We start from the raw sequence: 56920 nt of genomic DNA on the forward strand, positions 1-56920 counted from the left end.
GTAGCCGTCGCAGACGACGAGGCCGGGCGGGCACGGGAGGGCGTCCAACGCGGCCATGACCGTGGGGATCTCGCGGAAGGCGAGCAGACCGGGGGACGAGACCACAGGGCCTGTCGAGCACGAGCTCAATCAGAGGGCATGACGGGGAACCGCATGCCGAGCCATTGCTCGGCGTCCCAGGCATGGAACCGCTCTATCTCTATGAATCCCAGCTTTGCCGCGAGGCGCATCGAGCCGACGTTGGCAGTCTGGGTGTGGAGCACTACCGGCTCGCCGGGAAGGACGCCGTCGAACCAGTTGAGTGCCGCCGCGCACGCCTCGGCGGCATACCCACATCCCCACGCTCGCGGCAGGAACATGTAACCGAGGTCGACCTTCCCCGCAGCAGCCGGGCGACTGTGCTCCGGTGCTCTCCTGAGCAGGATCTGGCCGATCATCTCCCCGCCGAGATCAACGACGAGACTCCCGGGCCACTGCTCAGGCACCCCGGGCAGCTCACGCTCAAGCTCTTCACGCGGGCGGGGGCCGCCGAGGTAGGTGTGCACCTCTGGCGACGCCAGCAGTTCGATGAACGCCGCACGGTCCCGGGCCTCGGACTCACGGAGTACGAGCCTCTCGGTCCTGATCGGCGCAGGGGGCCGGGCAACGGGTCCAAGGTCAGTCACGTCGTCAGCTAATCAACAGGCCCGGCAGCGATCAAGACTCGCAGACCGATCAAGCCACCGGCCCGGGCCCCATCCTCGCCAATGGGGCGGGCCCTACAACCACGCCTGCCGGGGACGAGATGCCTCTCGTTCTCGTGAGCATCGACTTCGGCAGCGGCGGGCCGCATCCCGAAGTGCCGATCTGCTTTCGGGATTCGTGATAGAGCCACCCTCTCCGCTATTACGCGGAGTCACCTCAACAACCAACACCAGGAGTCAAATGAGAGATCGCTACAACACAGCCAGACTTGACAGGGAAACCGTCTGTTGCCTCTCCGCCTCCATGGGAGCGCTGCCCGCCCACCTGGAGCGATGCGCTCCCACCCGGACATCGCCGGCAAGGTGCTGCGCCTGGAGTACACGGCGATGAGCCTCAACCCGAACGCGAAGCTCTACGGCCGCAAGAGCCTCCCGGAGATGTTCGAACCGGCCCGGCCGTGGGACCGGGCCTGCCTGGAGGCGTTCGAGCGCGAACTCGACACGCCGTGGGCGCTCTACCACGTGCGCCGTCTGTTCCTGCTGTCCGAGGACGGCAGGCGCCGGCCGGTGAAGAGCTCCACCGAGCGCGTCGACCTCGGCCGCCCGCACCAGCTCGCCAGGCGTCTCATCTCCCTGTCCGAGCAGGACAAGCACTTCGAGCAGGACTGGAACGCCCTCGTCTCGGGCTCCGCCGCCCAACTCCCCCTCCACTGAACCAGCCCTCACCGCCCCCCTTGGAAGGACTTCCCGTGCGCGCCCCCATGCCGTCAGCCCCTGCTCCTCCTCCGCTGCTGCGCCGTGCTGTACCTGGCCACGCCGTCCGGCGCTGACGTACGGGCCGCCATGCAGGCCGGACTGCTGGCCTGCATGACGACCCCGGCGCAAGGCAACGTGATCCCGCCCGACGCCCTGTACGCCTGCGACAACGGCAAGTTCGGCAAGGGCTGGCCCGGCGAGCAGGCCTGGTTCGCGTGGCTGACGGCGACCGTCGACCGCTACGGCCCCGACCGCTGCCTGTGGGCTGTCGCCCCCGACGTCCCGATGGACGCCACGGCCACCCTCGCCGAGTCGCTGCCCTGGCTGGAGCCCCTCCGCGCCCTGGGCATCCCGGCCGCGTTCGCCGCCCAGGACGGCAGCCAGCACGGCCTCATCCCCTGGGACTCGGTCGATGTGCTGTTCCTCGCCGGCAGCACCGAGTGGAAGACCTCACCGGCGGCCCACCGGCTGGCCGGTGAGGCCCAAGAGCGCGGCCTGGCCGTCCACATGGGCCGCGTCAACTCCCGCCGGCGGCTGCGCATCGCGCAGGCCTTCGGCTGCACCAGCTGCGACGGCACCTACCTCGCCGTGGATGAAACCAGGGGCTGCCCTGGCGGGAGAAGTGGCTCGAGGGGACTCAGCCGCCGTATCGGCCAAGCGTCGCCTCGCTCAGCCTGGAACCGGCACCGATCCGGTGTCGCCGACCCGCCCGGATCGGATCGTCGTCCGGTGTGAATGCGGACTGGAGCGACCGGTCCGCGCGCGGAAGTGCGTCAGCCGCGCTGCCAGGTGTCCAGCAGGGCGAGGGCGTTGTCCACGCCCTGATCGAGGAGCTCGTTGGCGAGTTGGTTGTCGGTCAAGGCGCGGGAGAGCTGCAGTGTCCCGGCCATCATGCCGAGGAGGCTGAGTGCCTTCACGCGTGCGGAGGACGGAGCCTCGGGCGCCATGCGGGCGGCAATTCCGTCGATGAGGATCAGCACACCGTCGGTGTACGCCTGCCTGGTTGTGTCGGCGCATCGCACGATCTCGTCAAGCAGAGCGGCATTGGGGCAGCCGTCGCCAAGCCTTTCACGGTGCTGGGGCGAAAGGTATCCCCGCACTATCTGCTCAAGTCCGGCACGTCCAGGCTCGGCCAGCGCGACGACGCTCTCTGCCTGCACCTTCAACTGGTCGGCGATTGCCGTGGTGACGAGGTCGTCTTTGGATGCGAAGTGAGCGTAGAAAGCGCCATTGGTCAGCCCCGCGTCCTTCATGAGCGTCGAGACCCCGGAGCCGTCGATACCGTCTTGCTTGAACCGGCGGCCCGCCGTCTCGATGATCCGCCTCCTCGTCTCCGACTTATGCTCTTTTCCGTACCGCACCACGCCACACGCTCCTTCGCCCGCCGGAAGGACCGGTTGCCCTTCACCGACTCAGCCAGTCTCTGGTATTGCAAACGTAATCCAAAGAGTCGGCAGCGGCGACGGGCGAGCGAGCGTGGGGCTTTCATCAGTGAGGCAGACACCGGCCCAGCATCTGCGCTCCCACTCCGGTCGGCGGCGGAAGCGGCCATCCCCCGCTCGACGGCGTTCTTCGTATCAGTTGCGCTGTTCGGCGTCGGCGTCTATCAGGGCGAGGGCGTTGCGGATGCCTTGTTCGAGGAGTTGGTCGGCGAGGTGCCGGTCGGTCAGGGCACGGGAGAGCTGCAGCGTCCCGGCCATCATGCCGAGGAGGCCAAGTGCCTTCAGACGTGCCGAGGGCGGGTCGTGGGGTGCCAGACGGGCGGCGAAGCCGTCGATGAGGACAAGCGCGCCGTCGGTGTACGCCTGCCTGGTGGGATCCGTGGAGCGTGAGATCTCGTCGAGCAGGGCGGCGTTGGGGCAGCCGTCCTCGATGGTGTCGCGCTGCTCGGTGGAGAAGTACCAGCGGATCATCTGCTCGAGTCCGGCGCGGCCCGGTGCCGCCTGCGCGACGATGTTCTCGTGCTGGGCGCGCAGTTGGTCGGCGACCGCGGTGGCGACGAGCTCGTCCTTGGAGGCGAAGTACGCGTAGAAGGTGCCGTTGGTCAGGCCCGCGTCCTTCATGAGCGTGGCGACGCCGGAGCCGTCGATGCCGTTGCGCTTGAGCCGGCGGCCGGCCGTCGCGATGATCCGCTGCCGTGTCTGCTGCTTGTGTTCCTTCGTGTACCGCACGATGCGTTCCTCCATGGCAGCCGGGGCTTGCGCCCCGGCTGCCGTCCTGGTCGGGTCAGTGTGCCGCGCCTGCGAGGAGAGCCGGGAAGTTGATCCTGGCGGTCTGCAGTTTCGGGTCGTGAGGCTCGGGGACCCCGCCGTCGGTGATGTACAGCCGGTCGCCGCGGACCGCGGTCGCGGAGGGCGAGGCGAGACCGTCCGCGCTGGTCAGGACGGGCTTGTAGGTGCCGTTGGGGTAGATCACCACGACCCTGTCCGGACCGTTCTGCGAGGAGGAGCCGTTCTGTGCCGCGAACACCACGTCGGAGCGGGGGGTCAGGAAGCTGATGTCGTCGATGTTGGGCAGGCCGCCCGCGACAACGCGGATGGGGCCGGCCGTGCCGGTGGCGGTGACCGGTACCCGCAGCAGGGTGCCCTTGTTGAAGTTGGTGGCCTACAGGGCGCCGTTGTGGAACCTGAGCCCGTTGGCGCCGATCGGCAGGGCCTCGGTCGGCACCGGCGCGAGCGCGGCATCGGTCAGCCACGGGGTCACCGATCCGCCCGAGACCGGAACGGACCAGATGATGCCCTTGAGACTGTCCGCGATATAGAGGGTGCGTCCGGCCGAGTCGATGGCCAGCCCGTTGGGGCCCGAGTCGGGGGCCAGCGCGGCGATGCGCTGGGGGGTGCCGTCCGGAAGCAGCTTGTACACGCCGTTCCTGGCCGCGTTGCCCGGGGCCCACACGCTGTAGTAGACGGTGCCGTCACTGCCACGGGTGTTGCCGCTGATCGCCTCACCCACCTGCCCGGTGACGAGCACCGTGCGCTCCCCGGACGGGGAGATACGCATCAGCTGCGGCCCATGGGTGCGCTCGCACACCGCGCAACTGCCGAGCATGGACAGGGTCACCGAGCCGTCGGGGTTGGCGGTGATGTTCTCGGGGACCTCACCGGCCGCGTAGTCGAACGTCGCCGCGGTCCGTACGTCGGTGACAACGGAACCGCCGTACGAAGGTCCCGTCCCGGCGGACGCGGACGGCGCCGAGACCAGGACACCCGCCGCCGCGGCGACCGCCAGCGCCATGACACCCTTCCTCTTCGCCTTCCCGAAACGCCGGGTGCTCGCTGCACTGCGCCGAACCGTGTGCTGACCCCTTGCTGCTGCATGACTCTCCTCGGTAAATCAACGAGTAACTGATCGATTGATCAGTGGCTTTGGGGACATCAGGGATGTCGGGTACATCGGAGATGGTTCGGGCGGAATCGGCGCCCTCGAAGCCGGACCGGCCTGTCAGTCGGGCAGGCGGTTGTTCTTGCGGATCTGCTTGTCGAACGCTCCGGCGGGGACGAGGCGGCGCGCCTTGGTGACGCGTGAGGCCAGCGGGCCCGCGGTGTAGCGCAGCTTGGGCTTCCTGTCGGTGGCCGCGGTGACGATCACCTTGGCGACGACGGCAGGGTCGTCGCCCTTCTCCATCGCCTCCGCGACCATCTCGTCGAAGTCGCGCCGTCGCTCCGCGTACAGAGGCAGCGGGGCGTCGGGCTGTGCGGCGTTGGTTTCGAAGGGGGTCTTGGTGTAGGCGGGCTGGACGATGAGGACCCGGACGCCGTGCTCACGGACCTCGTGGTCCAGCGACTCGGAGTAGCCCTCGATGGCGTGCTTCGCCGCGACGTAGAGGGCCATGAAGGGCTGGGGGGCGACCCCGAGGACGGACGAGATGTTGATGACGCGTCCGCCGCCCTGGGCCCGCATGTGCGGCAGGACGGCCTTCGTCATACGGATGACACCGAGGACGTTGATGTTCAGGAGGCTCTGGGCCTGGGCGACGGAGTTCTCCTCGACGGCGCCCGACGCGCCGATGCCGGCGTTGTTGACCAGGACGTCGATGCGGCCGAACCGGTCGATCACCTCTGCGACGGCGGCGGTGGCCGAGTCGTCACTGCCCACGTCGAGATCGAGGTACGTCACGCCGGCGGGCGGGGTGAGCCCGGAGGTCTTGCGGCCGGTTCCGATCACCTCGAAGCCCGCCGCGGCGAAGGCGCGGGCCGTCTCCTTGCCGATCCCCGATGACGCACCTGTCACGAGCACTACCGGTCGAGTTGTCGTCATCACGGAATCCCTTCTATGCCTTACGTTCGTATGCCTTACGTTCGTATGACCATAGAGTGATCGTCGGCCGATGGCAAGTGTCGCGCCCGGCGATCCGAGAAGTTCCGAGAAAGATCCGGACATGGGGTGCGTTACGGGAAAGATCACGAGCGGATAACGAGCAGGTGGCGGAGGCCGCCGTACGTCTTGCTGAGCGGTCGGACGGTCAGATCGACGAGCCTCGGCCCGGCAGCCCGCCGGATGACGGTGTCGAAGAGGTGGAGGCCGTTGCGATCGTGGCCCTGTGATCCCGGAGGCGTCATCCGCTGGTCGCGAACGGGTTTTCGCAGTCCGGTGTTCACCGGCTGTCATGACGTGCGATGCCGAGGTAGTGGCCCAAGCGGAGTTCCAGCTCTTCGGGACCCTTTCGGCAGCGAGCTTCTCGAACTGGGGCAGGAACGCCTGGGGCCCTGGCCAGGTCAGAGAGCTCAGGAATTGCATGCAGGCCGCTCGCAGGTCGGCATCGGCGGGAGCGTCGCCCGGTTGACCTGAGCATTGGCGGCTGCCAGCGCCGCCTTGCCGAAGCCGCGGAGATCTTGCGGCGACTGGATGCGGCGCCTCTGCTTGCCCGCACCTGGGCTGAACTGGAGCTGACCGGGCGGCACCTGCGCCGCGACTCCGCACGGCCCGGGACACCGCAGCCATCCTCACGGCGCAGGAGTCGAGAGTCGCTCGGCTGGCCGCGCGGGGGTTCACCAACCGGGAGATCGGGGCACAGCTGCTGATCAGTCCCCGCACGGTGGGTCATCACCTGGCCAACGTGTTCCCCAAGCTCGGTATCGTCTCGCGCGCCGACCTCGCGCGCATCGACTTCGGCGACGGGTTGCATCCGATCGGCTGACCGGCCGCCTTCGGGGAAGGACCGGGCCGGCCGCTGACGCCCAGCGCTGGGTAGAGCTCGTCGTCATTCACACCGGGGGTGCCCCACGATGGGAGCTGCGGGCTGGTCGTACGACGAGGTGCTGCCGTACTCCAAACGCTCTCGGATGTGCCCGAGCTGAGGCCGTTCAGCAGGAGGTCCCCGAGCTCGGAGAACGCCTCGCCGGCGCTCAGACCAGTTTTCTCGAGGAGGATCCCCGACCGGACCGCATCGACGGTGACACCCGCGGGCGGTACTGACGTTCAGAACCTGGGTAGTGAGCTGGCCCTTCGCCGCGGCCGTGAGCCGGCCGTTTCGGCCGGCCCGCTCTCACTGAGGTCGACGGCAGTTGCGCGCTCACCGCGGGAGATGAGTCCGAGCACCCCTTTCCCCCGATCCCGTTGCCGCCGCCGTGAGGAGTCGGTCTGCCTTTATTTTCGGTCGGTCTCACAGTGCGGCCTTGAGCGCCCGTGCCTGCCGGCGCCAGAACTCCCGCGAGATTTCGGCCTTGGGGAACACGAGGTCGAAGCCGTGGAAGGCGCCGGGGATGACGTCGAGGTCGCAGGGGACGCCGCTGTCACTGAGCCGGCGCGCGTACTCGACGTCTTCGTCGTGGAAGAGGTCGAGGGTGCCGACGCCGATCCAGGCCGGAGGGAGACCGGTGAGATCCTCGCGGCGGGCTGCGGCGGCGTACGGGGAGACGTCCGGGCCTGCGACGGCGTCGCCGAGGTAGGACGACCAGCCGTACCGGTTGCTCTTGGGCGTCCAGACGCGCACCTTGAGGGCGCCCAGGTCGGTTCGCGTGGTCGTGCGGTCGTCCAGCATGGGATAGAGGAGCAGTTGGAACACCGGGCGGATCTCGGCCCGGTCATGGGCGAGCAGTGCGAGGGCGGCGGCGAGTCCGCCGCCGGCGCTGGCACCGCCGATCGCGATGCGGTCGACGTCGATGTGCAGGTCGGCCGCGCGCTCGACAAGGCCACGCAGTGCGGCGTAGGCGTCCTCGACCGCGGCGGGCGCGGGATGGTCCGGCCCCAGTCGGTAGCGGACCGCGGCGACGGTGATGCCGAGTTCGCGGGCGAAGGCGATGTTCGTACGGTCGTCCTGCTCGGGAGCGCCGAAGATCAGCCCGCCTCCGTGGATCCAGAGTAGCGCCGGAGCCGCTGTCTTCAGGCCGGTCGGCTGGAAGACGCGAAGCGAGACGGACGGTGCGTCCTTCGGCCCGGGTACGACGATCTCCTGGACCGTGACGTCCGGCCCTGGATCGGTCGCGCGCCACTTCACGCTCCGCACGAGGCGCGACGACAGACGTCCGTAGGACACATTGGGGATGAAGCGACCTCGTTTGAGATCGGGGTGGAAGGTACTCATCGGGTCCTCGTTCTTTTCCCTCATCGAGGGTGTGTGGAATCGTCTGGCAACCTGGCGGGTGGTTGGCGTCGAGAGTGGGGACGGTTGTGAAGCCGGTGCGACACCGATGATGGGCGTCCGTAGCGCGTGACGCGGCAGCTCACCGAACTCGTCGCCGAGCACACCGATGCCGCACGCGACACGGCTCCGCGCCTGATGGCCGACGTGGTATCGGCCGCAGCCGCCGTCGTGGCCGGCCGCCGTCTGCCGGACTGGGGCGAGGTCGCCTGCGTCGCGGATCTGCGCGTCGTCGCAGGTCACGTTCGCGTCTGTTCCCCGTCCCGGTCCGGCGGGCGCGGATCGTGCGAGTGCCGTGCCCGTCCGCTCGGTCAGATCTTCGCCTTCTCGCGGATCCACGCGCCGATCTGTGCGATGGCGGCGTCGGTCTCCGGAATGCGGCCCGCGCCGTAGACGTAGGAGTGCTGGCCGCCGGGGACCACGACGGTCGCCGTGTCGATTCCGGCGTCCTTGACGCGGGCGGCGAACTCCTCGTCCTCGCCGGCCAGTACCTCGTAGGTTCCCCAGGAGACGAGGGTGGGGGGCAGACCGCTCAGGTCCGCACGGTTCAGGTTGATCCGGGTGTCCGTGATCTCGATGCCCGTACCGCCGATCCAGGCATCCCGGAAGAACTCCAGCAGTTCCTTGCTGAGAATCTTGTCCGTGCCGGCGTTGGTCGTGATGGTCTCGTGGGCGATCTCGAGGTCGCACCAGGGGGAGATCGACACGATGGCGCCGGGCAGGGGCTTCTTCTTGTCGCGGAGGCGAAGCGCCAGGGCGACGGCGATGAACCCGCCGATCGAGTGGCCGATCGTGATGATGTTTCCCGGCTCATAGCCTCCGGAGAGCAGCCAGTTGAAGGCCGCCTCCGCGTCGTCAATCTGTGCCGGGTACTTGTGTTCCGGTGCGCGCCGGAAGTCCAGGACCAGTACGGGGGCCCCGGCGGCCTTGGCGATGTGGCCGGCGAGCTTTCGGTCGACGGGTGCCGACGCCAGCACGGAACCCCCGGCGTGACTGTGCAGGAGGACGTGGTCGGTGTTGGCGTCGACGGGTTCGCACCAGATTCCCGGCACACCGCCCGCGTCCACTTCCCGGTAGGTGACGCCTTCCGGCTCCCGGGCCGCGAGATGGACCTGCTCCGCCTGGATGCGCGCCGCATCCAACTCGGACGGGGGGTTCTGGCCTGTGGCCAGCCATTCCGCAAATTGGATCGCTTCGGGGCTCAGTTCAACAGCAGTGTTCTCAGACATGTGGTACCTCCATGGGCCATGTGGCATACCGGTCCGCCAGGACCGGTATCGCCGGGGTTTGTCAGACGGTGCGGGTGGGGTAGTCGGTGTGGCCGATCTCGTCTGCCACGGCGAGGCGAGCTCGACGGCGAGGCGGATGCGGTTTCGAAGGTGGGCGTCAGTTCGGCATCCGGTTGAATCGGCGGACGATGCGGTCGAAGATCCGGGCCGGAAGGATGCGGTGGAACACGCTGATGCCAGCGGCCGTCGAGCCGGCGGTGCGCCGCAGTTTCGGGTTCTTGTCGGTGGCCGCCGCGACGATCACCTTGGCCACGGTGGCGGGATCGTCGCCGCCGCTGGTGTTCTTCGCCAGCACCTCGTCGAAGGTGCGCCGTCCCGACGCGTAGAGCGGCAAGGGGTTGTCGCCCTGCACGCTGTGGTCGCCGAACGGGGTGTTGATCGGGCCGGGCTCGACGAGCAGGATCCGCACGCCGTGCTCGCGGACCTCGTGGTCCAGCGAACCGGAGTAGCCCTCGACCGCGTGCTTGGTCGAGGTGTAGATGGCCATGAACGGGCTGGGGACGAATCCGCTGAGGGAGGAGACGTTGATGACGCGTCCGCGCCGCTGGGTGCGCATGTGCGGCAGCACCGCCTTGGTCATCCGCATGATGCCGTAGACGTTGACGTCGAAGACCTCCTGCGTCCGGGCCACGGAGAACTCCTCGGCGGCACCGTTGGCGCCGACGCCGGCGTTGTTGACCAGGACGTCGATACGCCCGAACCGGTCGATCACCTGCTTGACCACGGCGGCGACCGAGTCGTCGCTGGTCACGTCGAGGTCGAGGTAGGTCACCCCGGCGGGCGCGGTGACCCGCGCGGCGTTGCGAGCGGTGCCGATCACCTCGAAGCCCGCCGCGGCGAAGGCGCGGGCCGTCTCCTTGCCGACCCCTGATGAGGCACCTGTCACGAGCGCCACCGGTCGAGTTGCCGCCATCACGAGCTCCCTTGATTTTGACGTACTCCCGTATGCCTTACGGTCGTATGTCTTACGTACGTACGACAATAGAGGGGTCGTCGGTGGATGGCAAGTGGTCACGTCCCGCGATTCGAGAAGGGTTCGGGAAACGTGGGGCGCGGTACGGGAAAGGTGGCGGAGCCCTCGGCGGATCACACAGTCTTCGTCCACGTCAAGCAGGTCGAGGCAGAACGCGCGCCGTGGCTCGCAGCTCAGGTCGGTCTGACGGTGATCGGCGACCTGGTGATGGCCCCGTACTAAACAAAGCACCTGGTGCTGCTCCTGGGCGAGGCGAAGGAGCTTTACCAGCAAGGCCTACAGGATCTGCACCGGGAGGTGGCAGACCGGCTCACCGAACCGCCCACCGCGGACCTGCTGGCCGCTGCACAGACGGCCGGTATGCCCTGCGATGCCGCTCAGGACCGCGCCGAGGTGATCCTGCTGCTGGCCCTGGCCGAATGGGAAAGGACACCAGCCGCCATGGCATTCATCGAAATGGCCGAGGCCGCCGCGCGCCGCGGAATCTGCCTGATCCCCGAAGAGTAGGCCGGGAGCCGTCAACGCGGCCGCCGTCGAGAAAACGCTGTGCCGCGGGCTGGACCCCCCACCGGAACTTCTGCCATTATTTACTTTGCGGGTCGGGTTGGCCGGCGCACTGCTGAACAGAAGGGGACGGTTCTGCCATGACCTCGCACCGTGAACCTCGCCTGGCCGACGCTGCCGAGATCGCGGCCGAACACGGTCTGACGTCCGCACGGATCAGCCAGTTCTACACCGAGCGCACCGAGAACACCGCCGGCACGGCGTTTCCCGAGCCGGTCGACAAGCGCGGCCGGGCCCGCTTGTGGGACCACGCGGAGGTCACCGAGTGGTTTGCGCACCGCTCCTCGGCGCGGCTCACCCAGCACCGGCCGCCCTCCCTCGATCCGGAGACGTTGCTGAACGCCTCGGACGCCTCGAGGTATCTCGGCTACAAGAACGCCAACCAGGTCAACACCTTTGTGCGGGACCACCCCGGGTACTTCCCCGAGCCGGACGTCGTCGAGGAGATGGGCACGGCTGCGAACCCGTACCGCCGCCAGTTGTGGAAGGTGGCGACCCTGAAGGAGTGGATGGCCAGCCGGCCCGGACGCGGACGGCGCGCCGGCACCAAGCAGGCGCCGCCGCTGCCCGAGGTGTCCGCCGACGGTGATCCCCAGGAGCTGCTGGGGGCGAGCCAGGCGGCCGCGCTGCTGGGATACAAGAGCGTCGGATCCTTCTCCAGCGCTCTGTCCCAGGGCAACCTGCCGCTGCTGAAGACCGTGGACGGACTCGCCCAAGCGGGCCGTCAGAAGGGGCGCCGGCGATGGACACGCCGGCGCATCCTGGACCAGGCCGCCCAGCGGTCCAGTAGGTAGCACCTGGCGGTGAGCGGGCCTGCGCGCACCGCCCCTATGAACGCGGGTCCCGGTGTGGGGAGTTGATCCCTTGCGGGCCGGGAGCCGCAACGATGGCCGGCATGGCGTGGTTCGTCACCACGCCCCGCAGCAGCATCTGCTGCTGCGGACCGGCCATCGCCCATGTTCCGGCCGCTTGCGCGGATGGCTCTACAGCGTCATCCGCCAGTGGCGTGGTCTGCCCAGACCATGGCACAGACCATGAGGTTGTTCTGGGATCGTGACCGTGGTCGGGGTCTCGTGGCCGGGGCCATGGTCTGGGCCGGCCGGTTGTCTGTCGTCCATGACCCGTTCCTCTTCAGGTGTTTCGGCCGCTGAACTGGCCCCCAGCCCTGCTGAACCGTTGCGCTTGCAGGTCCTGACCGCGCTCGCCCTGCACCGGATGGCCACGACCGGCCAACTGCTCCAGATGCTGCGGCCGACCGGCTCTCGCCAACTGGTCTCCCGAGCACTGAACAAGCTGCGCTCCGCGGGCATGGTCGACCTCACCCCGCTGCCGGACCTGGACCGGCCGCGGACGCATGCCTGGTACCTCACCCCGGACGGGGTGCGTCTGACCCGCGATCACCCCATCCTGCGGGGGCGCCCGCCCTACCCCATCACCTCGGCAACAGCAGCGTCATTGAAGACGCCGCACACGCTGACCGTCGTACGCACCCACCTGCCGTTCGCGGCAGACGCACGCCGCCTCGGACACGAACACGGCCCATGGGACTGGACTCCCGAGGTGGCTCACTCCATCGGCGAGGGCGAGCGGCTCGTGGCCGACGCCGTCCTGCACTACACCGTCATCGACAGCGAACACCGGCGGAAACTGCGCGCGTTCGTGGAAGTCGACCGCACCACCATGAGCAGCGAACGCCTGGCCGTGAAACTGATCGAGTACGCCAGACTGTTCCCCTACGAAGCCCAGCCCGTCGGACGCCGCCGATCCGCCTCCACCGGCCCGGCGTGGCTGCGCTGGTACCCGGTCTTCCCCCGCATCCTCTTTGTCCTCACCGGCGCCGCCCGGGCCCGGCTGGACGACCGCATCAGCGACCTGCAGGCGATGGTCGCCCACCACCCGCTCGTCGCAGCCCTCGCCCGCGAAGTTCCGCTCGGAGCCGCCGTCCTCGAGGACATCGAGGAGCACACTCCCTCCGGACCGCTTTGGGTGCCGCTGACCGGGGGCGAACCGCGCCCGTGGACCGATCTGTGACCACGCCGACCGTGCGCGTGTACCTGGAGGGAAGGGAAGTCAGGCTCGTTGTTGGCTGACTGTGAACATGGAGGAGCCCCCGACCGGGCCGGGTGGAACGGCTGGCCGGGGGCTCCCGCGCCCGAGCCCACGGGGGACAGGCATCGGGCGGATCGGGGGTCAAGCGGAGTGCGTGCTCAGTGGGCCGCCGCGCTGGATTGTGCGGAAGAGTCGGTGAATGCCTCGAACAACTGCTGAGGGTCGAGGGCGCCGGCGGACATCGAGGGATGGGGACTGCCGGGGTGAGGCCCGGCGAGGGTCTCGTCGGCGCCGTCTTCCCCTTCGACTTGGTCCTCCCACGACGGGCACGGATGTGGGGGAGGCAGACTCAGCCACGACGCCGCGTACGAGCCGATGCTGCCGGGGGTCGGCACCACGACCCATCCGCCGATCGGCACGACACGTGCGTCCGGCACGTCCGCCCACAGGTGCGCCCAGCCAGGAGAGAGGAGCGTCAGCAGCTTTCCGTGGAGGTAGTCGGCGAAGAGCGCGTAGCCGTCCCCGATCGGTACCTGTATCGCGTCGAGTGCTGCGAGTCCGCGCGCGAGCGGCAGGACGACGACGTCCTGGCCGCCGTTGTGCTGCTGCAGGCGCGTGGACCACGTCCCTGCGGCAAGCAGTGCGTCACGGCGCGTTCCTCGCGGCTCGCCGTACAGCGAGGCCCACGTGGGAGGTGTCTTTGGGGACTTGGCCATATCCGGACGGTAGGGGCGGTATACCGGTTCCAGCCCACACGGTGTGTGTGGGTTGGAACTCTGCGTGCGGAGAACTCCCGTGGATCCCTTACAGATCGGTCGCCGTGTCAGGTTCTGGCGGACACGGCGCGGCATGACGCAAGAGGCCTTTGCCGCGCTGATGGGCAAGAGCGTCAGGTGGGTGGAGGAGTTCGAAGGCGGCCGCCGCCAGGCAGACCCGCAGCTCTCGATCGTCCGGCTTGCCGCCCTGCGTCTCAACATCACGCTGGAACGCCTGCTGACCGATCCCGTCGACACCGGGTGCGTCGAAGAAGCCGAGATCGAAGCCGTACGCCGTGCCCTGTACCGGCACGACGTCATCACCGGATCCTGTGACCACTCGTCCGCCCCACCACGTCCCGTCGATCAGCTACGCCGCTCGGTCGCCCACGCGCATCTCGGCTTCCAGGCCGGGCATTTCTCCCAGCTCAGCTCTGTCATTCCGGCCCTGCTCGTGGACACGACCCGGGCCGCCCAGCACTACGAAGGAGACGACCAGCTCGTCTCCTACGAGCTGCTGTCGCTTGCTCTGGAGTTGACCGAGGCGGCCGCCATCAAGTGGGGTGACACCGAGCTGGCCGTGGTTGCCGGGCACCGCGCCGTCGCGGCCGCCGAGCGGTCCGAGAACCCCGTGATCAAGGCCAGCGCGGCCCGGCGTCTGGGGGAGGCACTGACCAGTGCCGGTCAGGCCGCGGGCGCCGCGCAGTTCGTGCTCGCCGCCGCTGAGCGACTCGCCCCGGAGTTGCTGCGCTGCGGCCCGGACGGCTACAGCGTGCTGGGCATGCTCTACCTGAAAGCCGCCATGGCGGCCGCGGCCGCCGCCGAGGCGGACGACCGCAACCCCGGCCAGCACGCCCGCCGGGTGCCCGACTTCCTTGGCCAGGCCGAGGAGCAGGCCGAGCGCCTGGGATGCGACGACAACCGGCTGTGGACCGCATTCGGCCCGACGAACGTCTCGCTCTACGCAGTCGCGGCGCACGTCCAGCTGTCCGAGGGAGCCGACGCCGTGGCAGTCGCATCGGACATCTCTGCCGAGGCGTTCCAGAACTTGCCCAGGGAGCGCAGAGCGCACCTTCTCACCGACCGCGCACACGGCGAGCTGCAGGCCGGCCTGCGCGAGAAGGCTGTGGCCACCTTGCTGGAGGCCGAGCAGCTGGCGGCCGATGAGGTCCGGTGCCGGCCCCGCACGAAAACGCTCGTGGAGAACCTCCAGCTCCTTGGAGTCGGTTGCGCCGAGGGCCGCTTGCGCGCGCTCGCTGATCGCTGTGGACTGCCCGGGTGACGAACCGGACGCTGTACCTGATCGCCTGTGCCGCTCCTCCTGCCCGTCGTCTGGACATCCCTATCCGGGCCGCTCAAAGGGCCAACTGGGATGTCTGCGCGATCCTGACGCCCTCCGCCTACCGATGGGCCACCGAGGACGCTGAAGGCGAAATCGAGGACCTGCAGAAGCTCACCGGGCATCCCGTGCGCTGGCAGTACAAACTCCCCAGCCAGCCAGACGTTCTCCCGCCACCAGACGCCATCCTCGTAGCGCCCCTGACGAGCAACACCCTGAACAAATGGGCCGCCGGCGCATCCGACACCCTGGCCCTGGGCCTGATCACAGAGGCCATCGGGCTGCGTATCCCCACCGTCGCACTGCCCCACTGGAACGACGCTCAAGCCGCTCATCCGGCTGTGCCGCGCAGCGTGGAGACCCTGCGCGATGCCGGCATCACCATCCTGCTCGGCGAAGGCGGATTCACCCCGCACAAACCACGCCACGGTGACCTCGACGCCTACCCATGGCAGACCGCAGTCGACGCACTGCCCTAACGGATGGGCCGCCGCGGCGCCCCGGGCCTTGGCCCGGGGCACTGAAGCGCCGATGTGACGGCCTCCGTCGAGCGCAATGCCTGTGGCGCCGGTTCGAGCGAACCACCGCCATCGGCGTGCAAGGGGGTTAGGAGTCACGCTGGAGACGTACAGCCGTTCCGAGAGCGGTGAGCGCGGCCAGCATGGAAAGAGCGGACAGCAGTCCGAAGAGGTGTGGGTATCCGCCCAGTGGTGCGGACAGGGCGGCCCCGGCGAAGGGCGCCAGGGCGGAAGCCGCAGTAGCAGGCGCCGCGAGGAGCCCAGAGAGTCGGCCGTAGTGACTGGTTCCCCAGCGGTCGGTGATGGCGGTGGCCTGCATGAGGGTGATGTTGCCGCGGACCATGCCGGCTGCGACAGATAGGGCGACCAGCAGGCCGTAGGGGCCCGGCACCAGTGCCAGAGCAGCGGTGGTGAGGCCGCCCAGCCCGATGAGCGTGACGGTGCGGGCAGTTGGCCGGGTGCGGCGGGCCAGGGTTGCGTACAGGGTTCGGCCGAGGGTCTGACCGGCGCCGCCGAGACCGAGGGCCCAGGCGGCCTGGCTGGTGGTGAAGCCGCGTTCCAGCAGGAGGGGGACGAGGGCGACGACGACGGCGTAGATACTGAATGCGGAAAGGGTCAATGCGGCAGCCAGCAGCCAGAACGGCCGGCTGCGGGCCACCGCGTCCGCGCCACCGGTGGCGTGAACGGGCGCTTGCGGCGCTGGGGGCCAGGGGGCGTTCAGCGCGAGGGAGTGGGCCGGGATCGTCACGGCAGCGAGGACCACGGCCAGGACGGCGTACGTGGTGCGCCAGCTGAGGTGTTCGGCGAGCATCGCGGTGACGGGCGCGAAAATGGTGGAGGCGAGGCCGCCGGCCAGAGTGACGATGGTGAGTGCGCGGATGTGGTCGGGGGCCCACCAGCGGGTCAGCGCGGCGAAGGCGGGTTGGTAGAAGGTGGCCGCCATCGACATTCCGGCGAGTAGCCAGCCGAGCGTGAAGACAGCCAGGTTCGGGGCGGCGGCCACGATGAGGATGCTGATTACGCCGAGGACCGAGCCGGCGGTCATCACGGCGCGTGGGCCCCTGCGGTCGATGATCCGGCCGACCCGTATGCCGGTGAACGCGGAGACGAGCAGGGCGGCGGAGAAGGCTGCCGTGGTCGCCCCGACCGGCCAGCCGGTGGCCTTGTTGATCTGCGGGTTGAGTACCGGGAAGGCGTAGTAGACGATGCCCCAGCTGGTGATCTGGGTGGCGCACAAGGCAGGCAGCACGCCGCGAGGCCGTGACCGGTCCCCCGTTCCGGTCACGGCCTCGGTGGTGCGGATTTGGGCCATCTGCGGATCAGCAGCAGCTGCTTGCGGCGGCCGGTTCCTGCGTCTCGCTGGTGTCGGCCGTCGTCGGGTCGGCGCAACAGGTGCTGCCCTGCTGCTTGGCCAGGGAGTCGGCGTCGGCCTTGACGACGTACACCTCCCAGGGCTCCTGGCCGGGACCGTGCACCCAGACCTTGTCCTGGAGGGCGTAGCAGCAGGTGGTGTCGTACTCGACGTCGGTGGCCAAGCCCTCTTCGCTCAGCCGCGCGGTGGCCGCGTGGACCGCCTCGGTGCTGTCGACCTCGACGCCGAGGTGGTCCATGCGGGTCGACTCGCCTGCGGTGCCTTCGATCAGGACGAGTTTGAGCGGTGGCTCGGTGATGGCGAAGTTGGCGTAGCCGTCGCGGAGTTTGGCGGGTTCGGTGCCGAAGAGCTTGCTGTAGAAGGCGATGGACGCGTCGAGATCCGGGACGCGGAGGGCGAGCTGTACGCGGGACATGACGAACCTCCTGGTGTGGATGGGGTGTTCAGCAGCCGCCGGACGTGGCGGCCGGGGCGCCGATGCCGATCTGGAGTGTGGTGGGGGCGGCGCAGCAGCCGCCGCCGGACTGCTCGGTGTTCTCCGCCTCGTCGAACAGGCCCGCGCCGCCGCAGACTCCGGTCTCCGGCAGGGTCAACTCGACGCGTTCGGCGGCCTCTTGGTCCCCGGCGATCGCAGCGGTGATGGAACGGACCTGCTCGTAGCCCGTCATGGCCAGGAAGGTCGGGGCGCGGCCGTAGGACTTCATGCCGACGAGGTAAATGCCCTGCTCGGGGTGGGAGAGCTCGTTGACGCCGTGCGGGTATACCGTGCCGCAGGAGTGGACGTTGGGGTCGATCAACGGGGCAAGGTCGGTCGGTGCCTGGAGGCGCTCGTCCAGGCCGAGGCGGAGCTCGGCGAGGAAGGACAGGTCGGGGCGGAGACCGGTCAGGACGATGACCTCGTCGATGGGGTCCGTGCGGTGGCCGTCGTCGGACTCGAGGACGAGGCGGTCGCCGTCGTGGGAGACGGCCTGGGTGCGGAATCCGGTGATCGCGCTCGCGTGACCGGCCTCGACGGCCGCCTTGGCGCGCAGGCCAAGAGCGCCGCGGGCGGGGAGCTGGTCGGCCTCGCCGCCGCCGTAGGTGTTAGCGCCGATCCCGCGGCGCAGGATCCACACCGCGTGCGTCCCCTTCTCCTCCTCGGCCAGGTCGGCGAGGAGAGCGAGGGCAGTAAAGGCGGAGGCTCCGGAGCCGATGACAGCGGTGCGCTTGCCTGCGTAACGGGCACGTGCGGCTGGATCGTTGAGATCCGGGAGACGGTAGGAGATGCGATCAGCAGCCGCCTTCTCCCCGAGCGCGGCCAGGCCGTCCGCGCCCATCGGGCTCGGCGTCGACCACGTACCGGAGGCGTCGATGACAGCGCGCGCGGTGATCCGCTCCTCGCGGCCGTCGGCGGTCTCGATGTGCACGGTGAAGGGCTGCTCGTCACGGCCAGCATCGACGATCCGGTCACGGCCGGCGCGAGCGACGCCGGTCACCCGGGCGCCGTAGCGGACCGTGTCGCCGAGGACGTCGGCGAGCGGCTGCAGATACTGCTCGGCCCAGTCACCGCCGGTCGGATAGGCCGCGGCGTCGGGGCGGACCCAGCCGGTCGGGGCCAGCAGCTTCTCCGCGGCCGGGTCGATGACCTCGCCCCACGTGGAGAACAGGCGGACGTGCGACCACTCCCGGACAGCGGAGCCTGCGGCCGGGCCGGCCTCCAGGACCAGGGGGTCGAGGCCGCGCTCGACCAGGTGGGCGGCGGCGGCCAGGCCGACGGGGCCGGCCCCGATGACCACGACGGGCAACTGATCGGTGAGCGCGTTCACTGGAATCCCCTTTGTTTCGACATCCGTCGATCCCTTGCGCTGCCCAGCATGGCACTCGCATCGATGAGCGTCAACATAGACGTTCATCGATGCCAGGGGAAATGAAGGCTTGCAGGCCGAGTCGACGATTGCGGGCGATCGGGGCAGCCAGCGTGCACTGGCCGACCACACCGTAGACAGGCATGGGGTTTAGAACTCCTAACAAAGTGAGAGGTTGACCAGTCGGCGCCAGCAGATGATGCCGCAGGCCAGGCTGAGGAAAGCTTCGTGGATGTCGTCGCGGATCTCCCAGCGGATGCGCAGTCGGCGGAACCAGTGGAGCAGTGCAAAGCTCTGCTCGACCACCCAGCGGTGCACGCCCAGTCCGGAACCGTGCTCGACGCCGCGCCGCGCGATGACCGGGGTGATTCCCAGGGCCCGTACCTGCGTGCGGTACTTGTCGTGGTCGTAGCCGCGGTCGGCGTAAAGCGCGACCGGTCGTTGTCGGGGCCGTCCGCGCCGGCCGCGTATGGGCGGGACGGCCTGGATCAGGGGCATGAGCTGGGTGACGTCGTTACGGTTTCCGCCGGTCAGCGATACCGCCAGCGGGATGCCGTGCCCTTCGGTGATCAGATGGTGCTTGGAGCCTGTTCGGGCACGGTCGACCGGGCTCGGTCCTGTTTTGGGCCGCCTTTGAGGGCCCTGACGTGCGAGCCGTCGATCACCGCCCTCGACCAGTTCAGCGCGCCGGCTGCGTTCAGTTCGGCCAGGAGCGACTCGTGCAACCGCTGCCAGACTCCCGCGTCGTTCCAGTCACGCAGCCGCCGCCAGCAGGTCATGCCGGAGCCGAAGCCCAGCTCCTGGGGCAGGAACTCCCACGGAATGCCGGTGTAGAGCACGAACAGGATGCCCGACAGCACCTTCCGGTCGTCCAGACGCTTGCGCCCGGGGTGATCCGTGCGGCGCGGTACAACCGGCAGCAACGGCTCGATCCGCTCCCACAGCCCATCCGCCACGATCCACGGCGGCTGTTCGCCCCTTCTCATGGGCAGGCTAACAACCCATCAGACGCCATCATTCCAAGGCCAGTTGCGGCTTTTTGTTAGGAGTTCTTAGGCGAGCGGATGAAGGTCGCGGTCGCATCCGACCGAAGCCCGGCGCCTGTCGGGCAGCCGAGCAGCCATGGCGCAGACGTCGGCCGTCACTCGTGCGGGGCTACCCGTTAGTCGGGTGATCGCTGGGCCGGGCCAGGCTGTAGCGGGTGGCCGAAGGCGCTCACAAAGGCGCCCGGAGCGACCCGCGCACTTCCTAGTCGAATGCCACCGGCGTCTGCTGCAGGTACTCCAGTCCGCACCGGGCCTGCGACGTGACCTTGCGTCCCGGCGGCAGCCCAGCGGCGCAACTGACGACGGCGGCCAATCGGCCGACGCGAAGATTCAGGGGCGCCCAGGCTTTGACGGGAGGACACGGCAGGACCCTGCTCACACAGCCGCGACGCCCGGCGCGAGAATGCCGCTCCCACTGACCCCTGGTCGGCCAGTTGTGCATTTTCAGCGCGAGGCGCGAGGACTCAGAAGCGGTGGTGCGCAGACGCGTGTCACCGCCCGCACCTCCGGCCCCAACAGCGGCAGCGACCGGGAGGGGCTTCAGGCTGCTTTGGCCGGCGTGGGGGTGAGCAGATGCCCCATCGCAGCGAGGACGGAGGGTTCGACGCGGTAGTAGACCCACGTCCCCCTGCGTTCGGACACCAGAAGGCCGGCTTCCTTGAGCTTCTTCAGGTGATGGGAGACGGTGGGCTGGGAGACACCGACGTCAGCGATGTCGCACACGCAGGCTTCGCTGTCGGGGTGGGAGGCCACCTTGGAGAACAGGCGGAGCCGGACCGGGTCGCCGAGGGCCTTGAACATCGCGGCGGTGAGTTCGGCTTCTTGCACCGTCAACTCTCGTTCGGTCAGTGCCGGGCAGCACGGCTTGGCCGGGAGCGCGGCCACTTTCCCCTGGAGCTTTGACATCTGTCTATGTTGACACTCGTTGACACGGATGCCAAGATCCCTTACTTCGATGTCTGTCTAATCAAGGGCTGGGGGAAGCACTTCATGGCCATACCCACTCAGGGTTCGAAACAGCGCACCGCGGTGGTGACTGGAGGCAGCAGCGGCATTGGAGCAGCCACAGCGCGCGAACTGGCCCGGGCAGGGTTCACCGTCGTCCTCACCGCACGCAGGGTGGACCGTCTGGAAGCGGTGGCCAAGGAAATTCGCGCCGAGGGCGGCATCGTGCATGTCTGTCCCCTGGATGTGACGGACCGCGAAGCGGTCGCCGCATTCGCTGAGCAGGTGGAGGCCTGCGAGGTGCTGGTGAACGTCGCCGGCGGGGCTTTCGGGGTCGAGGAGATCGCGCAGGCCGATCCCGCCGACTGGCGGCACATGTACGAGGTCAACGTGCTGGGCACCCTGCAGGTGACCCAGGCGCTGATGCCAAAGCTGCTCGCGAGCGGTGATGGCACGGTGGTGGTGCTGACGTCGACGGCTTCGTTTACGTGCTACGAGGGCGGCGGCGGTTACAGCGCGGCCAAGCACGGGGCGCACGTGCTCGCCGAGACGCTGCGGCTGGAGGCGTGCGGGCAGCCGCTGCGGGTCATCGAGATCGCGCCGGGCATGGTGCAGACCGAGGAGTTCTCCCTCAACCGCTACCGCGGTGACACCGACCGGGCCGACGCCGTGTACGCCGGTGTGCCCGGCCCGCTGGTGGCCGAGGACGTGGCGGATGCGGTGGTCTGGGCGGTGTCCCGCCCCTCGCACGTGAACATCGATCTGCTGGTGGTGCGGCCCAGGGCGCAGGCGGCGCAGCACAAGGTGCACCGCACGTCCTGACGGCTGGTGCGGCTGCCTCTGCCCCGATACGGGGAGGGGCAGCCGCTTTGCGTTGCCGGGCCGGTCAGCAGCCGGTGGCGCCGGGCGCGTCGAACTGTTCGGCGGCGTAGGCGGCCAGCTGGAGTGCGGCGGTGTGGTCGATGCCGAGTTCGGTGGCTGCGGACAGGACTGCCTCGGCTGCGCTGGAGGAGGTGCCCAGGTGCTTGGCGGTGACGTGGAGCAGCTGTTCGTGCTGGTCCTTGGTCAGTCCCAGGCGCAGTGCGATGGCTTCGCCGCCGGCGGTCACCGAGCACACGCCGGTCTCCGGCAGCTGCAGTTCGACCGACTGGGCGGCGTCCATATCGCCTGCCAGGGCTGCGGCGATGGAGCGGACCTGCTCGTAGCCGGTGAGCATGAGGAAGGTCGGGGCGCGGCCGTAGCTCTTCATGCCGACGGCGTAGTAGCCCGGTTCGGGGTGGGCGAGCTCGCGGTAGCCGTGGGGGGTGACGGTGCCGCAGGAGTGCTGGTTGGGGTCGATCAGAGGGGCCAGCGCGCGCGGCGCGGACATGATCGGGTCCAGTTCCAGGCGCAGTTCGTCGGTGATGTGCAGGTCGGGGCGGAAGCCGGTGGCGGCGACGATGCGGTCGGCGGTCAGGGTCTGCTCGGCGCCGTCCGGGGTGCGGGAGATGAGCTGGACCTGGTCGTGTGCCGGGTCGTCGCCCAGGGGGCGGATGCTGTGAGTGCGGAAGTTGGCGGCGAGGGTGACGCGGCCGGTATCGACGAGCATCTTCAGGCCGGAGCCGAGAGCGCCGCGGGCGGGCAGTTCGTCGTCGCTTCCGCCGCCGAAGGAGGCGGCGGGGTCGGCGGCCCGGACGGCCCAGGTGATGGTGGTGCCCAGTTCGGCGTCGGCGAGCTCGGCGAGTGCGAGCAGGGTGTTGGCAGCTGAGTGGCCGGCGCCGACGACGATGGTGTGGCGGCCTGCGTGCTGGGCGCGGTCGGCGCCGAAGACGTCGGGCAGGCCGTGGTTGATCCAGGCGGCGGCTTCCGCTTCGCCGTGGGCGGGCAGGCCGCCTGCGCCGACGGGGTTGGGCTGGTGCCAGGTGCCGGAGGCGTCAATCACGGCGCTGGCGAGCAGTTCCTCGCCGTCGGCCAGGCGCAGGACGAACGGTGTGTTCTCGCGGTCGGCGGTGCGCAGTCGGTCGATGCCCAGGCGGCTGATGGCCGTGACGGTGGCGCCGTAGCGGATGTGGGGGGCCAGGGCGGGCAGTTCGGCCAGCGGCTGGAGGTACTGCTTGACCAGGTCGCCGCCGGTGGGCAGGGCGGAGGCGTCGGGTTCGTCCCAGCCTCCGGCGGCCTGGAGCAGGCGGCGGGCGGCGGGGTCGGTGTTGTACTCCCAGGGACTGAAGAGCTGGATGTGGGACCAGGCCCGCACGGCCGAGGCCGGGGTGTCGCCGGTTTCCAGGACGACGAAGGGCAGGCTGCGCTCGGCCAGGTGGGCGGCGGCGGCCAGGCCGACGGGTCCGGCTCCGATCACGGCGACGGGAAGACGGTCGGGGCTGTGGTCAACCACGGTGCGGTGTCCTTTCAGGAAGGGGGTAGCGGTGCTCAGGCATCGCGTGCGGGCTCGGGCGGCGCGGTCGGGGAAGCCTCGTCGCCGTCTGCCTGCAGGCGCTGCTCGGCGCGCTGCCGTGCCCGGCGCTGTAACTCGGCGATCGCGGCGCAGCAGGGGCTCTCGCTCTGCTCGTCGGCGGCCGGGTTTGCGGCGGAATCGTTCATCGGGATCGGCTCCTGTCGCGGCGGCCCCGCCGGCGGCGCGGCGGAGGCTTCATCACAACCGCCTATATAGATAAACAACGAATCAAGATTCCAGCCTTGCCTCTGATTCGATGAATGTCAACCTTCGGCCGAAGCCTCATCCAGCGTGACGAGCGTCACTTCGCGCCGCGTTGCATGTGGCGCCCCCGACGAGTCAATCTCGATACATATCGAAACAGCGGGGGTGTGCGGCACGGGGCAATCGCCCAGTGCCGTAACGACATTCAGGAAACAGCGGCTGTGCCGACGGCCGCGTCCGGACCGTGAACGGTGTGAAGCGCTCGCCACGCCTTCGACCGCTCAAAAGACGGGACCGGCTCTTCCCTGTTCCCTCCCCTTCTGCCTCGGTGTGTGCGCCCGCCACCGGGCCGGCTGTTGTGCCGGTCTGCCGCGCACAGACCGCGGTTCCTTCCGTGCTGCTTCACCAGTGAACGGCTTCGCCATGCCCGGAAGGACATCCATGCCTCACGACCCCACCCGCGCGGCTGACGCCGCCAGCGAACCGATCGCCATCATCGGTATGGCCGGACGCTTCGCCGACGCCACCAGTCTTGAGCAGCTGTGGGACATGCTGCTGCAGGGCCGTGACGCCATCACGGACATCCCGCCCGAGCGCTACGACGTCGACGCCGTCTACGACCCGGCTCCCCGCACACCCGGCCGCACCGTGAGCCGGTGGGGCGGGCTGCTGCGCGACATCGACGCCTTCGACGCGGAGTTCTTCGGCATCTCCCCGCGGGAGGCCGACCGCATGGACCCCCAGCAGCGGCTGCTGCTGGAAGTCGCCTACGAAGCACTGGAGGACGCAGGCCAGCCCCTGCCGCAGATCGCCGGCACCGACGCGGGAGTGTTCATCGGCCAGTTGGGCGGCGACTACTGGCACCTGCAGTACAGCAACCGCGACCAACTGGACCTCTACGCCATGACCGGTGCGGCCTCCCGCGCCATCACCTCCGGGCGCCTGTCGTACGCCTTCGACTTGCGCGGCCCCAGCTTCACCGTCGACACCGCCTGCTCCTCCGCCCTGGTCGCCGTGCACAACGCCGTCCAGGCGATCCGGCTCGGCGAGTGCCCGCTGGCGATCGCCGGCGGCGTCAACCTCGTGCTACTGCCGGAGGAAGGCGTCGTCTACTCCGGGGCCGGCATGCTCGCCTCCGACGGCCGCTGCAAGTTCGCCGACGCCTCCGGCGACGGCTTCGTGCGCAGCGACGGCATCGGCGCTGTCATCCTCAAACCGCTCTCCGCCGCTCAAGCCGACGGCGACCGCATCCGCGCCGTCATCCGCGGTTCCGCCGTCGGCAACGACGGACAGAGCAGCGGCTACCTCGTCACACCGGCCGTCGAAGGCCAGCGCGACGTGCTGCGCCGCGCCTACGCCAACGCCGGCATCGACCCGGCCGACGTCGACTACATCGAGGCCCACGGCACCGGCACCAGCGTCGGCGACCCGGTCGAACTCGAAGCCCTGGCCCACATCATCGGCCCCCGCCCCGCAGACCAGCGCTGCCTGGTCGGCTCGGTGAAGACCAACATCGGCCACGCCGAGGCGGCCGCCGGAATCGCCGGGCTGATCAAGGCCGTGCTGTGCCTGGAGAACCAGACGGTCCCGCCCAACCTGCACCTGAACCACCCCAACCCGGCCGTCGACTGGGACAACCTGCCGCTGAGCGTCCCTACCCAGGCCACGCCGCTGCCCGACCACGGCCGGCCCGCCGTCGCCGGGGTCTCCAGCTTCGGCTTCTCCGGCACCAACGCCCACCTCGTCCTCGAAACCGCACCCCAACCGGCCACCCGCGACACGGACACCCAGACGCCGGCCACCCGCAGCGAACTGCTGGTGCTGTCCGCCCTCAGCCCCGAAGCCCTGACCGACGCCGCCCGCGCCATGGCCGGCCACCTCGAGGGCTCCGGCGCCCAGCACGCCTGGCGCGACATCTGCCACTCCGCCGCCCTGCGCCGCACCCCCCACGACGCCCGCCTGGCACTCGCCGCCGACAGCCACACCGAAGCGGCCGCCGCCCTGCGGGGCTTCGCCGACGGCGAGACCGAGCCCGGCCTGTCCTTCAGCGACTACACCGACCCCGAAGCGGTACCCAGGATCGCCTTCGTCTTCCCCGGCCAGGGCTCGCAGTGGCCCGGCATGGGCCGTGAACTCCTGGACAGCGAACCGGTCTTCCGCCACAGCATGGAAGCCTGCGACGAGGCCATCAAGACCGAGACCGGCTGGTCGGTCATCGACCTGCTGCGCTCCGCGGACGAGGAACGGCTCAAGCAGCTCGACGTCATCCAGCCCACCCTGTGGGCCATGGAGATAGCCCTGGCCGAACTGTGGCAGTCCTGGGGCATCACGCCGGACGTCGTCATCGGCCACAGCATGGGCGAATCCGCCGCCGCCTACATCGCCGGCGCGCTCTCCCTGCAGGACGCGGCCGCCGTCATCTGCCGCCGCAGCCGGCTCGCCAAACGTCTCTCCGGTCTCGGCACCATGGCCTGGGTCGCGCTGCCCGCCGACGAGGCCGAAGCCGCACTGGCCGGATTCGAGGACAAGGTCGCGGTGGCTGCCATCAACAGCCCCACCTCCACCCTGCTGTCCGGGGATGTCGACGCCCTGACCCAGGTCCTGGCCGCCCTCGACGCCCGCGGCATCGACAACCGGCGCGTCAACGTCGACTTCGCCTCGCACTGCCCCCAGATGGACGCCCTGCGCGAGGACCTGCTCGAAGAACTCGCTCACCTCACCCCGCGTGCGGGCCGCATCCCACTGCACTCCACCCTGCTCAACGAGGTGATCGACGGCTCCGGCATGGACGCCGACTACTGGGTGCGCAACATCCGCCGGCCCGTCGACTTCGCCGGCGCCGTACGCGGCCAACTCGACCTCGGTGAGACAGCCTTCATCGAAGTCAGCCCCCACCCGCTGCTCGTCGCCGGCATCAAGGAGACCAGCCGCCTGCACACCGGCGCGGACACCACCGCCATCGGCAGCCTGCGCCGCCACACCGACGAACGCACCAGCCTGCTCACCTTCGCCGCCGCCCTGCACACGGCCGGCGCACGCCTGGACTTCGCCACCATGAGCGCCGGCGGCCACTACGTGCCGCTGCCGTCCTACCCGTGGCAGCGCACCCGCCACTGGATCAGCCACACCCCCAGCCCGGCGACCGCCCCTGCGGCCGCGACACCCCAGGCGCCACCGGCCGTCCGGCAAAAGGCAGCACCGGCCCCGCATCCACTGCTGGGCCCGCCCTTGCCCGCCGAAGGCGCCACGCACGTCTGGCAGGGACCGCTGGACCTGAGCAACAACGCCTACCTGCGCGACCACTGCATCCAGGACACGATCATCCTGCCGGGCACCGCCCACCTGGAACTCATCGGCGCAGCCGCCCGCACCGTGACCGGATCCGACAACCTGTCGGTGTCCGACGTGCACTATCACCGCGCCCTGTTCCTGGACGAAGACGGCCCCGCACCCGAGGTCAAGGTCACCGTCACCCCGCGCCCGGACACCTCGCTGCACTGCCGCATCCACAGCCAGGACACCGACGGCGCAGAGTGGATCCTGCACACCGAAGCCACCGCCCGCGCCCTGCCGCAGGATGCTCACGAACCGTCCGAACCGCTCCACGCCATCCGCGCCCGCCTGCCGCAGCACCAAAACGCCGGCGACTTCTACCCGTTCAACGCCGCACGCGGCAACCAGTGGAACGGCACCTTCCAGGGCATCACCGAACTGTGGCGCACCGACGGCGAAGTCCTCGCCCGCCTGGACTGCCCCTCCGCGCTCGCCGACGGCCTGGCCCACCATCACTTCCACCCGGCGCTCCTGGACGCCAGCGGCCACGCCATGGCCGCTGCCCGGCCGCTGACCGTGCCCGGGGAGGAAGGCGTCTTCGTCCTGGGCGGCATCGACGAGGTCCGCTTCTACCAGCAGCCGCCCGCCGCCTTGTTCAGCCACGCCAGGCTGCTGCCCTCCCCGCGTGAGGACTCCTTCGCCGCCGACATCGACATCCGTGCCGAGGACGGCCGCCTGATCGCGCAGATGCGCGGCCTGCGCCTGCAGTACCTGGCCGGTCACGCGCCCGCACTGCTCACCACACCCCCCGAGGACCTCGTGACGCCGACCGAGACTTCCCCCACCCCCGCCGCCCCCGGCGGCGGCAGTGACCGCGACACCTGGCTGCACTCCCTGACCTGGGACGAGATCCCCCTGCCCGCGCCCAGCACGGCCGCGCCCGCACAGGAGGGCTTCTGGCTGGTGCTGACCGACAGCGGCTCCACCGGGCGGGCACTGGTACGGGAACTGACCGGTCGCGGACAGCGCGTGGTCGCCGTCACCGGAGGCGCCGGCCCCCTGGCCGGAGGCGGCGACCGGTACCGCATCGACCCGTCGAAGCAGGAGCACTACCGCGAGATCCTGGGCGACGTCGCCCGCATCGGCACCTGCCGCGGCATCCTCCACCTGTGGGCCCTGGACGCCCAGGCCGGCCTGGACGCAACCCCCACCGAGATCCGCCGCGCCCAACTCCTGTCCTCCCACAGCGTGCTGCACCTGGCCCGGGCACTCGAAGAGCGCCTGATCGGCCAGCCTCCGCTGTGGCTGATCACCCAACTCGCCCAGGCCACCGGAACCGGCGAGCAGGTACGCCATCCCTTCCAGGCCATGCTGTGGGGACTGGGCCGCACCCTGGCCGCCGAGGCCCCGGCGCTGACCCCGCGCCTGGCCGACCTCGACCGGTCCGCCGCCAGCGTCGCCACCCTGGCCGAACTGCTGCAGCACGGCGACCAGGAGGACCAGATCGCGCTGCGCGACGGACGGCGCCTGGCAGCCCGGCTGCGTCCCGCGGCCGCCGCGCACGCGCCGCGTGCTCTGTCACTGCCCACACCGGGCGTCATCGACGACCTGCAGCTCACCGCGATACCCGAGCGAGCCCTTGCCGCAGACGAAGTCCGGATCCAGGTCAGCCACGCCGGCGTCAACTACCGCGACGTGCTGCTGAGCCTGGGCGCATACCCCGGGCAGGACAACCGGCCGCCGGTCATGGGCTGGGAGTGCGCCGGCACCGTCACCGAGACCGGCCGCGCCGTCACCGATGTCACGGTGGGCCAGGAGGTCATCGCCTTCGCCGAAGGCGCCCTGGCCACCGAGGTCGTCACCCGCGCCTGCCTGACCGCGCCCAAACCGGCCCAGCTGACCGGGGCCGAGGCCGCGACCTTGCCCGCCGCGTACCTCACCGCCTACCACGCGCTGCACGACCTGGCCCGCCTGGAGCGCGGCCAGAAGGTCCTCATCCACACCGCCACCGGCGGCACCGGACGGGCCGCGCTGAGCATCGCCCGCTGGAAGGGCGCCCGCATCTTCGCCACCGCCGGCAGCGACGCCAAACGCCAACTGCTCACCGAACTCGGCGTGGAGCAGGTGGCCGACTCCCGCAGCCTCACCTTCGCCGACACCTTCAAAACGGCCCTCGGCGACGAGGGATTCGACGCCATCTACAACACCCTCGCCGGCGACGCCATCGAAGCGAACCTGTCACTGATGGCCCCCTACGGGCACTACCTCGAGCTGAGCAAGCGGGACATCCTCGACAACAATCCGCTGCCGCTGGGGGCCTTCGCCCGCAACCTGTCCTTCCACGCCGTCGACGTCGTGCACATGATCCAGCACGCCCCCGAGCGGGCCGGCCGCGTGCTGCGGGCCGCCGCCGCCCTGGTCGGCCAGGGCGCCCTGGAGGCACTGCCGCACACGGTGTACCCGGCGGACCAAGCCGCGGACGCCTTCCGCCTGATGGCCCAGTCCCGCCACACCGGCAAGATCGTGCTGTCGTTCGACCCGCAGCCCGCCGCTGCGCCAAGTCCCCGCGGCCGGGCCGTGAGCGTCCACGCCGACGGCACCTACCTGATCACCGGCGGGGCGGGCGGCATCGGCGGCCAGCTGGCCCTGTGGCTCGCCGACCAGGGCGCCCGGCACCTGCTGCTGACCGGACGCAGCCCGCTGCCCGACCCCGACGCGCCGATGACCGACGACCATCCGCACGCTGGTGCTGTCGCTGTGCTCCGGCAGCTGCGCGAGCGCTGCGTGCACGTGACGTACCAGGCCGTCGACGTCGCCGACCTCCCGTCCATGCAGGCGCTGTTCGCCTCCCGGCGCCGCACCGGCCTTCCGCCGGTGCGCGGTGTCTTCCACGCCGCCGGGGTCATCGACTACACGCCGCTGAGCGACATGAGCGCCACCGAAATGGACCGGGTGCTGGCGGCCAAGGTCTCCGGAGCGTGGAACCTGCACCGGCTGCTGCACGAGGAGTCGGTGGAGGCATTCGTCCTGTTCTCCTCCGGCTCGGCCCTGCTCAGCTCGCCCATGCTGGGCGGGTACGCGGCCGGCAACGCCTTCCTCGACGCCCTGGCGCACCACCGGCACGCCCAGGGGCTGCCGGCGACCGTCATCAACTGGGGCTTCTGGGACAGCGTCGGCATGGTGGCCCGCAAGGAACAGCAGGAAGAGCGCACCCTGCTGCCGCAGGGCATGGCCTCCTTCAGCCCGGCCGACGGCCTCGAACTGCTCGGCAGGATCCTGGCCGAGGGCCGTCTGCACACCGCGGTGCTGCCGGCCGACTGGCCCGCCTGGGCCCGCGCGTACCCGGGCGCCGCGGCCGCGCCGCTGCTGCAGCACTTGACCGGCGTCAAGCAGCCCGTGCCGTCGGCCGTAACCGAGCACGAGCAGCGAAGTGGCAAGGCGGTAGCGCTCGCCCAGACTCCGGCTCCAACCACCGCGCCGTCGGCCGCCCCCGCACCGCAGACAGCTACCGCGCCTGCGGCCGCTGCCCGGCCTGTCCCGCAGGATGCCCCTGTGGCGCAGGCGGTGCCCGGCAGCGAACTGCTGGACTTCCTCAGGCAGGAAGCCGCCGTGGTGATGGGCCTGCGCGCGGAACGCGTCAACGTCAACCGGCCGCTGAACCGGCTCGGCATGGACTCCCTCATGGCCGTCGAACTACGCAACCGCATCGAACGCCGCTACCAGGTCAAGCTGCCCATGGTGCAACTCCTCAAGGACGGCAGCATCACCACCGTCGCCCAAGCCCTCGCCGCTGAACTCAGCCCTGTACAAGGCCCGGCTGAGACCGTGACCGACGATGCCGGCGCACCGGTGGCCGCCGACGAACCCGAGACAGGTTCTGCCGCACCGGTCGCACCCGTCGCCGCAGCGGCTGCCCCCGTCGAGGCACCCGCGGTGCCGGAGTCCGGTGGAGCCCAGGCCGCTGCTGCGCAGGCGGTGCCCAGCAGCGAGCTGCTGGACTTCCTCAGGCAGGAGGCCGCCGTGGTGATGGGCCTGCGCGCGGAACGCGTCAACGTCAACCGGCCGCTGAACCGGCTCGGCATGGACTCCCTCATGGCCGTCGAACTACGCAACCGCATCGAACGCCGCTACCAGGTCAAGCTGCCCATGGTGCAACTCCTCAAGGACGGCAGCATCACCACCGTCGCCCAAGCCCTGGCCGCCGAACTGAACTCCGCTGACGCCTCGGCCTGACCGAGCGAGGGACGAGGACCCACTTCATGAAGACCACCGACATTCGCATCGCCGGACTGGGCACGCACATCCCGGAGATCGTCGACGCCCGAAAGGCCGTCGCTCTGGGCCTGTACGACGCCGAGGACTACGAGTTCTACGGCTGGACCGGCGCCGCTGTCGCGGACGACATGCCTGCCCCGGACATGGCGATCGCCGCTGCCCGGCAGGCCATGGAACGCTCCAGGCTGCACCCGCACGACATCGACCTGCACATCCACGCCTGCGGCCACGAGCAGGGACCTGAGGGATGGTCACCGCAGCACTACATCCTGCGGCACGTCACCGACCGCGACGTGCCTTCCTTCCGTGTCTGGCAGGCGTGCAGCGGCCTGATCGGCTCCCTGGAGCTGGCCGTCTGCTACCTCAAGGCCGTCCCCGAACGCAGTGCCGCACTGCTCACCGGCGCCGACAACGTCGGCACCCCGAACTTCAACCGGTGGGCCTTCGGCATCCAAAACGGTGTCCTCGGTGATGGAGGCAGCGCCGTCCTGCTGTCGAAGTCGGAGGGATTTGCGAGCCTGCTGTCCATCAACACCGGCTCCACCGCCGAAGTCGAGGAGCAGTACCGCGGCAGCGAGCCGCTCTTCCCGCCGTCGCTGACGGTCGGGCGCAGCATGGACTTCAAAGAGCGCCTGGCCGCCACCGGAGGCTTGGAGGAGACCGTCGCCGAAGTCGTGCGCCGCCAGGGAGAGCTGCGCACCGAGATCGCGCTGCGCACGCTGGCCGAGGCGGGCCTGGAGCCGGGCGACGTCACCCGTGTCTGCCACGTCTTCACCGGCCAGGAAAGCTACCTGAAGGTCATTCTCGACCCGATGGGGCTCTCCCCCGAGCAGGGCCTGCTCGACTTCGGCCGCAATCTGGGCCACATGACGGTCAACGACCAGATCGTGGGCCTGACCCACCTGGTGGAGACCGGCCAGGTCGGCCCCGGCGACCACGTCCTGATCGTGGCCCACGGGGGCGGGGTGTCCATCACGTGTGCCGTGGTCCGTATCGACGAGCGTCCCGTGTGGGCCGCCCGCTAGCGCTGTAGAGCGCGCCGGCCCCGCTGCGGGGCCGGCGCGCGTCCTGCCGTCCGCTCAATCCATCTGACCTCTGGGGCACACCGCGATGAACCTCGCCTCCTCACCCTTACTCGATGCCGAAGCGCTGATATCCACCTTCGGGATGCTCGGCATCATGGCCACCGTCTTCGCCGAATCCGGGCTGATCGTCTGCTTCTTCCTGCCCGGCGACTCGCTGCTGTTCACCTCAGGCCTGCTGGTGGCCAACGACCAGATCCTGCACCAGCCACTGTGGCTGGTCATGCTCGCCATCGCCGTCGCCGCGGTACTGGGCGACCAGTTCGGCTACGCCTTCGGCCGCAAGATCGGCCCGGCCCTCTTCAGGCGGCCCAACTCCCGCTTCTTCAAGCAGGAAAACGCCGAACGCGCCCAGGAGTTCATGCTCAAGCACGGCCCCAAAGCGCTGGTGATGGCCCGCTTCATCCCCGTGTTCCGCACCTTCATCCCCATCACCGCCGGCGTGGGCCGCATGACCTACCGCACGTTCTTCCTGTTCAACGTGCTGGGCGCGGTCCTGTGGTCGGTGAGCCTCACCCTGGTCGGCTACTACCTCGGCCAGATCGCCTTCGTCCGCGACAACATCGAGGCCATCGTCATCGGCATCGTGCTCGTCTCCGGCATCCCCATCATCGTCGAAGGCATCAAGATGCGCCGCCGCTCCCGGGCCGCTGCCCAGGAAGCGCCCAGCGCACCGTCCCCCACCGCTGAAACGGAGCTGCCCCGTCCATGATCTCCGCTCAAGAATTCTGTGACCTCCTCGCCGAGCGCGGGTTCACCCTCGCCAGCGGCGTGCCGTGCTCCCACTTCGGCGGGCCGATCGCCCACCTGAGCACCCAGCCCGGCCGCTACGTGCCCGCCCCCAACGAGGGCAGCGCACTGGCCGTCGCCGCCGGCGCCGCCCTGGGCGGGCAGCGCGCCTACGTCATGCTGCAGAACTCCGGCCTGGGCAACCTGATCAACCCGCTCACCTCACTGGTGATGACCTACCAGCTGCCGATTCTGACCTTCACCAGTCTGCGAGGCTGGCCCGACCCGGCCACCGACGAGCCCCAGCACGCGGTGATGGGGCCGGCCACCCCCGCCCTGCTGGACAGCGTCGACACCCCGCACTACACGCTGTACGCCCAGCACGGGGTGGAGGAGTTCCGGTCGGTCCTGGACCAGGCGGAGAAGGACCTGGCGGAGCAGCGGGCGCCGTTCGTGCTGGTCGAACGCGGCGCTATCGGCAAGGCCGAGGCCGCCAACGACCCGCATACGCAAGGGCTTGCCGCCGCGCAGGCGATCGGTGTCGTGACCGCTGCCGCGCCGCAGGCGGCGGTCATCGCCACCACCGGCTTCACCGGGCGGGACACGTTCGCGGTCGCGGATGCGCCCGGCAACTTCTACATGCAGGGCTCCATGGGCCACGCCTCGTCGATCGGTCTCGGCGTGGCGCTGACTCACCCGGAGCGCACCGTGGTGGTGCTGGACGGGGACGGGGCCCTGCTGATGCATCTGGGCGCGCTGTCGATGATCGGGAACGAGGCGCCCGCCAACCTCATCCATGTGGTGCTCGACAACCGGGTGCACGAGTCGACGGGTGGGCAGGCGACCACGTCGGCGACCACCTCGTTCCCCGAGATGGCGCGGGCCGCCGGCTACGCCAGCGCTGTCGCCTGTGACAGCGAGGAAGCCCTGCGCGGTGCGATGCAACGCGCCCAGGCCGCCTCCGGCCCGCACCTGATCAGCGTCAAAACGCTGCCGCGGACCGGCTCCATACCACCGCGGGCAACCAACGCCCTGACCACGCTGGACATCCGCGACCGTTTCCAGCAGAGCCTGCAGCAGTAGGACAGCATGCGGCAGGGCCGGTGCTCCTCCCCGTGGGGGAGGAGCACCGGCCCTGCCGGGTTCGCGCGGGTGTGCGCGGTCAGGCGCCTTGCACGGCGGGCTGGTCGGCCTCGGCATGCAGGCAGGCCGCCACCGTCTCAGGGTCCATGGCCGCCAAACTGGCGAACATGCGCAGCGGTTCGGCCAGCGTCTGGCAGCACATGACGTACTGGTTGCTGCGGCCCTTGGGGATCGCCTCGACGAGTTGCTGCTCACGCAGCGGGGCCAGGTGGTGGCTGACCAGCGTCTGGCTCAAGCCGGTGGCCTCCTGCAGTTCCTTGACGGTGCGGGGACGCTGCGCGATCAGAAGGATCAGCATCAGCCGGGTCTCATCGGCCAGCGCCCGCAGTTTGGGCGCCAGCATCTGGGCGCGCTCGCGTTCACTGAGCCACTGAGACGGATCACTGACCGCGACCCTCAGCTTCGATGGCCGTGCCATCGCCACCTCCCTTTCGCCCCCGGGCCGGTCGTCCGGCGCCGGGCGGGCCGCGGCGTGCGCGCCGGGCCGGGCTACGGGCTTGATCCTACGCACTGTCCGCCCTTTCGGGATCAGGAGGTTGCGGGGGCATCGGCGCTGGTGCCGTGGGCGGCTTCGGCCTGCGCGGTGCCGTCGTCCTCGGCCACACGGTCCCGGGGCAGGACGAGCGCGGCGGTGACGGCTCCGGCCACGGCGACACCGACAGCGATCAGCAGCGTGGTGGCGAAGCCGCCGACGAAGGACTGCTGGGCGGCGGCCAGGACCTTCTGGCCTGCGCTGCCGCCCACCTGCTGGGCAACCGCGGACGCGCCGGCCAGGGACTCTCGTACCGCATCTCCCGCTTCCCCGGGCAGGGTTGCGGCCTGCGGCAGGTCGTCGCGGTAGAGGGTGGTGATCACGCTGCCGCTGATGGCGATGCCCAGCGCGCCGCCGACCTGCATGCCCACATCCGCCACGGCGGAGCCGGCGCCGGCCTGGCGGGCGGCGGAGACGACCAGGATGGCATCCACCGCAGCCGGCAGGGCGATACCCATGCCCAGTCCGAACACGGCCAGCCCGATGAGTGCCTGGGCCTCGTCGTCGACCTGCAGTCCGGCCAGCACGCCGAGCCCGGCCGCGCACAGCAACAGGCCCAGGACGACGGTGGCCTTCAGTCCGGTGCGCTCGACGAGCTTCGCCGACAGCGGCGCGCCGATCATCATGGTGCCGATGGCGAGCATGCGCAGGCCCGCGCCCAGCGGGTCGAGTTCGAGCACGGACTGCAGGTACTGGGTGAGCAGATAGAGGCCGCTGTAGAGGCCGAAGGAGGTGCAGGCGATCGCCAGGGCGCCGCCGCCGTAGCGGGCGTTGAGGAACAGACCGACATCGAGCATCGGGTGGGCGGTGCGCCGCTCCCACAGCACGAACGCGACCATGAGGACGACGCCCACAAACAGGGAGCCGAGAGTGACGATGTCGCCCCATCCATTGTGCGGGGCCTCCACCAGGCCGTAGACGATGGCGACCAGGCCGGCAACCGAGAGCAGGGCTCCGCCGAGGTCCAGGCCGGGGTGGCCTTCGGCCTTCGACTCGGGAATCAGCTTGGCACCGCCGATCAGGGCTATGGCGGCAAGCGGCACGTTGATGAGGAACATCGAGCCCCACCAGAAGTGCTCCAGCAGCAGTCCGCTGACCACCGGGCCCAGCGGCACGCCCACGGCGGCCGCGCCGGACCAGATGCCGATCGCCTTGCCCTGCTCCTCGGGAGGGAAGACATCCTTGATGATGGCCAGGGTGGCGGGCATCATCAAGGCGGCGGAAATGCCCATCAGGGTGCGGAAGGTGATGAGCATTTCGGCACTGGAGGCGAAGGCCGCGCCGAGACTGGTCAGTGCGAACGCGGCCAGGCCGATGGAGAGCAGGCGCTTGCGGCCGAAGCGGTCGGACAGACCGCCGGCCATGAGCAGCAGGCCGCCGAAGGCCAGCGCGTAGGAGTCGACGGTCCACTGCAGCTGGCTGCTGGTGGCGTCCAGGTCCTTTTGGATGCTGGGCAGGGCCAGGTTGAGGATCAGGGTGTCCAGACCGATCAGGACCAGGCTCAGGCACAGGATGTTCAGGATTTGCCATCTGCGGGGATGGCCGGCTGAGCGGTTCAACGTGCGTTCTCCTCAAGCGCGACGGGGTGGCGCCCACGTGGGGCAGCCAGGGCCGGCCGGGCCCGCGGGGGATTGAAGAGGCCGGGCCAGCCGCTGGCCACCCCCAATTAAGCAGCAAACACAGTTATCAACAGCGTCTGCTGTTTATAACGGCGAGTTTTGTATGCCGCATCCGGCCATCTGCGCCGCGCCTTCACAACTGGCTGTCCACGGCAGGGGATTTCGGGGCTGAAGTGCGCAAACACCCCAAGGCCGTGCCACTGCCCGGTCCGCTGGCCGTCCGGCCCGTCGCGCGGCGCCGCGCTCCGCGACAGGACGGCGTCCGCGCCGAAGATCCTGATCAACCCCCACCCCGCACCGTGGAAGGCGGCGTTCCGGTGCAGCGAGCGGAGTTGGCGCGAATCGTTCCAGGCCGAGCAGGAGACCCTCGAATACTTTGACCGTCATCGATAAATTGAGCGAGAAGCAGCACGGGGGCCTGCGCAGAGGGTCCCGCTCACGGGGTGCCAGGGGGACACATGCGTACATCCGGCAGTCAGACGCTCTCAGTCGCATCACCGCCGGCGCGGCGTTAACACGCCTCGGTTCTCCCACTTCTGTTCACGGATCCGTGCGTGGCGCACGGTCCTGACATCACCTCACGCACCATCACTTCCTGCGGAGCAGACCGCGCTCGGCACGCGGACTGCTGCGCTCACGAGGCTGGAACCGTCACCGGCGACGGCTGTTCCGGGCCCTTCCTGAAATATTGAAAGGGAAACGATGTCAGTCTCTGCTCGGCCCCGACTTGCCCTGGTGGGCGACCGCGGCAATCACGACGAGCCGTCTCATCCCAAGATCGACGCGATGCGTGAGCAGTGGGACCTGACCACCCAGTGGATCCCGACCACCGACATCCACGACACCTCACTCCTGCAGGACTTCGACGGGATATGGGTGGTGCCCGGCGCGCCCTACTTCAACCAGAAGGGCGTGCACACCGCGGTGCGCTACGCCCGGGAGAACGGGCTGCCGTTCCTGGGCACCTGCGGCGGATTCTTCAGCGCCCTGATCGAGCACGCGCAGAACGTGCTGCATCTGCCCGAGGCCGAGGGCGTCGATGAGGACCCGGAGCGGTTGATGCCGCTCGTCACGCCGCTGAAGTGCTCCTTCCGCGGGGAGAAGGCGCCCCTGAAGGTCAAGGAGGACACACTGCTGGCCTCCATCTACGGCACCACCGAGGTGGAGGAGATCTTCCACTGCGACTACGGGCTGACCGACACCTTCATGGACGCTGCCAGCCAAGGGTCGCTGCAGATCAGCGCCTGGGACGTCGACGGCGCGCCGCGTGCTCTGGAGATCACTGGCCACCCGTTCTTCATGGGGAGCCTCTTCCAGCCCGAACTGTCCTCCGCGCCCGGCTCCGAGCACGAGATCCTCAAGGCGTTCCTGGCCGCCGTGTGCGCCAAGGCGGGCCTTGCGCCGGCGCCCACTCTCTGAAACCCGCACACCACCGCTATCGCTGGAGTCTCCAAGGCCGTGCGCCGTTGTGCGCACGGTCCGGGCACCGCCATGCCCGCCTCGTCCCCACAACAGGCGGAAGGAACCTCACCTCTTCATGAAGTCCGACCAGCACGGCCTGTCCCGGCGCGGATTCGTCCGCGGCAGCGTCATCGGCGGCACCGGCCTCGGAGCGCCCGCTCTGCTGCCCCTCATTCCCGCGCACGCATCCGCCGCGCCAGGCTCAGCGTTACCCCCCGGCGGTGTTGCGGGGGCGGCGTTCACCGACCAGTCCGCTGCTCTGACCCCGGACCGGACAGTGGCCACGGCCTGCCAGTTCTGTAACAGCAACTGCCGTCTGAACGTCGATCTCAAGGCGGGCCGCGTGCTGGCCGTGCGCGGCGAGGACAAGGATCCGGTACAGCAGGGGCAGGTGTGCGTCAAGGCGGAGCTGATGCCCCAGCTCGTGTACAACGCCGACCGCCTGACGACACCGCTGCGCCGCGTCTCCGGCGCGAAGGGCTCGCCGCACTCGAAGTTCGAGGCGGTCAGCTGGCAGGAGGCACTGCGCACGATTGCGGGGAAGCTGCTGGCGCTGCGGGACGCCGGGCAGGCCCACACCATCGCCAACCGCACCACCGGGCGGCTGCCGCGCGGCACCGGCTCGCTGGTGGCCCGGCTGTTCACGATGCTGGGCAGCCCCAACAACACCGACGTCGGCCCGGTCTGCAATGACGCCGGCGGCAACGCGCTGGCGGCCACCTTCGGCCTGGGCAACTTCACCAACGGCTACGGCATCGACGGCGCCACCGGCAAGGACGACCTCGGCTCAGCGCGCCACTATCTGTTCCTGGGCACCAACCAGGCCGAGACCCACCCGGTCACCTTCGACTACCTGCTGCGCGGGCGGAAGAAGACGAAGGCCACCCTGACCGTGGTCGACCCGCGGCTGACGCCGACCGGCGCGGCGGCCGACCGGTGGGTGGCGCCCAAGCCGCACACCGACCTCGCGCTGCTGCTGGCCATGCTGCACCACATCGTCGATGAGGGTCTGTACGACAAGGCGTTCGTCAAGCGGTGGGTGGTCGGCTTCGGCGAGCTGCGCGCCCACCTGGCCAAGCACCAGTACACCCCCGCGTGGGCGGCGAAGGTCACCGGCGTGCCCGCGGCAACCATCACCGCCATGGCCGAGGAGTACGCGCAGGCCAGGCCGGCAGCAATCTTCTGCAACGCCGGGATCTCGCACCAGCTCGGCGCCTTCGACACCTACCGGGTGGCGACCTTCCTGGCCGCGGTCACCGGCAACATCGGCCGCCCGGGCGGCGGCTGCAACTTCATGCACAACACCTGGCCCGGCGACCTGCACCTGCCGCCGCTCAAGGCGGAGGTACCCAAGCGGCGCGAGGCACTGCCGGTCGGCCCGGACTACTTCGCCGAGTCCATCCTCACCGGCAACCCGTACCGGCTGCGCGCGGTGATCACGCAGGGCAACCCGCTGGTGTCCTCCGCCAACACCACCAAGGTGAAGAAGGCGTTCGAGCAGCTCGACTTCTACGTCTACACCGGCCTGTTCATGGAAGAGGCCGCCTACTACGCCGACATCATCCTGCCCGTGTGCAGCGGGCTGGAGATGGAAGGCGTCTACATGCGCCGCGACGACCGCGCGATCCGCTGGCAGGACCAAGTCGTCGAGCGCGTGGGCGAGTCCCGGCCGGACTGGGAGATCTGGATCGGCCTCGCCCAGGCGCTGGCCGACCTCGACACCCGCCGCCCGGCCGACGAATGGCGCGAGGCCTTCCCCGAACGGTGGATGGACTACAAGCAGCTGTGGGACGACTTCGTCTCCCACACGCCCGGCGCCGGCGGCATGACCCGCGAGCGGATGAAAAAGCGCAAGGAACCGCTGCGCTGGCCCTGCCCGAGCACCGACCACCCCGGGGTGAGCACGCTCTACCTGGACCATCCCAGCTGGTACCAGGCGGCCGAATCCCTGGATCCCGGCTTTCGTGGCAAGCGTTTTCTCACGCCGAGTGGAAAGGTCGAAATCACCACAGCCGAGCTGGACAAGCAGCTGTCGGTCACCGGGCACAGCGCACTGCCCATCTTCTACACCCACCCGGAAGTCACCGGGGCACACCCCACGCTGGCCTACAGCAGCACGTTCGTCACCAACCCCATCAACCCCCAGGCCGTCACCCACCCGGTGCGCCTGGGCGTGCCCGGCACCGGCGCGGTGCACCGCGACTTCCCGCTGATGGGCATGACCGGCCGGCCCAGCGTGGTGCACTTCGCCGAGGTCACCCACTGGACTGCCACCGGCAAGCAGCTCAACGGCATCCGCTTCATCCAGATCCACCCCGACACCGCCCGCCGGGCCGGGATCGCCGACGGAGACGACGTCCGCGTCGAAAGCCCGCGCGGTGCGGTGACCGGGACCGCGCTGCTGTGGGAGGGCATCCGGGCGGACACCGTGTTCGTGCCCAACACCTTTGGTCCCGCGCAAAAGGTCGGCGACCTCTTCGGTGACCCCCGCTATGAGGCGGCCAACACCCTTCCCGACGACCGCTATTACGACAACCTCTCCGGCCAGCAGGCCTTCAAATGCTTCGCCTGCCGCGTCGTCAAGGCCTGACACGGCCCGCCAAGACCGCACACCCCGTCCCCAACCACGGAGGCAGCACATGAGCGCCACATCCGACCCGCGGCTGAAGGCCGAATCCGTCACCGTCCGGCCGCTGGCCGCCTTCGACGAGACCGTCCGCGTTCTGGGCTCCAAGAGCTACACCAACCGCTACCTGGCCATCGCCTCCCTGTCCGGGCAGGAAACGGTCATCGACAATGCGCTGCTGTCCGACGACACCATCTACCTTTCCCGTGCCCTCGAGGCCTTCGGCCACGTCACCTGCGACATCGACCACGCTGCCGCCCGGATCCGCGTCGCTCCCACGGGCCGGCCGATGCGCGCACCGCAGGAGGAGATCTTCGTCGGCGGCGCCGGCACCCCGCTGCGCTTTTTGATCTCCATGGCCGGGCACGCCGAGGGCACCACCGTGATCAACGGCAACGCCCGCATGCAGGAACGCCCGATGGGCGACCTGCTCACGGCGCTGCCGCCGCTGGGAGTGGACGCCAGTGCCGTCCGCGGCAATGGCAGCCCGCCCATCCGCATCGTCGGCGGCTCCTTCAAGGGCGGCGGCACCACCATCAGCGGCGCCGTCTCCAGCCAGTTCACCTCCAGCCTGATCATCAACGCGCTGCGCGCCCAGTCCGACACCGAGATCACCATCAGCGACGAGCTGGTCTCCAAGCCGTATGTGGAGATGACACTCGCGGCCCTGAAGGAGATGGGCGTCAGCGTCGAACGCGAGGGCTATCGCCGCTTCACCGTCCCCGCCGGGCAGCAGGCCCGCGGCGGGCAGGTGACCGTGGAGCCGGACGCCTCGGGCATGTCGTACTTCCTGGCCGCCGCCGCCATCCTCGAATCCCGGGTGACCATCCCCGGCATCGGCGCAGGCTCCCACCAGGGCGATGTCCACCTGGTGGAGGCGTTCGAGCGGATGGGTTGTCACACCCAGGTCACCGGCAGCGACATCACCCTGTCCGGCGGTCGGCTGCGCGGCATCGACATCGACATGGAGGCCATGCCCGACGTGGTGCCCTCCCTGGCCATCGCCGCCGCCTACGCCGAGGGCACCACCCGCATCACCAACATCGCCTCCCTGCGGGTCAAGGAGTGCGACCGGATCGCCGCCGTCACCACCGAGCTGCGCAAGATGGGCATCGACGTCGAGGAGCACGCCGACGCCATGTACATCACCGGCGGCACCCCGCACGCCGCGGTCATCGACACCTACGACGACCACCGCATCGCCATGACCTTCGCCATCGGCGGCCTGCGCACCGAAGGCGTCGTCATCAAGGACCCCGGCTGCGTCGCCAAGTCCTTCCCCACCTTCTGGCAGACCCTCGACGCCCTCCACCCCTCCCTGGAGAGCACCATATGAGCACCTCTGAGGCGGCGTTCGCCGGACCGGGCATCCTGCTGGTCCTCGACGGCTGGGGCCACGCCCCCGCCGCCGACGACAACGCCCTGGCCCTGGCACACACCCCGGTCCTGGACGACCTCGTCACCCGCTTTCCCAGCACGCTGGCCGACGCCTCCGGCGAAGCGGTTGGCCTGCTGGCGGGAACGGTCGGCAACTCCGAGATCGGCCACATGGTCATCGGTGCCGGACGGCCACTCCCCTACGACAGCCTGCTGGTCCAGCAGGCCATCGACGACGGCACCCTGCGCACCCACCCCCTGCTGGGCACCGTCCTTGCCAAGACGGCCACCGCGGGGCGCGCCCTGCATCTGATCGGGCTGTGCTCGGACGGGCAGATCCATGCCCACGTCGACCACCTGGGTGACCTGCTGGCCGCCGCAGCCGCCCACCACGTGAGCCGCGTGTTCATCCACGCGATCACCGACGGGCGCGACGTCGCCGACGGCACCTCGACCGGCTACCTGGAGCGCGTCGCCGCGCTCGCGCAGCGGGCCGGGACAGGACAGATCGCCACCGTCATCGGCCGCGGGTACGCCATGGACAAGGCCGGCAATGTCGACCTCACCGAGCAGGCGGTCGCCCTGGTCGCCGACGGCCGCGGCGCAACGGTGAGCAGCGTGCAGCAGGCGGTGGCCGCCTCCGAGCGCGGCGACGAGTGGGTGCCGGCCAGTGTGCTTGCCGCCGCCGGGGATGCGGCCATCGCCGACGGGGATGCGGTGGTGTGGTTCAACTTCCGCAGCGACCGCATCCAGCAGTTCGCCGACGGCCTCATCGAGCACCTGGCAGCCAGTGGACGCTCGGCGGACATGCTCAGCCTGGCCCAGTACGACACCCGCGCCGCCATACCCGCGTTGGTGGAGCGGGCGGATGCCTCCGGCGGCTTGGCCGACGAGCTCTCCGCGGCCGGGCTGCGCAGTGTGCGCATCGCCGAGGCCGAGAAGTTCGAGCACGTCACCTACTACGTCAACGGCCGTGACGCCACGGTCCGCAGCGTCGAGGAACACGTGCGGATCAGCGGCGAGGGCAAGCCCGACTACATCGCGCGGCCGCAGATGAACCTCGACCGCGTCACCGCCGCCGTCGTCGAGGCGGTCGGCCGCACGGACGTCGACCTGGTCATCGCCAACCTGGCCAATATCGACGTGGTCGGGCACACCGGACGTCTGGCCGCCACCGTCAGCGCCTGCGAGGCAACCGACGCCGCGGTGGGGCAGATCCTCGAGGCGGCCCGCGACAGCGGCCGGTGGCTGCTGGCCGTCGGCGACCACGGCAACGCCGAGACCATGACCAAGCAGGCACCCGACGGCACCGCCCGCCCCTACGGCGGGCACACCACCCACCCGGTGCCCCTGGTCATCGTGCCCGCAGGCACCGCCACACCGGCGCCCGTGCTCCCGGAGAGCGTCACGCTCGCCGACGTCGCTCCCACCGTCCTGCACCTGCTGGGACACAAACCCGGATCCGCCATGACAGGAAGGCCCCTGCTGTGAGCCCGCTCGCCCCTGCCCCCGTCCAGACCGCCTGGCCCCAGGCGCCCGACCTGACCGGCTGCACGAACTCCGCGCACCTGGAGGCGGCGTTCGCCAAGGACGCCGCCGTCCGCGCACTGGACGCCGACGGCGCCGACGCCGTGCTGCGCGAGGCCGCCGACCGCTCCCGCGCGGTCCTGGGCCTGCACAACCCGACCGCCGACGAGGTACGCATCCACCTGCCGTCCCTGCTGCCCGAACACGCCGAGCGGACCTGGCACTTCGTCAGCGGGTCCATGCACACCAGCGACGCCGACGGCGGACTGTGTGTCCACCTGGCGCCGTCCGCTCACGTCTGGCTCACCACAGCCCGGTGAAGGAGAGGAGACCTCAAGACCCGGGCTACTGAGCCCGGATACCCGCCTCAAGGTGCCGGCCCCTGAACCGCCGGCCCCACCTACGCACCAGATCCACAGATCCACTGCAGCCTGCGCGGGCAGCCCCTTCGGGTGCCCGGCCCGCGTTCTCTTTCAGGGCACCGCCAACCCCGAAGGATCTGACATGTATGAACTCGTTCGCTCACTGGTGTCCGCTCCATCCGCGGCCACCGGCCCGGTCCGAGCCGTCCCCGAATCGGCCAGCGCCACCCAGGCCAGAACGCACCCTGCAACCGCCTGGGCAATTGCCGTCACGGCAGCCCTTGTCTGCCTGTTCCTTCTTCCTTCCGGCCCCGCGATGACCCTCGTGCCCGGCACGGACCTCTCCCCCGCCGAACGGGTCGCCTTCATGGCTGCCGCGACGCTGGCGAGCATCGCCATCTGGAGGGCCCGTAGCCTCCGGCCCGGCCTGCACCCGCCGTCGACACCCGCAGCGCTCCTCGGAGCGCGCGTGTGCTTCGCCCGTCGTGCGGTGCACGACGTCATGCCCGCCGTGCAGTCATCGCCCAGGGCGACTGGCCCGGGCTCCTTCGGCACCGGCTGCGGCTCTGCGTGGGGCGGCCCGTTCGCTGTTGAGGCGAAAGCCCGGAACGTGGCCGCCTGGCCGGCCCTGCCCGCGCCGTCCGATCGGTGACTGCCCGAGGGACGTTGCAGGTCCCACGCCACGACCCCACGGTTCCGCTGGAAGAAGGAAGAGCCCCACACGTGTTCACCATGAAGCGCCGCACCGCCGCTCTCGCCTCAACCGCACTGATCGTCATGTCCGTGGCCGGCTGCGCCGACAGCAAAGCCCAAGCAGACGGCGGCGCACTGCAAGTCAGCGGGTCGACCACGGTAGCCCCGGTAGCCGCGGATGCGGCCGAGGCCCTCAAGACCGACGGTCTCGACATCACCGTGGCCACCCAGGGCGGTTCCGCCGGCGGCATCTCCCAGCTCGGCTCCGACCAGATCAGCATCGCGATGAGCTCGAAGCCGCTGGCAGACGAGGACAAGGCCGCCAGCCCCAACACCGACTTCCACCCTGTCCAGATCGGCGCGGACGCCGTCGGCGTCATCGTCACCAAGGAAGTCGCCGACGGGGGCGTCAAGAACCTCACCGCAGCCCAGGTACGCGGCCTGTTCGAGGGGAAAATCACCAACTGGTCCGAAGTCGGCGGGCCCGACCTGGAAGTCTTCGTCTACGACAAGGAACCCGGACGGGGCACGCGGGAAGTGCTCGACAAGTACATCTACGGTGACAAGAAGGCCCCGCCGCCCCCGAATTCGGACAACTTCGCCATCGTGGGCGGCAACCTCGAGACCCGCAACAAGCTCGAGTCCACGCCCGGCGCGGTGGCGCCGCTGTCCACGAGCTTCATCGAAGGACGCGACAAGCTGGCCGCGGTGACACTGGACGGCATCGCACCGACCTCCGAGAACATCGCCTCCAGCAAGTACCCCATGTCCCGGCCCCTGTTCTTGATCACAGACGGTGAGCCGAAGGGGACATCGAAGACGTTCATCGACTATGTCCTGTCCGCCAAGGGCCAGGCACTGATGACCAAACACGGCTACCTGACGCTCAAGCAGATCGGGAAGTAGCCGATGGCCACCGAAACACTGGCGCGAAAACCCGTCACCCCCAAGCAGGACATCCGCCCACGACGCTCAAGGTGGGTCTGGGGCTGGGTGTACGCCGGGGCGTTCGCTGTGGCAGGGCTGCTCCTGACCGTCGCGGGGTATCTCGGGGCGGGGGTGAGCAGCGGCCATGTCGACTGGCTGGACCTGCTGACCGAAGCGGCGTGGAGCCCGCCCAACTCCCTGTTCGGCGGCCTGGCGATGATCTACGGCACCGCCGTCGTGTGCGCCCTGGCACTCGCCCTCGCGGTGCCTGTCGGCTGGGCAGCGGCTCTCGCCCTGTCGGAGTATCTCCCCGCCCGGATAGCGCGGCCGTTGCGGATGTGCGTCGAGCTGCTCGCTGCCGTCCCGTCCATCGTCTACGGCCTCATCGGCATCATGGCCGTCCGTCCGCTCATCGCGAAGATGGCAGGCGTACCGGGCGGGGACAGTCTCGCGGCTGCCGGCATCGTCCTCGCCGTCATGATCACTCCGACGATCGTGGCGGTCAGTGTCGACGCGCTGGCCGCCGTGCCCGACCGCTACCGCGAAGCCGCCTTCGCGCTCGGGCTGACCCGCCGTGAAGTCATCCGCTCGTCGGTGCTGCCCCTCGCACGCTCGGGCATGCGGGCAGCCGTTCTGCTCGGCCTTGCGCGCGCCCTGGGTGAAGCCATCGCGGTGTTCCTGGTCGTGGGCCGGGCCGACGGCCATTTACCCACCAGCTTCGGCGAGTTCGTAGACTCGCTGGTCCACCCCGGACAGACACTGACGACGAAACTCGCCGGTCCGGAGCCGGTCCTGGCCGGAACCTCCGGCCCCTACTTCGCTGCGCTGTGCGGCCTGGGCCTGGTCCTGCTGGCGCTGGTGGCCGCGGTGACGATCTGGGGCACCCGGGAACGGCGCCAGCGCCCCACCAGCAAGCAGACCGCCCGCTACCGCAGCACGCCGCGGCTGCGGGTGCAGCGAGACCGTCTGATGACGGCCGTGCGGCTGGGGGCCTTGCTGCTGCCCAGCGCTCTTTTGGTCGGGATGATCGCCGTCCTGGCGACACGCGGCAGCGCCGCGTTCAACCCGTCCTTCTGGTTCACCGGAGCAACAGGCGCAGCCGGCGGCGGCGTACGCGACCAGATCGTCGGCACCATGCTGCTCACCGTCACCACCGGCGTACTGGCTCTGCCGCTCGGCTTCGGCGCCGGCATCCTGATCGGCGTCCACGCATCCGAGCGCACGGCGCGTCTGCTGCAGACCCTGACGGTGGTCCTGGGCGGAGCGCCGACGATCCTGCTGGGGCTGGCCGGATTCGTCATCTTGTCCACCACCATGGGATGGGGCCGATCCTGGCTGGCCGGCGCCATCGTCCTGGTGCCGGTCGTCATACCGGTGATCGCTCTGACCACATCAGCCCGCGTGCGGAGCCTGCCGACCGAGCTCACCGAGAGCGCCATGGCGCTGGGGCTGACCCGGGCGCAGTACATCCGGTCCGTCATCGTCCCCTACACCTGGCCTGCGACGGTCACCGGCCTGCTTTTGGGCCTGGCCCGCGCAGCGGGTGAAACCGCTCCGCTGCTGTTCACCGCCACGGTCTTCTTCGGCGCTCCCACCGTGCCGAGCGGCATCGTGGAATCCCCGGTGCAGGCACTGCCGACCCACATCTTCACTCTCTCCCAGGACTCGGGCGACCCGCAGGCCGTCAGCCAGGCATGGGGAAGCGCCATGGTGCTGGTCCTGATCACTGCAGTACTCCTCAGCGCGGCGGTCTGGCTGCGCAACCGCTTCGAAGGAGAGCGATGGACAGCGTAATCACCGTGCGCCAGCTACGCGTACACAGCCGCGACAAGACCCTCGTCGGGCCCATCTCCTTCAGACTCGAGCACGGATCCACCACCGGACTGTGCGGACCCTCGGGCGCAGGCAAGTCGACCGTCCTGCGCGCCCTGGTGGACCTGCTCCCCCGCGGGCTGACCCGCGAGGGCGACCTGCAGGTGCTGGACCGGACGATCGCGCCCGGCAAGGGAGACGCCGACCTCAGGGCCAAGATCGTCCTCGTTCCGCAGACACCCGTCGTGTTCGGCGGCAGCATCCTCGACAACGCCCTGTTCGGCCTGCGCCACGTCCTGCGGGCCTCCCGGGAAGTGCTCCGGGAACGAGCCGAACAAGCGCTGCACGAAGCCGGGCTGTGGAAAGAAGTCGCCGACCGACTCGATTCACCGGCCGCGAACCTGTCCGCAGGACAGCGCCAGCGACTGTGTCTGGCGCGCGCTCTGGCACTGGAACCAGCCGGACTACTCCTCGACGAGCCGACCAGCGCGCTCGACGAACGCAGCAGGGACACCGTCGAGCAGTCCATCGCAGCGCTGCACGGCCGACGCGCTGTCCTGCTCGTCTCCCACGACCCGGCGCAGGTGGAGCGCCTGTGCGACACGACCGTGCACCTGGACCAGCCGGTGACGGCATCCCCCGCCCCAGTCTCCTGACCCACCCTGCCTGCTGAGGGGAGGGCACGGAAACGTCTGCTGTCCCTGGTTTCTTCGGCCCTGGCTGCGATCGCGTATCAAAGCGGCACAGGGTCGAAGGACTGCCGTGGGCCTGGGGGCCGCTCTTCAGGGCGCTTGTGCCCGCTGGCTTTGGTGCAGGATCTGCAGCAACACCGCGCGGACCCCGTGTCCGAGGCGGTAGTAGATGATGCGTCCGTCGCGGCGGCTCTCGATCAGTCCCATGCAGCGCAGCCGTTTGAGATGGTGGCTGACCGTCGACGCGGACACCTGCACGTCACACAGTTCGTGCACCGGGACCTCGGCCCCTTTCAACGCGGCCAGGCGGACGAGCAACTGGAGACGAACGGGATCGCCGAGCGTTTTGAACACGCTCGACCACCAGGCAGTGTCCGCTTCGCTGAGCTGCAGGCACTCGCCCTGGCATTCGGCCTCCGGCCCGTGGTGGTCCATGTCGTCTCCTCACCCCAGCGTCCCTCTGGGGAGATGTAGATGGGCGAGGCACGCCCACGGTCCCGGTGCCCACTGTGCACCGGGCCACCGACCGGTGCGGGAGGCTCAGACGGCCTGCGACAGAAGGCCGGCCATGGCGGCCAGCACGCCGGGGGCCACCCGGTAGTACACCCAGCTGGCGCGCCGCTCCGACTCCAGCAGTCCCGCTTCGCGCAGTTTGCGAAGATGGTGGCTGACAGTGGGCTGGGAGACGCCGACGTCCTGGATATCGCAGACGCAGGCCTCACCGTCGGGCTGTGCGGCAATCCTGGAGAACAGCCTCAGCCGGACCGGGTCGGACAGTGCCTTGAACATGGCGGCGATCTTCTCCGCGTCGGCCGCGGAGAGTTCCTCTCGCCCCAACGGCTGGCAGCACTGCAACGACGTGGTGGCAGCCAGCACGGCAGGGCCTGAAGCCAACTTAGACATGCCTCTATGTTGACAGTTATCTAATCACCTGCCAAGAGCAGAGCGGAACCCGGATGCGCCGATTGACCGGAGTCGATCGCGTTCACTGCCTGGCCGCCTGGCCGTCCCCGCCATTCAGCCTGGCGGCACACCTTCCTGGTCCGGACGGCCGACCGTGCCGTCGTCGCCCTGGGCTCCCGCTGCCCGCCGCGGCTCTACCGTGCCCAGTGCGGCTGGAACTTGGGACTGAGCGGAGCCGGACACACATCCGGCCACGCCGTGTTGCCCCGCTACCATCACAGCGCTGCCGTGCGTGCCGCTGGAACACCACGCTCGTCGCCCTGTCGCATCCCGCTGAGGCAGGCACCGCCAGACTGACCGGAACCGGAGTCGGCCACGCCAATGCTCTTGCAGCGTCGCTTTGCGGCAGCATCCGGTCGTCGGCCGCGGCCGTCAGGGCGCCGGCGCCGTGGCGGCCCGAGAGCAGACGGATTCGTAGTACGTCCATTTTTGATCGCACACGAGTGATCACTCGGCGTTTATGGTTGAACCGTGACTCTCATAGAGCTGCAGGCGTCGCAGGACGGTTTCCTCGAAAACGGCTCGTGCGGACCGGGGCTGGAGTGCAAGCCCCTGGACCGCACGGAGGCCGAACAGCTGTCCGCGATACTCAAGTCCATCGCCGATCCGACCCGATTGCAGTTGTTCCGACTGCTGGAGCAGGCCCCCAACGGCGAAGCCTGCGTATGCGACCTGGCTGGCAGCCTGGGACTGCGCCAGTCCACCGTCAGCCACCACCTCAAAATCATGACCGAGGTGGGGCTGCTGGACCGGGAGCGCCGCGGCACCTGGGCCTGGTACTCCGTCAACCACGACGGGCTGAAGCGAATCCGCTCCATCCTGGACCCCGTACCCCGCGCCGCATGCGGCTGACCGCTCCTTCGAGCCGCGGTGTGGCACTCAGCCGGAGCACCGGCGCCCGTCCTTGCACTGCCGGCCGCGGGCCTGAACAGTGAACGTCCGCGGCCCTGACGAGGTGCCAACACGACCGCCGGGCCCCGCTGACGGCACAGGTCAGTCATTACGGCACGGCACCATGGCACAAGTGCGGCCCCGCCGCTCCCGCCCAGACCCTGCGCGGGGTTGGCCGCGACGTCAGCCACGTCTTGTCCCGGCTGCGCCGCCAACCCGCAGGGGCGTGGCGCCTGTGGTCAGGACAGGAAGGCTGCGATCTGCGCGGCGGCCTCCCGGGCCGGGCGTCCGACTCCGATCAGGGTGGCCGAAGCGGGCCCGGTCCAGTCGCCGTAGCCGAGCAGGTGCAGCCGCGGCTCGCCGATCGCGCGCGTGCCCTCGGTGACAATGTGCCCGCGGGTCCCGCGCAGGCCCAGCGGGGCCAGGTGGGACAGGGCGGGCCGAAAGCCCGTGCACCAGATCACCGCGTCCGCGGGAGCCGACGTCCCGTCGGCCCACACCACCCCACTGTTGGTGAGCCGGTCGAACATCGGCTGGGCCTTCAGCAGCCCCGCATCCCGTGCGGCGCGGACCGGCGGTACGGCGACGATGTCGCCGAGCGAGGCCACACCGCCGGTATCGGCCGTGCCTTCGTCCAGGGCGCGGCGGCGGGCGGTGGCGGCGTCGAAGAGGGCGCGGCCGTCGATGTCGTCGGCCAGATAGCGGGGCGGGCGCTGGGTGACCCAGGTCAGGTCGACACCGTCGTGGACGGCGAGGTCGGCGGCGATCTGGGCGCCGGAGTTCCCTCCGCCGACCACGACGACCCGCTGGCCGGTGAAGTCGGCGGGGCGCCGGTAGCCGGTGGTGTGCAGCTGACGGCCTGCGAACACCTCGCGGCCGGGGACGGCGGGCAGGAAGGGGCGCCACCAGGTGCCGGTTGCCGACACGACCGCGCCCGCCGTCCAGACACCCATGTCGCTCTCCACCCGCAGCCGCCCGGCGTCGGGCCGCACCGCGCTCACCTTGACCGGGCGCTGGACGGGCAGGTCATAGCGCTGCTCGTAGTCGGCCAGGTAGTCCACGACGTGTCCGGCGTCCGGGTACTCCTGGCCCGCCTGGGCGGGCATGAGCCGGCCGGGCAGTGAGGAGAATGCTGCAGGGGAGAACAGGTGCAGCGAGTCCCAGGTGCGGCGCCAGGCTCCGCCCGGTGTGGGTTGGGCGTCGAGGATGACGAAGTCGAGCTTGTGGCGGCGCAGGTGGTAGCCGGCGGCGAGCCCGGCCTGTCCGCCGCCGATCACCACCACGTCGGCATGCTGCGTCATGCGGCCCGCTCCGTCGCAAACGTGGCGCAGCACACCGTACGGTCCGGGGGCTGGTGCGCAGCAGCGAGCAGCACTCCGCGCCGGACCTGGCTCGCCGTCACCTGAGCGTGCACTTCACAGACGGCGGCACCGCAGTCGCGGCAGATCCCTACTGCCGTGCTCACCGCTTGCTGCGTGCGGCAGTCAAGGCAGTGCATCAGCGGGCTCCCCCCGCAGTGGTCAGTTCAGACGTGGTGAACTTCTTGCGCCAGGCCAGCGACACGTAGACGAGCGCGACCAGGACCGGGACCTCGATCAGCGGACCGACCACGCCGGACAGGGCCTGGCCGGAGGTGACGCCGAAGGTGGCGATGGCGACCGCGATGGCCAGCTCGAAGTTGTTGCCGGCCGCAGTGAATGCGAGCGTCGCCGTGCGGTCATACGCCAGGCCGATGGCCTTGCCGAGCGCGAAGGTGCCGAACCACATGACCGCGAAGTACACGAGCAGCGGCAGTGCGATGCGGGCGACGTCCAGCGGCTGGGAGGTGATCGTCTTCCCTTGCAGGGCGAAGAGGATGACGATCGTGAACAGCAGCCCGTAGAGAGCCCACGGGCCGATCTTGGGCAGGAACTTCGACTCGTAGGACTCTCGGCCCATCTTCTTCTCACCCAGGCGGCGGGTGAGGAAGCCGGCCAGGAGCGGGATGCCGAGGAAGATGACGACGTTCAGGGCGATCTTCCACATGGAGATGTCGAGGTGCTCCCCGTCGCCCAGACCGAGCCAGCCCGGCAGCAGGTCGAGGTACAACCAGCCCAGCAGACCGAACGCGATCACCTGGAACACCGAGTTGAGGGCCACCAGGACGGCGGCCGCTTCACGGTCGCCGCAGGCGAGGTCGTTCCAGATGATGACCATGGCGATGCAGCGGGCCAGGCCGACGATGATCAGCCCGGTGCGGTACTCGGGCAGGTCCGGCAGGAAGATCCAGGCCAGCGCGAACATGATCGCGGGGCCAAGGACCCAGTTGATGACCAGCGACGAGATCATCAGCTTGCGGTCGCCGGTGACAGCGTCGAGCTTGTCGTAACGGACCTTGGCCAGGACCGGATACATCATGATCAGCAGGCCGACGGCGATGGGCAGGGAGATCCCACCGATCTCGACCTTGGCCAGGGCGTCGTTCAGGCCGGGGATGGCGCGGCCCAGGCCGAGGCCGAGGGCCATGGCGGCGATGATCCAGACGGCGAGGAAGCGGTCGAGCGTCGACAGCTTCGCGACGACCGAGGCCTCCTCGGTGGTCGCGGTTGCTTCAGTGCGGGTCACGGACAGGCCCTCTTGTTGTCTGCGGCATTTCGGGCGGACTCGGCCAGGTCGGCGAACTGGCCGGCGAGCGAGGCGATGACGTCGGGCTTGAGCTTGTAGTAGGTGAAGCGCCCGCAGGGCTCCGTATCGACGACCCCCGCCTCACGCAGCACTCTCAGGTGGTTGGAGAGGTTGGTCTGCTTGGCACCGGTCTCCTCGATCAGGTGGGTGGCGCACAGCGTCTCGCGGGCGAGCAGGGTCACGATGTGAAGCCTGAGCGGATCGGCCAGAACCCGGATCAGATCAGTGTCGACTGACGTCAGCATGGACTGATACTGTCACATCACGCCGGGCTGATACCAGCCCGGGCTGACCTATGGGACCCGCAACCCCATGCGAAGGGGGCCCTACATGGCTTCGTCCCCGCCTCCCGTCCTGCCGGATGACCGGCTCGCGACCGGAGCGGCTCGTCTCGCCATCCGCTACCGAGGCCAGTTCTCGGCGGAGACCATCCAGGGCCTCATCGTCGACTCCTACGCCCGGCTCGCTGAGACCGCGCGGATCCGCACCCACCTCGTTGTCCTCGCCGAACACCTGGCCGCTGAACGCCTAGACGCGCTCGCGCACATCGCGGAAGCACCGGGGACAGGCCTGCCCAGGGTGCTGTTCGTGTGCAGCCACAACGCCGGCCGCTCGCAGATGGCCGCAGCCCTGCTGGCCCACCGCGCAGCGGGCCACGTCGTCGTCTCCTCCGCGGGTACGCACCCTGCCGAGACCATCAACCCCGCTGTCATGCAGGCCCTGACCGAGGCCGGAGTCCAAGCCGCCGACGCATTCCCCAAGCCCCTGACGGATGAAGTGGTGCAGGCCGCCGACATCGTCATCACCATGGGATGCGGCGACGCGTGCCCCGTCGTGCCAGGCCGCCGCTACCTCGACTGGCCCGTCGCCGACCCCGGGGGCGCCCCGATCGCCGTCGTCCGCGACATCCGCGACGAGATCGACGCCCACATCACCGAACTGCTCGACTCGCTGCCGAACACCTGACCCGTACCCGCATCAACGCTCCACCACGTCGTGAAGGAAGAACCGATGTCCTCCAGCCCGCTCGCCTCCGTGCTGTTCGTCTGCGTCCACAACGCCGGCCGCTCGCAGATGGCCGCCGGATTCCTCAACCACCTCGCGGGTGACCGGATCGAGGTCCGCTCCGCCGGATCGATCCCTGGTGACCAGGTCAATCCCGCGGCGGTCGAGGCGATGAAGGAAGTCGGCGTCGACATCGCCGACGCCAAGCCGAAGATCCTGACCACCGAGGCCGTCCAGGCATCCGATTACGTCATCACGATGGGCTGCGGCGACGCCTGCCCGATTTTCCCCGGCAAGAAGTACCTCGACTGGGCGCTCGAGGACCCGGCGGGCAAGGGCGTCGCCTCGGTGCGCCCCATCCGCGACGAAATCAAGACCCGCATCGAGGCCCTGATCGCCGAGATCGACGCCAAGCAGGAGGCGTGAGCAGCGTGAGCGCTACCTACAGTGACGGCGTGCGTGACGTCATCGTCATCGGCTCCGGCCCCGCCGGATACACCGCCGCCCTCTACACCGCCCGCGCCGAACTCAAGCCCCTCGTCTTCGGCGGCGCCATCTTCGTAGGCGGCGCGCTCACCACGACCACCGAGGTCGAGAACTTCCCCGGCTTCCCCGAGGGCATCGACGGCCCGGTCCTCATGGAGAACATGCGCGCCCAGGCGGAGCGCTTCGGCGCCGAGATGATCGACGACGACATCGTCGACGTCGACCTCACCGGCGATATCAAGACCGTCACCGACACCGCGGGCACCGTGCACCGCGCGAAGACCGTGATCGTCGCCACCGGCTCCGGCTACCGCAAGCTCGGCCTGCCGAAGGAGGACGAGCTCTCCGGCCGGGGCGTGTCCTGGTGCGCCACCTGCGACGGCTTCTTCTTCCGCGACCGCGACATCGTCGTGGTCGGCGGCGGCGACACTGCCATGGAAGAGGCCACCTTCCTCACCCGCTTCGCCCGCTCCGTGACCGTCGTGCACCGCCGCTCCACCCTGCGTGCCTCCCAGGTCATGCAGAACCGCGCCTTCGCCGACGACAAGATCTCCTTCGCCTTCGACAGCGAGATCGCCGAGATCAAGGAAGCGGACAGCAAGCTCGCCGGAGTAGTGCTGCGCGACGTGTTCACCGGCGCCACCCGCGACCTAGACGTGACCGGCCTGTTCATCGCGATCGGCCACGACCCTCGCACCGACCTGTTCAAGGGCCAGCTGGACCTGGACGACCAGGGCTACCTGAAGGTCGACGCGCCCTCAACGCGTACGAACCTGCCCGGCGTCTTCGCCGCCGGCGACGTCGTCGACCACACCTACCGCCAGGCCATCACCGCCGCCGCCAGCGGCTGCCAGGCCGCCCTCGACGCCGAACGGCACCTCGCGGCCCTCGCCGACAACAAGAACACCTCCGCGCTGGAGGCGGCCCCGGAACGCGACCTCGAGAACGCCGCCAGCTGAGCACCAATGCTTGCCCCGGGCAGAGAGTACTCTCCCCCAGGGCAAGCGTTGCCCTGCGCCGGGTGAGGGGCTGCCTTCCGGAGATCCGCGGTGACTGGCCAGCGCATCGTCGCGGCAATGGCGACGGCAACGATGACGGCGGGAGTCCACTCACTGAACGGGCCTCGGGAAACCAAGGGCAGTTCATGTGCGGTCACGGACAACGGCGCCGTGACAAACGTTTCGTGGGCTGCCTAATTGAACCAGGGGTCAGCTTCCAGAGCGGATCATCCCTCGGACACGCAGGCGCGTCGCATCCTGCGGAGGCCCGCCCCTCCGCGGGCTCTTCGGCGGGAGTTGTCCGGGACTCCATGGCCCGAAGCATGTCAGGCCCCCAGCCCGCCTGCTTGGCGAAGCGGCAGTGGGCACGATGGGCGGCAAGCTAGGGGCCAGGGGGCTGCGTCATCTGCGAGGTCAGTGGTGCCTTCGGAGCTTCCTGAAGGGCAGTCACAGCCCAGAGGGGGGAGTATTCATAGGCTCTGGACGGGTGTCCGTGTCTACCCGGGTTGCGGCCGGATCACGGACGTCGGGCGAGCGGCGCGAGCAGGCCGTCGCCGGGCCACAGGTCCTGTTCGGCCACGAGGCCGGCAAGGAACGCTCCGACCTCAGCCAGCGTGGCGTCCCGTTCGTCGGGTCCGTAGGCGATGAGCTTGCCAGCTGCGGCATCGAAGGCGCGCACATGGCTGTGCGGACCGCTGCAGAGGAGGGCGCGCGCGATCTCGGGCAGGCCGAGACTGAGGGCATCGCAGTTCCCCAAGTGGACGAGCTGCAACAGGTCGGTGGTGACGCGCTCCCAGTCACCGACGGCCGGCCAGTCGGCGCCTCCGCCCAGTTCGTGGGTGAGGGTTGACAGCGGAATGATCTCGCCGGGCTGGCGTCCTTGGGTCAGTAGATCGTGGATCCGGGCGCCGTCGGGCTGGCACACCTGCGGGTGGAGCAGCGAGTCGGCAGCGACGACGGTGGTGTTGATCTCCTGGGTTCCGGGGCCGGGGTAGTACGGCGCGTGCGCGAAGAGCAGGTACACGTCCCGGTTGCGGGCCGGGCTGGGGTCGGGCTCGGGCATGAGGAAGGTCCCTTCCAGTGACGTGGCGTCGTGGATGTGGTGAGGCGGCGCGGATGTCATCGGCCCAGCGCCCGGCGGGTACGGGCCGGGCAGCGGGTCGAACTGACGGCTCTGGTCGGTGCTGGCCGCTCCGTGCTTGGAGGCGCAGCGCATCTGGGCTACCTGCTGGGCGAGTTGGAGTATCAGCCGCTCGTTGGCGATGAGACGGGCCGAGGCGGAGCGGGTGTCCTGGCTTCGGAGGAGACGGGCCGCATCCCAGCGCAGGTCGTGGCCGAGTTCGGCCAAGCGACGTTCCCTGTCTCACCGCCCCGGGCGCGGGCGAAGGGGCGCTCGTAATGCGCGGTCGCGGTCGGCGGCCGGGTGCGGCGGGTGTCCGTCACAGGATGCTTCCTTCCATCGGATCGGCCGCAACGGAGCCGCACGTCGTGCAGCGGCCGTCGCTGTCGGGGTGGGCGCGGCGGGGAGTGGGGCCGGGGCAGGTGCGGCACGGTGGCCAGCCGAGGCAGGTCGGGCAGAGGTCCTCGCCGGGGGCGGTGGCGGGTACGCCGCAGCCGGTGCATTCGACCAGGGCGCGGTAGGTGAGGGCCTCGCCCACCGTGCGCGCGGCCGTGGAGTTGGCCGCAGGCGGCTGCCGGTCGTCCCAGACGGGCTCGTCGTGGTGGTCGGCCGCGAGGGCGGGCGGAGGGTAGGCCTGGGCGGCTCGCAGGCGGGCAGCGATGATCGCGCCGACGGAGGTGCGCACCGGGTGGGGCAGGGGCCGGGCGGCGACGATGTGGAGCAGCTGCTCGCGGCTCCAGCCGGACTCCAGCATCACCGTGACGACGCGGCCTTGATCGGTCAGCGCCTGCCCGGTCAGCAGCAGTTCGGGCCGGGCTGCCGCAAGTTCGAGGAGCAGTTGGATGCCGGGATGGAGTTCGTCCGCCGGCGGTACGGGGGCGGTCGCGTCCGCGGCTGGTGTCCCGATGGAGGTGTGCGCGGTGTCGCCGCGCTCGCACGGACGGAGGGGGCTGGTGTTCTGCTGAGTGGTGTTCTTTCTGTTGGTGTTCTTAAGGGGGCGATTACCCGGCGCCGGGTAATCCGCTGGCGGAAAACCCGTCACCGGTTGCGACCTGCGGTTTTCCAGGCTCGGCAGGTCCGTGATGAAGTACGCGACGGTACCGAGGGTGCCGTCGTGGTTGCGGGTCTGTTCCCGGCGCAGGAAGCCGTGCTTCTCCAGCTCCTGGAGGCCGCTTTTCACCGCGGCTACTCCGTCGCGGCCGCGGCGCGTCAGGTCCGCGACCGTCACCAGCCAGCCGTCCCGGTGCGTGCTGATCAGACCGAACAGCCCCTTCGCCTTGAACGACAGCCGCTCATCGCGGAAGAGACCGTTGGC

The 56920-nt window shown here is 69.7% G+C and carries 53 protein-coding genes and 1 pseudogene (1 of these 54 cut by a window edge); 26 read left to right on the plus strand and 28 right to left on the minus strand.

The annotated features are described in order from the left end of the window. A pseudogene (locus ACWD3I_RS37800) lies at positions 1 to 93 on the minus strand (endonuclease V); the annotation flags it as partial. A 32-nt stretch (positions 94 to 125) separates the two neighbouring features. Further along, positions 126 to 665 carry a GNAT family N-acetyltransferase gene (locus ACWD3I_RS37805; RefSeq protein WP_365412318.1) on the minus strand — a complete coding sequence of 180 codons (540 nt, stop codon included), beginning with the start codon at positions 663 to 665 and terminating at the stop codon, positions 126 to 128. 351 nt (positions 666 to 1016) lie between these two features. Between ACWD3I_RS37805 and ACWD3I_RS37810 the strand changes: the two genes are divergently transcribed. Beyond that, the gene (locus ACWD3I_RS37810) at positions 1017 to 1397 is read left to right on the plus strand and encodes a hypothetical protein (protein ID WP_365412315.1); all 381 of its coding nucleotides are present in this window, start codon (positions 1017 to 1019) and stop codon (positions 1395 to 1397) included. 84 nt (positions 1398 to 1481) lie between these two features. Then, positions 1482 to 2174: a hypothetical protein gene (locus ACWD3I_RS37815; protein WP_365412313.1), complete on the plus strand. Its 693-nt coding sequence runs from the start codon at positions 1482 to 1484 to the stop codon at positions 2172 to 2174. Between the two features lie 38 nt (positions 2175 to 2212). Here ACWD3I_RS37815 and ACWD3I_RS37820 read toward each other — a convergent pair whose 3' ends face one another. The 5 genes from ACWD3I_RS37820 to ACWD3I_RS37840 all read right to left on the minus strand — a co-directional run bounded on the left by ACWD3I_RS37820 (position 2213) and on the right by ACWD3I_RS37840 (position 5696). Beyond that, on the minus strand, positions 2213 to 2803 hold the full coding sequence (locus ACWD3I_RS37820; RefSeq protein WP_351690663.1) for a TetR/AcrR family transcriptional regulator: 591 nt from the start codon (positions 2801 to 2803) through the stop codon (positions 2213 to 2215). A gap of 213 nt (positions 2804 to 3016) precedes the next feature. Further along, positions 3017 to 3613: a TetR/AcrR family transcriptional regulator gene (locus tag ACWD3I_RS37825; protein ID WP_351690676.1), complete on the minus strand. Its 597-nt coding sequence runs from the start codon at positions 3611 to 3613 to the stop codon at positions 3017 to 3019. Positions 3614 to 3665: 52 nt separating this feature from the next. After that, on the minus strand, positions 3666 to 3908 hold the full coding sequence (locus ACWD3I_RS37830) for a hypothetical protein (RefSeq protein WP_365412310.1): 243 nt from the start codon (positions 3906 to 3908) through the stop codon (positions 3666 to 3668). A 135-nt stretch (positions 3909 to 4043) separates the two neighbouring features. Then, a complete protein-coding gene (locus ACWD3I_RS37835) occupies positions 4044 to 4673 on the minus strand; it encodes an SMP-30/gluconolactonase/LRE family protein (protein ID WP_365412307.1) in 630 nt (209 codons plus the stop codon). A 207-nt stretch (positions 4674 to 4880) separates the two neighbouring features. Further along, positions 4881 to 5696: an oxidoreductase gene (locus ACWD3I_RS37840; protein WP_365412304.1), complete on the minus strand. Its 816-nt coding sequence runs from the start codon at positions 5694 to 5696 to the stop codon at positions 4881 to 4883. Positions 5697 to 6378: 682 nt separating this feature from the next. On the opposite strand from ACWD3I_RS37840, the gene ACWD3I_RS37845 reads away from it, so the two are divergent. Further along, entirely contained in the window at positions 6379 to 6576 is a 198-nt protein-coding gene (locus ACWD3I_RS37845) for a helix-turn-helix domain-containing protein (protein WP_361560408.1), read from the plus strand. Between the two features lie 465 nt (positions 6577 to 7041). On the opposite strand, the gene ACWD3I_RS37850 is transcribed toward ACWD3I_RS37845, so the two are convergent. The 3 genes from ACWD3I_RS37850 to ACWD3I_RS37860 all read right to left on the minus strand — a co-directional run bounded on the left by ACWD3I_RS37850 (position 7042) and on the right by ACWD3I_RS37860 (position 10221). Beyond that, on the minus strand, positions 7042 to 7962 hold the full coding sequence (locus tag ACWD3I_RS37850) for an alpha/beta hydrolase (protein WP_365412301.1): 921 nt from the start codon (positions 7960 to 7962) through the stop codon (positions 7042 to 7044). A 368-nt stretch (positions 7963 to 8330) separates the two neighbouring features. Beyond that, on the minus strand, positions 8331 to 9248 hold the full coding sequence (locus ACWD3I_RS37855; RefSeq protein WP_365412298.1) for an alpha/beta hydrolase: 918 nt from the start codon (positions 9246 to 9248) through the stop codon (positions 8331 to 8333). A gap of 157 nt (positions 9249 to 9405) precedes the next feature. Next, entirely contained in the window at positions 9406 to 10221 is an 816-nt protein-coding gene (locus ACWD3I_RS37860; protein ID WP_365412295.1) for an oxidoreductase, read from the minus strand. A gap of 132 nt (positions 10222 to 10353) precedes the next feature. Between ACWD3I_RS37860 and ACWD3I_RS37865 the strand changes: the two genes are divergently transcribed. The 4 genes from ACWD3I_RS37865 (at position 10354) to ACWD3I_RS37880 (ending at position 12876) form a co-directional block, all read left to right on the plus strand. After that, positions 10354 to 10503, plus strand: coding sequence for a hypothetical protein (locus tag ACWD3I_RS37865; RefSeq protein ID WP_351690657.1), 150 nt, complete (start codon positions 10354 to 10356; stop codon positions 10501 to 10503). 12 nt (positions 10504 to 10515) lie between these two features. Further along, positions 10516 to 10788, plus strand: coding sequence for a hypothetical protein (locus ACWD3I_RS37870; RefSeq protein WP_365412292.1), 273 nt, complete (start codon positions 10516 to 10518; stop codon positions 10786 to 10788). A gap of 137 nt (positions 10789 to 10925) precedes the next feature. Further along, positions 10926 to 11639 carry a hypothetical protein gene (locus tag ACWD3I_RS37875; RefSeq protein WP_365412289.1) on the plus strand — a complete coding sequence of 238 codons (714 nt, stop codon included), beginning with the start codon at positions 10926 to 10928 and terminating at the stop codon, positions 11637 to 11639. Positions 11640 to 11961: 322 nt separating this feature from the next. Beyond that, the gene (locus ACWD3I_RS37880; protein WP_365412286.1) at positions 11962 to 12876 is read left to right on the plus strand and encodes a replication-relaxation family protein; all 915 of its coding nucleotides are present in this window, start codon (positions 11962 to 11964) and stop codon (positions 12874 to 12876) included. Positions 12877 to 13052: 176 nt separating this feature from the next. Here ACWD3I_RS37880 and ACWD3I_RS37885 read toward each other — a convergent pair whose 3' ends face one another. Next, entirely contained in the window at positions 13053 to 13610 is a 558-nt protein-coding gene (locus tag ACWD3I_RS37885; RefSeq protein WP_365412284.1) for a hypothetical protein, read from the minus strand. Between the two features lie 79 nt (positions 13611 to 13689). Here ACWD3I_RS37885 and ACWD3I_RS37890 point away from each other — a divergent pair, with 79 nt between their 5' ends. Continuing rightward, a complete protein-coding gene (locus ACWD3I_RS37890) occupies positions 13690 to 14931 on the plus strand; it encodes a helix-turn-helix domain-containing protein (protein ID WP_451084291.1) in 1242 nt (413 codons plus the stop codon). Then, a complete protein-coding gene (locus ACWD3I_RS37895) occupies positions 14928 to 15467 on the plus strand; it encodes a flavoprotein (RefSeq protein ID WP_365412278.1) in 540 nt (179 codons plus the stop codon). Before ACWD3I_RS37890 ends, ACWD3I_RS37895 begins: the two co-directional genes overlap by 4 nt. Before the next feature lie 127 nt (positions 15468 to 15594). On the opposite strand, the gene ACWD3I_RS37900 is transcribed toward ACWD3I_RS37895, so the two are convergent. The 5 genes from ACWD3I_RS37900 to ACWD3I_RS37920 all read right to left on the minus strand — a co-directional run bounded on the left by ACWD3I_RS37900 (position 15595) and on the right by ACWD3I_RS37920 (position 20674). Next, positions 15595 to 16818 (minus strand): MFS transporter, encoded by a 1224-nt coding sequence (locus ACWD3I_RS37900; RefSeq protein ID WP_353698157.1) that lies wholly within the window; start codon positions 16816 to 16818, stop codon positions 15595 to 15597. Positions 16819 to 16825: 7 nt separating this feature from the next. Further along, positions 16826 to 17293 (minus strand): ArsI/CadI family heavy metal resistance metalloenzyme, encoded by a 468-nt coding sequence (locus ACWD3I_RS37905; RefSeq protein WP_365412274.1) that lies wholly within the window; start codon positions 17291 to 17293, stop codon positions 16826 to 16828. A 28-nt stretch (positions 17294 to 17321) separates the two neighbouring features. Further along, entirely contained in the window at positions 17322 to 18683 is a 1362-nt protein-coding gene (locus ACWD3I_RS37910) for an FAD-dependent oxidoreductase (RefSeq protein ID WP_451084292.1), read from the minus strand. 198 nt (positions 18684 to 18881) lie between these two features. Beyond that, a protein-coding gene (locus ACWD3I_RS37915; protein WP_365412750.1) for an IS5 family transposase occupies positions 18882 to 19708 on the minus strand; the annotation gives its coding sequence in 2 pieces (ribosomal slippage) (positions 18882 to 19348 and positions 19348 to 19708; 828 coding nt in all). Between the two features lie 600 nt (positions 19709 to 20308). Further along, a complete protein-coding gene (locus ACWD3I_RS37920; protein WP_353698154.1) occupies positions 20309 to 20674 on the minus strand; it encodes an ArsR/SmtB family transcription factor in 366 nt (121 codons plus the stop codon). An 84-nt stretch (positions 20675 to 20758) separates the two neighbouring features. On the opposite strand from ACWD3I_RS37920, the gene ACWD3I_RS37925 reads away from it, so the two are divergent. Beyond that, positions 20759 to 21535, plus strand: coding sequence for an SDR family oxidoreductase (locus tag ACWD3I_RS37925; protein WP_365412765.1), 777 nt, complete (start codon positions 20759 to 20761; stop codon positions 21533 to 21535). A 64-nt stretch (positions 21536 to 21599) separates the two neighbouring features. Here the strand turns inward: ACWD3I_RS37925 and ACWD3I_RS37930 are convergent, their stop codons facing one another. Both ACWD3I_RS37930 and ACWD3I_RS37935 read right to left on the minus strand, forming a co-directional pair. Next, positions 21600 to 23084 (minus strand): NAD(P)-binding domain-containing protein, encoded by a 1485-nt coding sequence (locus ACWD3I_RS37930; RefSeq protein WP_365412753.1) that lies wholly within the window; start codon positions 23082 to 23084, stop codon positions 21600 to 21602. A gap of 35 nt (positions 23085 to 23119) precedes the next feature. Further along, positions 23120 to 23290 (minus strand): hypothetical protein, encoded by a 171-nt coding sequence (locus tag ACWD3I_RS37935; protein ID WP_353698152.1) that lies wholly within the window; start codon positions 23288 to 23290, stop codon positions 23120 to 23122. Positions 23291 to 23789: 499 nt separating this feature from the next. Between ACWD3I_RS37935 and ACWD3I_RS37940 the strand changes: the two genes are divergently transcribed. From ACWD3I_RS37940 to aepY, 4 genes are all read left to right on the plus strand, one after another. After that, positions 23790 to 30854: a type I polyketide synthase gene (locus ACWD3I_RS37940; RefSeq protein ID WP_451084293.1), complete on the plus strand. Its 7065-nt coding sequence runs from the start codon at positions 23790 to 23792 to the stop codon at positions 30852 to 30854. 26 nt (positions 30855 to 30880) lie between these two features. Next, positions 30881 to 31921: a ketoacyl-ACP synthase III family protein gene (locus ACWD3I_RS37945; RefSeq protein WP_365412757.1), complete on the plus strand. Its 1041-nt coding sequence runs from the start codon at positions 30881 to 30883 to the stop codon at positions 31919 to 31921. Between the two features lie 85 nt (positions 31922 to 32006). Beyond that, complete coding sequence (locus ACWD3I_RS37950) at positions 32007 to 32690, plus strand: DedA family protein (RefSeq protein ID WP_365412759.1); 684 nt, start codon at positions 32007 to 32009, stop codon at positions 32688 to 32690. Continuing rightward, positions 32687 to 33790, plus strand: a complete 1104-nt coding sequence (gene aepY, locus ACWD3I_RS37955) for a phosphonopyruvate decarboxylase (RefSeq protein ID WP_365412761.1) — start codon at positions 32687 to 32689, stop codon at positions 33788 to 33790. The genes ACWD3I_RS37950 and aepY overlap by 4 nt, the downstream gene beginning before the upstream one ends. A 79-nt stretch (positions 33791 to 33869) precedes the next feature. Here the strand turns inward: aepY and ACWD3I_RS37960 are convergent, their stop codons facing one another. Next, on the minus strand, positions 33870 to 34268 hold the full coding sequence (locus ACWD3I_RS37960) for an ArsR/SmtB family transcription factor (RefSeq protein ID WP_365411015.1): 399 nt from the start codon (positions 34266 to 34268) through the stop codon (positions 33870 to 33872). A gap of 110 nt (positions 34269 to 34378) precedes the next feature. Beyond that, positions 34379 to 35941, minus strand: a complete 1563-nt coding sequence (locus tag ACWD3I_RS37965; protein WP_365411012.1) for an MFS transporter — start codon at positions 35939 to 35941, stop codon at positions 34379 to 34381. A 762-nt stretch (positions 35942 to 36703) separates the two neighbouring features. Here ACWD3I_RS37965 and ACWD3I_RS37970 point away from each other — a divergent pair. The 8 genes from ACWD3I_RS37970 (at position 36704) to ACWD3I_RS38005 (ending at position 47442) form a co-directional block, all read left to right on the plus strand. Then, complete coding sequence (locus ACWD3I_RS37970) at positions 36704 to 37420, plus strand: glutamine amidotransferase-related protein (RefSeq protein WP_365411009.1); 717 nt, start codon at positions 36704 to 36706, stop codon at positions 37418 to 37420. Between the two features lie 118 nt (positions 37421 to 37538). Then, positions 37539 to 40052 (plus strand): molybdopterin-containing oxidoreductase family protein, encoded by a 2514-nt coding sequence (locus ACWD3I_RS37975; RefSeq protein WP_365411006.1) that lies wholly within the window; start codon positions 37539 to 37541, stop codon positions 40050 to 40052. A gap of 49 nt (positions 40053 to 40101) precedes the next feature. Next, positions 40102 to 41424 (plus strand): 3-phosphoshikimate 1-carboxyvinyltransferase, encoded by a 1323-nt coding sequence (gene aroA / locus ACWD3I_RS37980; protein WP_365411003.1) that lies wholly within the window; start codon positions 40102 to 40104, stop codon positions 41422 to 41424. Continuing rightward, the gene (gene gpmI, locus ACWD3I_RS37985; RefSeq protein WP_365411000.1) at positions 41421 to 42956 is read left to right on the plus strand and encodes a 2,3-bisphosphoglycerate-independent phosphoglycerate mutase; all 1536 of its coding nucleotides are present in this window, start codon (positions 41421 to 41423) and stop codon (positions 42954 to 42956) included. Before aroA ends, gpmI begins: the two co-directional genes overlap by 4 nt. Continuing rightward, positions 42953 to 43312, plus strand: a complete 360-nt coding sequence (locus ACWD3I_RS37990) for a hypothetical protein (protein WP_365410997.1) — start codon at positions 42953 to 42955, stop codon at positions 43310 to 43312. Before gpmI ends, ACWD3I_RS37990 begins: the two co-directional genes overlap by 4 nt. A gap of 819 nt (positions 43313 to 44131) precedes the next feature. Further along, entirely contained in the window at positions 44132 to 44953 is an 822-nt protein-coding gene (locus ACWD3I_RS37995) for a phosphate ABC transporter substrate-binding protein (RefSeq protein WP_365411018.1), read from the plus strand. 3 nt (positions 44954 to 44956) lie between these two features. Beyond that, the gene (pstC, locus tag ACWD3I_RS38000; RefSeq protein WP_365410994.1) at positions 44957 to 46768 is read left to right on the plus strand and encodes a phosphate ABC transporter permease subunit PstC; all 1812 of its coding nucleotides are present in this window, start codon (positions 44957 to 44959) and stop codon (positions 46766 to 46768) included. Further along, complete coding sequence (locus ACWD3I_RS38005; RefSeq protein ID WP_365410991.1) at positions 46756 to 47442, plus strand: phosphate ABC transporter ATP-binding protein; 687 nt, start codon at positions 46756 to 46758, stop codon at positions 47440 to 47442. Before pstC ends, ACWD3I_RS38005 begins: the two co-directional genes overlap by 13 nt. 126 nt (positions 47443 to 47568) lie before the next feature. Here ACWD3I_RS38005 and ACWD3I_RS38010 read toward each other — a convergent pair whose 3' ends face one another. Both ACWD3I_RS38010 and ACWD3I_RS38015 read right to left on the minus strand, forming a co-directional pair. Continuing rightward, positions 47569 to 47913, minus strand: a complete 345-nt coding sequence (locus ACWD3I_RS38010) for an ArsR/SmtB family transcription factor (protein ID WP_365410988.1) — start codon at positions 47911 to 47913, stop codon at positions 47569 to 47571. A gap of 105 nt (positions 47914 to 48018) precedes the next feature. Beyond that, complete coding sequence (locus ACWD3I_RS38015; RefSeq protein ID WP_353698136.1) at positions 48019 to 48381, minus strand: ArsR/SmtB family transcription factor; 363 nt, start codon at positions 48379 to 48381, stop codon at positions 48019 to 48021. 531 nt (positions 48382 to 48912) lie between these two features. Here ACWD3I_RS38015 and ACWD3I_RS38020 point away from each other — a divergent pair. Further along, positions 48913 to 49293, plus strand: a complete 381-nt coding sequence (locus ACWD3I_RS38020) for an ArsR/SmtB family transcription factor (RefSeq protein ID WP_365410985.1) — start codon at positions 48913 to 48915, stop codon at positions 49291 to 49293. Positions 49294 to 49571: 278 nt separating this feature from the next. Here the strand turns inward: ACWD3I_RS38020 and ACWD3I_RS38025 are convergent, their stop codons facing one another. Genes ACWD3I_RS38025 through ACWD3I_RS38040 form a run of 4 tightly spaced genes read right to left on the minus strand, consistent with a single transcriptional unit; the run spans position 49572 to position 52241 of the window. Continuing rightward, complete coding sequence (locus tag ACWD3I_RS38025; protein ID WP_365410982.1) at positions 49572 to 50633, minus strand: ArsO family NAD(P)H-dependent flavin-containing monooxygenase; 1062 nt, start codon at positions 50631 to 50633, stop codon at positions 49572 to 49574. Further along, a complete protein-coding gene (locus ACWD3I_RS38030; RefSeq protein ID WP_365410979.1) occupies positions 50630 to 50830 on the minus strand; it encodes a DUF2180 family protein in 201 nt (66 codons plus the stop codon). Before ACWD3I_RS38030 ends, ACWD3I_RS38025 begins: the two co-directional genes overlap by 4 nt. After that, complete coding sequence (gene arsB, locus ACWD3I_RS38035; protein ID WP_353698132.1) at positions 50830 to 51936, minus strand: ACR3 family arsenite efflux transporter; 1107 nt, start codon at positions 51934 to 51936, stop codon at positions 50830 to 50832. The genes ACWD3I_RS38030 and arsB overlap by 1 nt, the downstream gene beginning before the upstream one ends. Beyond that, complete coding sequence (locus ACWD3I_RS38040; protein ID WP_353698131.1) at positions 51933 to 52241, minus strand: ArsR/SmtB family transcription factor; 309 nt, start codon at positions 52239 to 52241, stop codon at positions 51933 to 51935. The genes arsB and ACWD3I_RS38040 overlap by 4 nt, the downstream gene beginning before the upstream one ends. Positions 52242 to 52326: 85 nt before the next feature. Between ACWD3I_RS38040 and ACWD3I_RS38045 the strand changes: the two genes are divergently transcribed. Genes ACWD3I_RS38045 through trxB form a run of 3 tightly spaced genes read left to right on the plus strand, consistent with a single transcriptional unit; the run spans position 52327 to position 54446 of the window. Next, the gene (locus tag ACWD3I_RS38045; RefSeq protein ID WP_365410975.1) at positions 52327 to 52962 is read left to right on the plus strand and encodes an arsenate reductase/protein-tyrosine-phosphatase family protein; all 636 of its coding nucleotides are present in this window, start codon (positions 52327 to 52329) and stop codon (positions 52960 to 52962) included. Between the two features lie 45 nt (positions 52963 to 53007). Further along, positions 53008 to 53427 carry an arsenate reductase ArsC gene (locus ACWD3I_RS38050; protein WP_353698129.1) on the plus strand — a complete coding sequence of 140 codons (420 nt, stop codon included), beginning with the start codon at positions 53008 to 53010 and terminating at the stop codon, positions 53425 to 53427. A 29-nt stretch (positions 53428 to 53456) separates the two neighbouring features. Further along, positions 53457 to 54446, plus strand: coding sequence for a thioredoxin-disulfide reductase (gene trxB, locus ACWD3I_RS38055; protein WP_365410971.1), 990 nt, complete (start codon positions 53457 to 53459; stop codon positions 54444 to 54446). A 556-nt stretch (positions 54447 to 55002) separates the two neighbouring features. Here trxB and ACWD3I_RS38060 read toward each other — a convergent pair. Next, a complete protein-coding gene (locus ACWD3I_RS38060) occupies positions 55003 to 55833 on the minus strand; it encodes a hypothetical protein (RefSeq protein ID WP_365410968.1) in 831 nt (276 codons plus the stop codon). A 91-nt stretch (positions 55834 to 55924) separates the two neighbouring features. Then, positions 55925 to 56920, minus strand: partial view of a hypothetical protein gene (locus tag ACWD3I_RS38065; RefSeq protein ID WP_365410965.1) — the 3' portion only. The gene runs 432 nt beyond the window's last position; the window shows 996 of its 1428 coding nt (coding positions 433–1428); its start codon lies off the right edge, out of view — the gene reads right to left on this strand; the stop codon is at positions 55925 to 55927.

The sequence above is a fragment of the Streptomyces sp. NPDC002817 genome (genome assembly GCF_053592055.1).

What these genes read in the sequence shown, in the direction of transcription:
- ACWD3I_RS37935 (WP_353698152.1), bottom strand. Translation starts at nt 23,290, where the DNA reads ATGAACGATTCCGCCGCAAACCCGGCCGCCGACGAGCAGAGCGAGAGC.
- ACWD3I_RS37880 (WP_365412286.1), top strand. Translation starts at nt 11,962, where the DNA reads ATGACCCGTTCCTCTTCAGGTGTTTCGGCCGCTGAACTGGCCCCCAGC.
- ACWD3I_RS38015 (WP_353698136.1), bottom strand. Translation starts at nt 48,381, where the DNA reads ATGTCTAAGTTGGCTTCAGGCCCTGCCGTGCTGGCTGCCACCACGTCG.
- ACWD3I_RS37945 (WP_365412757.1), top strand. Translation starts at nt 30,881, where the DNA reads ATGAAGACCACCGACATTCGCATCGCCGGACTGGGCACGCACATCCCG.
- ACWD3I_RS38040 (WP_353698131.1), bottom strand. Translation starts at nt 52,241, where the DNA reads ATGCTGACGTCAGTCGACACTGATCTGATCCGGGTTCTGGCCGATCCG.
- ACWD3I_RS37900 (WP_353698157.1), bottom strand. Translation starts at nt 16,818, where the DNA reads ATGGCCCAAATCCGCACCACCGAGGCCGTGACCGGAACGGGGGACCGG.
- ACWD3I_RS37940 (WP_451084293.1), top strand. Translation starts at nt 23,790, where the DNA reads ATGCCTCACGACCCCACCCGCGCGGCTGACGCCGCCAGCGAACCGATC.
- ACWD3I_RS37855 (WP_365412298.1), bottom strand. Translation starts at nt 9,248, where the DNA reads ATGTCTGAGAACACTGCTGTTGAACTGAGCCCCGAAGCGATCCAATTT.
- ACWD3I_RS37960 (WP_365411015.1), bottom strand. Translation starts at nt 34,268, where the DNA reads ATGGCACGGCCATCGAAGCTGAGGGTCGCGGTCAGTGATCCGTCTCAG.
- ACWD3I_RS37860 (WP_365412295.1), bottom strand. Translation starts at nt 10,221, where the DNA reads ATGGCGGCAACTCGACCGGTGGCGCTCGTGACAGGTGCCTCATCAGGG.
- ACWD3I_RS38050 (WP_353698129.1), top strand. Translation starts at nt 53,008, where the DNA reads ATGTCCTCCAGCCCGCTCGCCTCCGTGCTGTTCGTCTGCGTCCACAAC.
- ACWD3I_RS37995 (WP_365411018.1), top strand. Translation starts at nt 44,132, where the DNA reads ATGTCCGTGGCCGGCTGCGCCGACAGCAAAGCCCAAGCAGACGGCGGC.
- pstC (WP_365410994.1), top strand. Translation starts at nt 44,957, where the DNA reads ATGGCCACCGAAACACTGGCGCGAAAACCCGTCACCCCCAAGCAGGAC.
- ACWD3I_RS37970 (WP_365411009.1), top strand. Translation starts at nt 36,704, where the DNA reads ATGTCAGTCTCTGCTCGGCCCCGACTTGCCCTGGTGGGCGACCGCGGC.
- ACWD3I_RS37885 (WP_365412284.1), bottom strand. Translation starts at nt 13,610, where the DNA reads ATGGCCAAGTCCCCAAAGACACCTCCCACGTGGGCCTCGCTGTACGGC.
- aroA (WP_365411003.1), top strand. Translation starts at nt 40,102, where the DNA reads ATGAGCGCCACATCCGACCCGCGGCTGAAGGCCGAATCCGTCACCGTC.
- ACWD3I_RS37920 (WP_353698154.1), bottom strand. Translation starts at nt 20,674, where the DNA reads ATGTCAAAGCTCCAGGGGAAAGTGGCCGCGCTCCCGGCCAAGCCGTGC.
- gpmI (WP_365411000.1), top strand. Translation starts at nt 41,421, where the DNA reads ATGAGCACCTCTGAGGCGGCGTTCGCCGGACCGGGCATCCTGCTGGTC.
- ACWD3I_RS37975 (WP_365411006.1), top strand. Translation starts at nt 37,539, where the DNA reads ATGAAGTCCGACCAGCACGGCCTGTCCCGGCGCGGATTCGTCCGCGGC.
- ACWD3I_RS37840 (WP_365412304.1), bottom strand. Translation starts at nt 5,696, where the DNA reads ATGACGACAACTCGACCGGTAGTGCTCGTGACAGGTGCGTCATCGGGG.
- ACWD3I_RS37875 (WP_365412289.1), top strand. Translation starts at nt 10,926, where the DNA reads ATGACCTCGCACCGTGAACCTCGCCTGGCCGACGCTGCCGAGATCGCG.
- ACWD3I_RS38005 (WP_365410991.1), top strand. Translation starts at nt 46,756, where the DNA reads ATGGACAGCGTAATCACCGTGCGCCAGCTACGCGTACACAGCCGCGAC.
- ACWD3I_RS38025 (WP_365410982.1), bottom strand. Translation starts at nt 50,633, where the DNA reads ATGACGCAGCATGCCGACGTGGTGGTGATCGGCGGCGGACAGGCCGGG.
- ACWD3I_RS37810 (WP_365412315.1), top strand. Translation starts at nt 1,017, where the DNA reads ATGCGCTCCCACCCGGACATCGCCGGCAAGGTGCTGCGCCTGGAGTAC.
- ACWD3I_RS37950 (WP_365412759.1), top strand. Translation starts at nt 32,007, where the DNA reads ATGAACCTCGCCTCCTCACCCTTACTCGATGCCGAAGCGCTGATATCC.
- aepY (WP_365412761.1), top strand. Translation starts at nt 32,687, where the DNA reads ATGATCTCCGCTCAAGAATTCTGTGACCTCCTCGCCGAGCGCGGGTTC.
- ACWD3I_RS38030 (WP_365410979.1), bottom strand. Translation starts at nt 50,830, where the DNA reads ATGCACTGCCTTGACTGCCGCACGCAGCAAGCGGTGAGCACGGCAGTA.
- ACWD3I_RS37905 (WP_365412274.1), bottom strand. Translation starts at nt 17,293, where the DNA reads ATGTCCCGCGTACAGCTCGCCCTCCGCGTCCCGGATCTCGACGCGTCC.
- ACWD3I_RS38045 (WP_365410975.1), top strand. Translation starts at nt 52,327, where the DNA reads ATGGCTTCGTCCCCGCCTCCCGTCCTGCCGGATGACCGGCTCGCGACC.
- ACWD3I_RS37835 (WP_365412307.1), bottom strand. Translation starts at nt 4,673, where the DNA reads ATGGCGCTGGCGGTCGCCGCGGCGGCGGGTGTCCTGGTCTCGGCGCCG.
- ACWD3I_RS37925 (WP_365412765.1), top strand. Translation starts at nt 20,759, where the DNA reads ATGGCCATACCCACTCAGGGTTCGAAACAGCGCACCGCGGTGGTGACT.
- ACWD3I_RS37850 (WP_365412301.1), bottom strand. Translation starts at nt 7,962, where the DNA reads ATGAGTACCTTCCACCCCGATCTCAAACGAGGTCGCTTCATCCCCAAT.
- ACWD3I_RS38010 (WP_365410988.1), bottom strand. Translation starts at nt 47,913, where the DNA reads ATGGACCACCACGGGCCGGAGGCCGAATGCCAGGGCGAGTGCCTGCAG.